The organism is Reyranella massiliensis 521, from assembly GCF_000312425.1.
Lineage (GTDB): Bacteria > Pseudomonadota > Alphaproteobacteria > Reyranellales > Reyranellaceae > Reyranella > Reyranella massiliensis.
This window is the reverse complement of the sequence record NZ_HE997181.1, coordinates 3,538,839-3,591,414: the sequence shown is the minus strand read 5'-3', so window position 1 is coordinate 3,591,414 and position 52,576 is coordinate 3,538,839. Positions and strand designations below refer to the sequence as shown.

43 protein-coding genes and 2 pseudogenes are annotated in these 52,576 nt (G+C 60.1%); 27 read left to right on the top strand and 18 right to left on the bottom strand.

What is annotated here, in order from left to right; all coding sequences use genetic code 11:
• The 4 genes from BN60_RS17455 to BN60_RS17440 form a co-directional block, all read left to right on the top strand.
• Window positions 1-248, top strand: a 248-nt coding sequence (locus tag BN60_RS17455; RefSeq protein WP_177324840.1) for a hypothetical protein, incomplete at its 5' end; no start/stop codon positions are given.
• Window positions 249-259: 11 nt separating this feature from the next.
• Window positions 260-793: a hypothetical protein gene (locus BN60_RS17450; protein WP_020697402.1), complete on the top strand. Its 534-nt coding sequence runs from the start codon at window positions 260-262 to the stop codon at window positions 791-793.
• Between the two features lie 11 nt (window positions 794-804).
• Window positions 805-1,644 (top strand): SOS response-associated peptidase, encoded by an 840-nt coding sequence (locus tag BN60_RS17445; RefSeq protein ID WP_020697401.1) that lies wholly within the window; start codon window positions 805-807, stop codon window positions 1,642-1,644.
• Between the two features lie 52 nt (window positions 1,645-1,696).
• Complete coding sequence (locus BN60_RS17440; RefSeq protein WP_020697400.1) at window positions 1,697-2,479, top strand: alpha/beta fold hydrolase; 783 nt, start codon at window positions 1,697-1,699, stop codon at window positions 2,477-2,479.
• 54 nt (window positions 2,480-2,533) lie between these two features.
• Here BN60_RS17440 and BN60_RS17435 read toward each other — a convergent pair whose 3' ends face one another.
• Genes BN60_RS17435 through BN60_RS17430 form a run of 3 tightly spaced genes read right to left on the bottom strand, consistent with a single transcriptional unit; the run spans window position 2,534 to window position 3,923 of the window.
• Window positions 2,534-2,794 (bottom strand): hypothetical protein, encoded by a 261-nt coding sequence (locus BN60_RS17435; RefSeq protein WP_043284036.1) that lies wholly within the window; start codon window positions 2,792-2,794, stop codon window positions 2,534-2,536.
• The gene (locus tag BN60_RS30970; RefSeq protein ID WP_020697398.1) at window positions 2,791-2,946 is read right to left on the bottom strand and encodes a hypothetical protein; all 156 of its coding nucleotides are present in this window, start codon (window positions 2,944-2,946) and stop codon (window positions 2,791-2,793) included. The genes BN60_RS17435 and BN60_RS30970 overlap by 4 nt, the downstream gene beginning before the upstream one ends.
• A gap of 11 nt (window positions 2,947-2,957) precedes the next feature.
• Window positions 2,958-3,923: a DctP family TRAP transporter solute-binding subunit gene (locus BN60_RS17430; RefSeq protein WP_020697397.1), complete on the bottom strand. Its 966-nt coding sequence runs from the start codon at window positions 3,921-3,923 to the stop codon at window positions 2,958-2,960.
• A 231-nt stretch (window positions 3,924-4,154) separates the two neighbouring features.
• Here BN60_RS17430 and BN60_RS17425 point away from each other — a divergent pair, with 231 nt between their 5' ends.
• The gene (locus tag BN60_RS17425; RefSeq protein ID WP_083856164.1) at window positions 4,155-5,012 is read left to right on the top strand and encodes a helix-turn-helix domain-containing protein; all 858 of its coding nucleotides are present in this window, start codon (window positions 4,155-4,157) and stop codon (window positions 5,010-5,012) included.
• A 197-nt stretch (window positions 5,013-5,209) separates the two neighbouring features.
• On the opposite strand, the gene BN60_RS17420 is transcribed toward BN60_RS17425, so the two are convergent.
• Window positions 5,210-5,500: a hypothetical protein gene (locus tag BN60_RS17420; RefSeq protein WP_020697395.1), complete on the bottom strand. Its 291-nt coding sequence runs from the start codon at window positions 5,498-5,500 to the stop codon at window positions 5,210-5,212.
• Between the two features lie 298 nt (window positions 5,501-5,798).
• On the opposite strand from BN60_RS17420, the gene BN60_RS17415 reads away from it, so the two are divergent.
• The 4 genes from BN60_RS17415 to BN60_RS17400 all read left to right on the top strand — a co-directional run bounded on the left by BN60_RS17415 (window position 5,799) and on the right by BN60_RS17400 (window position 7,775).
• Window positions 5,799-5,999 (top strand): cold-shock protein, encoded by a 201-nt coding sequence (locus tag BN60_RS17415; protein ID WP_020697394.1) that lies wholly within the window; start codon window positions 5,799-5,801, stop codon window positions 5,997-5,999.
• Window positions 6,000-6,450: 451 nt separating this feature from the next.
• Window positions 6,451-6,750, top strand: coding sequence for a hypothetical protein (locus BN60_RS17410; protein WP_148283454.1), 300 nt, complete (start codon window positions 6,451-6,453; stop codon window positions 6,748-6,750).
• A 97-nt stretch (window positions 6,751-6,847) separates the two neighbouring features.
• Window positions 6,848-7,153, top strand: a complete 306-nt coding sequence (locus BN60_RS17405) for a hypothetical protein (protein WP_020697392.1) — start codon at window positions 6,848-6,850, stop codon at window positions 7,151-7,153.
• 409 nt (window positions 7,154-7,562) lie between these two features.
• Entirely contained in the window at window positions 7,563-7,775 is a 213-nt protein-coding gene (locus tag BN60_RS17400) for a cold-shock protein (RefSeq protein WP_020697391.1), read from the top strand.
• A 117-nt stretch (window positions 7,776-7,892) separates the two neighbouring features.
• On the opposite strand, the gene BN60_RS17395 is transcribed toward BN60_RS17400, so the two are convergent.
• Both BN60_RS17395 and BN60_RS17390 read right to left on the bottom strand, forming a co-directional pair.
• A complete protein-coding gene (locus BN60_RS17395; RefSeq protein WP_020697390.1) occupies window positions 7,893-9,230 on the bottom strand; it encodes a glycosyltransferase family 4 protein in 1,338 nt (445 codons plus the stop codon).
• Window positions 9,231-9,233: 3 nt separating this feature from the next.
• On the bottom strand, window positions 9,234-10,322 hold the full coding sequence (locus tag BN60_RS17390; RefSeq protein ID WP_020697389.1) for a glycosyltransferase family 2 protein: 1,089 nt from the start codon (window positions 10,320-10,322) through the stop codon (window positions 9,234-9,236).
• Window positions 10,323-10,598: 276 nt separating this feature from the next.
• Here BN60_RS17390 and BN60_RS17385 point away from each other — a divergent pair, with 276 nt between their 5' ends.
• Complete coding sequence (locus BN60_RS17385) at window positions 10,599-11,360, top strand: aspartyl/asparaginyl beta-hydroxylase domain-containing protein (RefSeq protein WP_020697387.1); 762 nt, start codon at window positions 10,599-10,601, stop codon at window positions 11,358-11,360.
• A gap of 141 nt (window positions 11,361-11,501) precedes the next feature.
• Complete coding sequence (locus BN60_RS17380) at window positions 11,502-14,057, top strand: DUF4114 domain-containing protein (protein ID WP_020697386.1); 2,556 nt, start codon at window positions 11,502-11,504, stop codon at window positions 14,055-14,057.
• A gap of 6 nt (window positions 14,058-14,063) precedes the next feature.
• Here BN60_RS17380 and BN60_RS17375 read toward each other — a convergent pair whose 3' ends face one another.
• Window positions 14,064-15,437 (bottom strand): aminotransferase class I/II-fold pyridoxal phosphate-dependent enzyme, encoded by a 1,374-nt coding sequence (locus BN60_RS17375; RefSeq protein WP_020697385.1) that lies wholly within the window; start codon window positions 15,435-15,437, stop codon window positions 14,064-14,066.
• Window positions 15,437-22,876 carry a type I polyketide synthase gene (locus BN60_RS17370; RefSeq protein ID WP_020697384.1) on the bottom strand — a complete coding sequence of 2,480 codons (7,440 nt, stop codon included), beginning with the start codon at window positions 22,874-22,876 and terminating at the stop codon, window positions 15,437-15,439. The genes BN60_RS17375 and BN60_RS17370 overlap by 1 nt, the downstream gene beginning before the upstream one ends.
• A gap of 85 nt (window positions 22,877-22,961) precedes the next feature.
• On the opposite strand from BN60_RS17370, the gene BN60_RS29070 reads away from it, so the two are divergent.
• Window positions 22,962-23,957 carry a methionyl-tRNA formyltransferase gene (locus tag BN60_RS29070; RefSeq protein WP_148283453.1) on the top strand — a complete coding sequence of 332 codons (996 nt, stop codon included), beginning with the start codon at window positions 22,962-22,964 and terminating at the stop codon, window positions 23,955-23,957.
• Here BN60_RS29070 and BN60_RS29065 read toward each other — a convergent pair.
• A complete protein-coding gene (locus BN60_RS29065; protein WP_020697382.1) occupies window positions 23,921-25,054 on the bottom strand; it encodes a glycosyltransferase in 1,134 nt (377 codons plus the stop codon). The two genes, BN60_RS29070 and BN60_RS29065, sit on opposite strands and share 37 nt — an antisense overlap.
• Window positions 25,055-25,578: 524 nt before the next feature.
• On the opposite strand from BN60_RS29065, the gene BN60_RS17355 reads away from it, so the two are divergent.
• The 4 genes from BN60_RS17355 (at window position 25,579) to BN60_RS17340 (ending at window position 29,227) form a co-directional block, all read left to right on the top strand.
• The gene (locus BN60_RS17355) at window positions 25,579-26,925 is read left to right on the top strand and encodes a site-specific DNA-methyltransferase (RefSeq protein WP_020697381.1); all 1,347 of its coding nucleotides are present in this window, start codon (window positions 25,579-25,581) and stop codon (window positions 26,923-26,925) included.
• 11 nt (window positions 26,926-26,936) lie between these two features.
• Window positions 26,937-27,404, top strand: a complete 468-nt coding sequence (locus BN60_RS29060; RefSeq protein WP_020697380.1) for a DUF5681 domain-containing protein — start codon at window positions 26,937-26,939, stop codon at window positions 27,402-27,404.
• Between the two features lie 201 nt (window positions 27,405-27,605).
• On the top strand, window positions 27,606-28,769 hold the full coding sequence (locus tag BN60_RS17345) for a polysaccharide biosynthesis/export family protein (protein ID WP_245539830.1): 1,164 nt from the start codon (window positions 27,606-27,608) through the stop codon (window positions 28,767-28,769).
• Between the two features lie 2 nt (window positions 28,770-28,771).
• The gene (locus tag BN60_RS17340; RefSeq protein ID WP_020697377.1) at window positions 28,772-29,227 is read left to right on the top strand and encodes a hypothetical protein; all 456 of its coding nucleotides are present in this window, start codon (window positions 28,772-28,774) and stop codon (window positions 29,225-29,227) included.
• A 35-nt stretch (window positions 29,228-29,262) separates the two neighbouring features.
• Here BN60_RS17340 and BN60_RS17335 read toward each other — a convergent pair whose 3' ends face one another.
• Together BN60_RS17335 and BN60_RS17330 are read right to left on the bottom strand one after the other, a co-directional pair.
• The gene (locus tag BN60_RS17335) at window positions 29,263-29,550 is read right to left on the bottom strand and encodes a hypothetical protein (protein ID WP_020697376.1); all 288 of its coding nucleotides are present in this window, start codon (window positions 29,548-29,550) and stop codon (window positions 29,263-29,265) included.
• A gap of 16 nt (window positions 29,551-29,566) precedes the next feature.
• The gene (locus BN60_RS17330; RefSeq protein ID WP_148283452.1) at window positions 29,567-30,529 is read right to left on the bottom strand and encodes a hypothetical protein; all 963 of its coding nucleotides are present in this window, start codon (window positions 30,527-30,529) and stop codon (window positions 29,567-29,569) included.
• A 112-nt stretch (window positions 30,530-30,641) separates the two neighbouring features.
• Between BN60_RS17330 and BN60_RS17325 the strand changes: the two genes are divergently transcribed.
• Window positions 30,642-31,547, top strand: a complete 906-nt coding sequence (locus tag BN60_RS17325; protein ID WP_148283451.1) for a hypothetical protein — start codon at window positions 30,642-30,644, stop codon at window positions 31,545-31,547.
• A gap of 20 nt (window positions 31,548-31,567) precedes the next feature.
• Here the strand turns inward: BN60_RS17325 and BN60_RS17320 are convergent, their stop codons facing one another.
• Together BN60_RS17320 and BN60_RS17315 are read right to left on the bottom strand one after the other, a co-directional pair.
• The gene (locus tag BN60_RS17320; protein WP_020697373.1) at window positions 31,568-32,290 is read right to left on the bottom strand and encodes an ABC transporter ATP-binding protein; all 723 of its coding nucleotides are present in this window, start codon (window positions 32,288-32,290) and stop codon (window positions 31,568-31,570) included.
• Complete coding sequence (locus BN60_RS17315) at window positions 32,277-33,497, bottom strand: KpsE/RkpR family capsule polysaccharide export protein (RefSeq protein ID WP_020697372.1); 1,221 nt, start codon at window positions 33,495-33,497, stop codon at window positions 32,277-32,279. Before BN60_RS17315 ends, BN60_RS17320 begins: the two co-directional genes overlap by 14 nt.
• Window positions 33,498-33,636: 139 nt before the next feature.
• Here BN60_RS17315 and BN60_RS17310 point away from each other — a divergent pair, with 139 nt between their 5' ends.
• From BN60_RS17310 to BN60_RS30470, 5 genes are all read left to right on the top strand, one after another.
• Window positions 33,637-34,836, top strand: a complete 1,200-nt coding sequence (locus BN60_RS17310) for a KpsE/RkpR family capsule polysaccharide export protein (RefSeq protein ID WP_020697371.1) — start codon at window positions 33,637-33,639, stop codon at window positions 34,834-34,836.
• Between the two features lie 383 nt (window positions 34,837-35,219).
• Window positions 35,220-36,509: a glycosyltransferase family 4 protein gene (locus BN60_RS29885; RefSeq protein ID WP_083856161.1), complete on the top strand. Its 1,290-nt coding sequence runs from the start codon at window positions 35,220-35,222 to the stop codon at window positions 36,507-36,509.
• A 16-nt stretch (window positions 36,510-36,525) separates the two neighbouring features.
• A complete protein-coding gene (locus tag BN60_RS30475; protein WP_148283450.1) occupies window positions 36,526-36,738 on the top strand; it encodes a hypothetical protein in 213 nt (70 codons plus the stop codon).
• A gap of 10 nt (window positions 36,739-36,748) precedes the next feature.
• Window positions 36,749-39,601: a glycosyltransferase gene (locus tag BN60_RS29055; protein ID WP_083856160.1), complete on the top strand. Its 2,853-nt coding sequence runs from the start codon at window positions 36,749-36,751 to the stop codon at window positions 39,599-39,601.
• A gap of 494 nt (window positions 39,602-40,095) precedes the next feature.
• A complete protein-coding gene (locus BN60_RS30470) occupies window positions 40,096-41,373 on the top strand; it encodes a hypothetical protein (RefSeq protein WP_148283449.1) in 1,278 nt (425 codons plus the stop codon).
• Window positions 41,374-41,413: 40 nt separating this feature from the next.
• Here BN60_RS30470 and BN60_RS30465 read toward each other — a convergent pair whose 3' ends face one another.
• A complete protein-coding gene (locus BN60_RS30465) occupies window positions 41,414-42,577 on the bottom strand; it encodes a tetratricopeptide repeat protein (RefSeq protein ID WP_148283448.1) in 1,164 nt (387 codons plus the stop codon).
• A 711-nt stretch (window positions 42,578-43,288) separates the two neighbouring features.
• Between BN60_RS30465 and BN60_RS29880 the strand changes: the two genes are divergently transcribed.
• Window positions 43,289-44,500, top strand: a complete 1,212-nt coding sequence (locus tag BN60_RS29880; protein ID WP_148283447.1) for an FkbM family methyltransferase — start codon at window positions 43,289-43,291, stop codon at window positions 44,498-44,500.
• A gap of 591 nt (window positions 44,501-45,091) precedes the next feature.
• Here the strand turns inward: BN60_RS29880 and BN60_RS17290 are convergent.
• Both BN60_RS17290 and BN60_RS17285 read right to left on the bottom strand, forming a co-directional pair.
• A complete protein-coding gene (locus BN60_RS17290; protein ID WP_020697364.1) occupies window positions 45,092-45,301 on the bottom strand; it encodes a transposase domain-containing protein in 210 nt (69 codons plus the stop codon).
• Window positions 45,302-46,720, bottom strand: a complete 1,419-nt coding sequence (locus BN60_RS17285) for an IS4 family transposase (RefSeq protein ID WP_043284034.1) — start codon at window positions 46,718-46,720, stop codon at window positions 45,302-45,304.
• 127 nt (window positions 46,721-46,847) lie between these two features.
• Between BN60_RS17285 and tnpC the strand changes: the two are divergent.
• The 4 genes and pseudogenes from tnpC to BN60_RS17265 form a co-directional block, all read left to right on the top strand.
• Window positions 46,848-47,463: pseudogene (tnpC, locus tag BN60_RS31835) on the top strand (IS66 family transposase); the annotation flags it as partial.
• 24 nt (window positions 47,464-47,487) lie between these two features.
• Window positions 47,488-47,954 (top strand): annotated as a pseudogene (locus BN60_RS31485) (integrase core domain-containing protein); the annotation flags it as partial.
• Window positions 47,955-48,243: 289 nt separating this feature from the next.
• Window positions 48,244-49,134: an FkbM family methyltransferase gene (locus BN60_RS29870; protein ID WP_215905914.1), complete on the top strand. Its 891-nt coding sequence runs from the start codon at window positions 48,244-48,246 to the stop codon at window positions 49,132-49,134.
• Between the two features lie 228 nt (window positions 49,135-49,362).
• Entirely contained in the window at window positions 49,363-51,558 is a 2,196-nt protein-coding gene (locus BN60_RS17265) for a hypothetical protein (RefSeq protein WP_148283445.1), read from the top strand.
• Between the two features lie 13 nt (window positions 51,559-51,571).
• On the opposite strand, the gene BN60_RS17260 is transcribed toward BN60_RS17265, so the two are convergent.
• Window positions 51,572-52,246 carry an FkbM family methyltransferase gene (locus BN60_RS17260; protein WP_043284032.1) on the bottom strand — a complete coding sequence of 225 codons (675 nt, stop codon included), beginning with the start codon at window positions 52,244-52,246 and terminating at the stop codon, window positions 51,572-51,574.
• A gap of 21 nt (window positions 52,247-52,267) precedes the next feature.
• Window positions 52,268-52,513 (bottom strand): hypothetical protein, encoded by a 246-nt coding sequence (locus BN60_RS17255; protein ID WP_020697358.1) that lies wholly within the window; start codon window positions 52,511-52,513, stop codon window positions 52,268-52,270.
• Window positions 52,514-52,576: the final 63 nt, after the last annotated feature.

Below are 52,576 nucleotides of genomic sequence, written 5' to 3'. Positions count from 1 at the left end.
ACTGGGAAGTGTGGGAAGGCGGCTTCGTCGTGGAGCTGCGCGACGGCCGCACCGCCCGGCTGGAATGCTTCGCCCTGCTGTTCGACTGGAGCTGCCCCGAGGAATCCAGGGTCGCCGCGTCGATCGAGCCGAAGGGCTACGACGAACGGACCGGCAATCGCTGGGAGCCCGATCATCGTCACTTCGAAGACGGCGCCGACCTGCCCGAGCTGCAGGCCTTCCTGCGCCGGCTTGCGACGATCAACTGAGGAGGGACGCCATGTACATCCGCTTCCGCCGCACCGTGCACCCCATTGAGTTCCTGAAGAAGCACGCCAAGCCGCACGTCATCGTCGGACACTACGATCCGCTCGACCACCAGGACGAGCACGGCATCGGGCCGGTCACCTATCGCATCGCGCTGGGCATCGTCATGAACACCCTCGATCTCGCCGGCGAGTGCACCGACATGATCGATCCCGAGGCCTGCACCCTGAACCTGATGTTCGAGCTGGGCGAGGATGCCGCCAAGGTGTGCCGGCTGGTCCGGGCGACTCCGGCCAAGGCCCTGGCCGACAGCGCCTCGCGCGCCGAGTTCTTCTACGACCAGTCTGTCTTCGAGCGCCTCCGGCCCCTGCGCGATGCCCGCATGGCGGCGATCCGCGCGGCCTACGAACGCGACGAGCCGGTCGAGTTCGTGCCCAGGACCGTCTCGCCGGAGGAGCCCGAGCCCGGCCCGATCGCCGACGACTGGGGCAACCGCGGGCACGCGACGATCATGGGCCGCTTTCCCCTGGGCAACGCCGGGCGTTAAGCTCCGGCCCCATGTGCAATCTCTACACGGTGCGGCTCAGCCGCGACGAGGTGGCGGGCCTGCTGCGGCACCGCCAGCTGATCGGCACGAACTTCCGCGACACTCAGAATGTCTATCCCAACGGCGAGGCGCCGGTGATGGTGGCCGACGGCGAGGGCAGCATCGCCTTCAGGGACATGCGCTGGGGTTTCCCGAAGCCGCCGAACATTCCGGGCGGCGGCTACGTGACGAACGTGCGCAACACGACGTCGAATTACTGGAAGCCCTGGCTGAAGGAACCGTCGGTCAAGGTCGGCAACGACGTCGGCGGCCGCTGCCTGGTGCCGGTGGTGAAATTCGCCGAGCCCGACAAGAACACCGGCATGAAGACGCACGGCACGCCGTCGGTGAACCGCTGGTTCGCGCGGCCGGACGGATCGCTGTTCGCCTTCGCCGGGATCTGGCGCACCTGGACGGGCGACCGCGGCACCAAGACCAAGCCCGACGTCGGCCAGCACACGCTCTATTCCTTCCTGACGACCGACCCGGCGGACGTGGTGCGGCCGATCCACGAGAAGGCGACGCCGCTGATCCTGACGACCAAGGACGAGATCGAGACCTGGCTCACCGCGCCGATGGACGAGGCGCTGAAGCTGCAGCAGCCTGCCAAGTCGGGCGTGATCGTGCTGCTGCCGCTCGAGGAGAAGGCGGAAGGCGAGGCCATGACATCGGCGGCCGACGCAGCGCCGCCGGCGACGTCCGCAGATCCGAAGGTGGCGGCGAAACGGAAGCTAAAGGTCGCCAACCTTCGCGACTCCGACGATGTGGCGAGGGCGATGGGCGGCCGGGGTGGTGCGGATACGAAGACGTAGGATTCAAGCGCTTTCCATGCCGACAGCGGAAGTACCACAATAAGGGGGGCAGATGTTCTTGAATATTGCAGGCAACAAGGTTTTCACGCTGAGCTTCGGTAGCGGACCTCGAACGATCCTTGCCCATAGCGGCTGGGTGGGAAACTTCGAGGACTGGATCGGTGTCCTGGCACCCCTCAGCGCTTCCTGGCGCACGATTGTGTACGATCATCGCGGTACCGGTGAGACCTTAGTTCCTGTGGAATCAATCACGCACGAAGCGCTGGTCGACGATGTGTTCGCGGTGATGGATGCACTCTCGATCCAGAAGTGTGTGCTCGCCGGCTTCTCGCGCGGTGTCATGACGGTCATGCGAGCGGTGCTTCGCCATCCCGAGCGGTTCGAAGGATTGATCCTGATGAACGGCACGGGCGAGGTGCAGGTGCCGGGAGCAACGCCCACTCCTCGAGTCCCGCCGTCCAAATGGCCAGGAGAGACTCATCGCGATCGGCTCAAGTGGTTCATCGATCGGAGCACGCCCGAAGCGGATGTCGAGCATGTCAGGCGCTGGGGGGTAAACATCCTGTCGCGCGCCACCCCCGAAGCCGCCGAAAGGATCATGTCGATGCAGTGGGACCAGCCCGTCGACTGGGAAAGCGAACTGCCTCGCTGGCGACTCCCCACATTGCTGTTGCATGGCGAGAGGGACTTCGCCTGCAATATGGAGACGTGGCGCTACATCAACTCTCTGATCCCTGACAGCAAGCTGGTCGTATTCGAAGGTTCTGGCCACATTCCAGCGATGACCAGACCTCACGACGTAGCCGCAGAGATCAATGCCTTCTTCGGTACGTAGGCGGACATCTCCCTTCTCGGCCCGGAGCGCAATACCTAGGTCGTCTCTGATCCTTCAGAATGACGAACGTTGGGGCGGCGTCGCCAACTCTTCGCCAACCAAGTTGAAGCCCTCAGGGACCTCGAACACGATCTCACCGCGCCGCTTGCAGAGATCGCAGCGAAACGGGCAGAGCTCGCACCTGCGGTCGAGATCCTTGGCTTGAACCCGCAGCGGCATCCAGCGCCGGCAGGGGCGGCAGACCACGTACTGCGCCTTGAAGGTCGCCAGCAGCGCGCGCAACGTTTCCGACGGATGGTGCCACAGGCGGGTCACTCGACCGACAGCTCGCGCACGACCAGGCCGATCGGCTCACCGATCCACATCGGCTTTCCGGGCAGGGGACCCGCCAGGACATCGAGGCACCCGAAGTCGCGGCCGTTGATCCGCACCCGGCCGACGATGTCTAGCGATCGGTATTGAACCAAACTACGTGTCTCTACTTCGTGGACCGTATCCGCACGATCAGTTCCTCCGCTCCTTTCACACCAATTTGCCGATCGTAGATTGGCGCGATAGCACGGGCAAAAGAGTCACGATCAACATCCGAGACGATTTCGACGCTCAGCGACTTAGCCATACTTACCATGTTCAATTCACGTTCATTCCAAAGCGTTCGGTTGTGGAGCACCGACTCCTGCGCTGCGCCCCGAATGATCGCCTGATCTTCTGAAGAGAGGGCATCCCAAAGCTTTTTCGAGAAAATCACCACTCCAGGCGTCATTAAATGATTCGTCTTGCTGAAGTACTTTGCTACTTCATTGTGCCGAGAGGAGACAAATGCTGGCCAGTTGTTTTCCGACAGTTCGACTAAGCCCTTGCGAAGGCCGACGTGGACTTGCTCGTAGGGCATAGGTATCGCGCGCATCCCCATTGTCTGAAATATCGAGGACCAAGGTCCTGACAGAGGGGTGCGGACCTTCACACCAGCCAGGTCATGGACCGTTCGAACAGGCTTCGAGCCGTAGAAGGAGCGCGCGCCGTTGTCATACAGGCAGAGACCGACCAGCCCGTGACGTTCGAGCGCGGCCAAGAGTTCTGTTCCGATTGGACCGTCGATGACCCGCCGCAGATGATCCGTCGATCGAAAGATGTATGGCAACGCGGGAACATGGGCTGCCGGCACAATGCTGCTCAGGGATGCGAGATTGACCCTTGCCAGATCGAGTGTCCCATTTTGCACAGCGCCGATCGCGAAGATCTCGGATGATATGGAATTCGAACCGAGTGACGCGATTTTTATTCGGCCAGAAGTCCGCTGCTCCATGAGCAGGCCCATGTAGGCGACCGCCTGCACCGATGGATGTTCGGCAGCGTACACATCTGCCGACCGCAAATCTAACCCGGCGGCTTTTGCGCAAGGAAGGAAGAGCAAGAGTGCGGTTAGAGCGCTGCGTAAGGTCATTGCATGTTCAGTGTGGATTGGGTGGCATCGGATCTCATAGCGTGAGTCATGGTTGCTTAATTGGCTGTATCGGCACAGAGTCTCGGCCAATTAGGCACTCGACGCGTCGCACGGCGGGAGACTGGAAGTTGGAACGGCTGTTTTCCACCCATGACGTTCATCCGCGCGAGCGATTTGCCTATTGGCACGACGTTGCTTGCAAGACCCTGGTAAACCACCATTCAAAGCCTCATGGGCAACAACCGTTTCACGCGCACCTCGAAGCCGGAAGCTTGGCGGACATCGGGCTTGTGCAATTTGAGACTTCGGCCCTCACAGTGCATCGAACGCAACGACATGTTGCCCTGGCGGGTTGATGATGTCTACCTCTGCCGTCAAATGGCGGGGACCCTGGCGATAGAGCAGCTCACCCGGAATGTAGAGTTGTCGCCGGGGAATATGACATTGCTGGATCCTATGCTGCCCTACATGGCACGGTTCTCCATGGGCGCCCGATTGCTTGTCCTCAAGCTCCATCGCCGCGATTTGGAGGCAAGAGTGGGCAAGACGACCCAATTGCTGGCTCGTATTCTCAGTCCGGCTCACGGTGACTGTGGCCTGACGTCGGGTTTTGTCGCACTTTTACCGGATCATGCAGAACGAATGACCGCTGCGGCTCAAGCGCAAGTACGGGATCAAACGCTCGACCTTGTTGCCACGTCGCTAGGCAGCCTTGCAGGCGGCCCAGTGCGTTTATCCTGCTCGAAACTCGTGGTTCTAAAGAAGGTGTGCCAGGCGATCGAAGCGAGCCTTTCGAATCCTGGCCTTGACCCGGCCGCTGTGGCGGAGAGCGCAGGCGTCAGCATCAGATACGCGAATTCCATCTTGGCACATCGGGAGACATCGATTACGCGACTTGTTCGTTCTCTGCGCTTGGCGCGTTGTCAGGCGGCTTTGAGTGATCCCCTGCAGAGACATCGGACAATCAGCGAGATTGCCTATGGATGGGGTTTCTCGGATATGACCAACTTCAGCCGCGTCTTCAAGGCAGCCTTTGGGATGGCTCCTCGCGAATGGCGGCATCGTATGACGCAGAAGTTGGCTGAGTAACTGCTCATGCTCCATTGCGGGGGCACTGGAATATGCCGACCCCCTGACATCGGACGAGGCAGAGACCCTTCGCGCCGTCGTAAGGGGGTCTCGAGATCCCCGCCTGAGGAGGCGTGACCTGGCAGACGTTTCCGGAGCCGAAACCGTCGAGGCCGCGCAAGCGCTAGAACGAAGTTCGCCACCTCGGCGGATCGGGATCAGGCGCCCTGACCGGGTGCCGGCGCAACGGCAGCCGCTATGGTCGCGACGGCCTTGGCAGGCGTCTCATCAGGGGGCTGGCAGCGATGAAACCACTCCGCATAGGTGGTCTGGGCCCACTCGATGATGTGTTCGACGGCATCGTTCAGCCCGTCGCGCCGGCAGCCAAGATCAGCTGCAACGTTGTAGGCCGCAATCATCGCTGAGATGTGCCCATCCCCCGCGAAGATGCGACGACGATAGGCCTGCACGATGTCGCGCGCGGCGCCAGTCCCGAGCGCCCACTCCATGACTTCGTTCTCTCGCGCGCTGCGGCCGCGCCCGGTGCCTCAGAGGTTCCGGCAGGCCGGCCATCCCGAATCGACCGACCGTCTGCCTGCATGCACGTGCATGCGCACTAGCCCTTGTGCGATTGCAGATTGACAGCGGCCCAAGTCGCCGCCGCCACGGACAGCTCGCATTTGGGGGTGACCATCTGGTGATCAAGGATCATCTTAGCAGGGGCTTACGCCAAGGGCCGGGTGGACAGCTGCCCGAATGTGGGTAGCGTGCTCGCGCGCACTCAAGCGCTCACACTAGGATACGAACATGGCTTCAGGCACTGTAAAGTGGTTCAACGCAACCAAGGGATTTGGCTTCATTCAACCTGATGGCGGCGGAAAGGATGTTTTCGTTCACATCAGCGCCGTCGAGCGGGCAGGCCTCAACGGACTCAACGAAGGCCAGAAGATCAGCTACGAAATTCAGGTGGAGCGCGGCAAAGAGGCGGCAGTGAACCTCAAGGCCTGAGTCCAGAATGCGTGTTCTTGGAAGGCGGCTTCGGCCGCCTTTCGCTTGCCAAGCAGCGGCCTGAACAGCCATCGAATCATTGCCTCTTCATTTTTGCCATCCACAGGCAGAATCGATGTCTTTTTTCCAACCTCTGTTTCGCTAAGCCCCTGTGAGCACGCGACAAGAGCGCTTCTGAAAATCGCAGTGTCGGTGGTTCGATTCCGCCCCTGGGCACCATTGCTCCCATTTCGTACGGCTAAACGCCTTAGACTTCTATCGATGCGCGGGTTGCCTTGACGAAGGCTTTCGACCGCTGCGGGTTTCTGGCATCTCTTTGCGCGGCATCTGTCCGTCGGCCGACGCATCTCCAAAGGGCATTTGCGGTTGATGAGTAGTCCACAAACATTCGATGGGATGACCGCACGCGCCGTCGTTACAGCGACCTCGCATCTGGGCTAAAGCGTTCGCCATGAGCCCGTCTCAACAAGCCAATGTTTCTGCTCGTCTCAACTTGAGCCAGCGCATCGAACGTCTGCTCGATCTGCATCGTGCGGACCCCGCTCACGGCCTCACGGGCTACCAAGCGGATAAGATTCTCGACGCCATCGATCACCTTCAAGGCGGACACTTTTCGGACGGGGAGTGGATGGTGCTGAATGCCGAGCGGAGCGACTTGTTCGAGCCTCGGAACTACGTGCGTCGCGGGGCGCCCATCGACCTCGGCGCGCTGGTGGCGCGGCTCAAGTTGGTGCTTGCCAACGAGGAATGAGCCCGCGCCGTGCGCCGACGGTGAGGCTTGCTGACAGAGGGCCGCCGGCAGCGGTCGCGACTTCTCCTCTCGGGCGACCTGTGGCATCCATGCCCGTATGGGCACGACCGTTGAACCTGAAGAGTCTCGGCGCGAACTTCTCGAACTCACACGTCGGTTCGAGAGGCTCCTGAGTGCGATCGATGGCCATAAGCGCCCCCTGAATCGGCGCGAGAGCTTCCACTTTCAGAACTTCCTTGAACTTCTGAAGCAGGAGCAGTGGCAGGAGGCCGATGCGGCTCTGCGACGTGCAGAGCAGGTGGCGCCGATACCCGCGCAGTTCGCGGACCTGCAGGCCACAAACATTGTTGTGGGAACGAGCGAGCTGCGCACGCAACTTGCTCGAATAGTCGCCGGGGACTAGGGCGAATCCCACGGGGACGCGCTCGCCAAACGGTACTCTCGTGGTGGGAATTCAGGCGACCGGCGGGGTTGGGGCCTCCAGCCGGCACGGCGATTGCCGCAGCGCGTGCTTTAAGTGTAGTGCCCATTTCGCCAGTTTATACATGCATTGTGCGCAATCATGTTATGTCGGATGCGCTGCAGCTGCTGCAGGTGCGAGACGGCTCCGACCGTCGCGGCGACAATGCCCCTTGCAAACAGGGGGAGAAGCGCCCATATCAGCCCAAGTCGATAGAAGGACAAAATTTTTGGCGATGCTTCAGACTTAGTGTCTGCGCTTCGCCGGCGACTTGCTCCCGAAATAAATGCGAATTCGACGGCTTGCCTCGCTTGGGCGGGCCAGCATGACTATGCAGTGAAAGGGTTTTCCCATGACTACGGGAACCGTGAAGTGGTTTAACGCAACCAAGGGCTTCGGATTCATCCAGCCCGACGACGGCGGCAAGGATGCCTTCGTGCACATCAGCGCCGTCGAGCGTGCCGGCATCGGCGGTCTCAACGAAGGCCAGAAGGTCCAGTACGAGCTCGTCTCCGACCGCCGCAGCGGCAAGGTTTCGGCCGACAATCTCAAGCTGGTCGACTAACCAGTTCTGCCGCCGGTAACGGCTGGCAATTTCTCAAGCGTCGAGCCACGGATGTACTGGTGGACGTAGAGAAAGAAGGGAGGCCCCGTAGCGAAAGCTGGCGGGGCCTTTGCTTTTTCAGCGATCGACACCCAGCAGGCGGGCCAGCCCGTCGGCCGTGTCCGACCAATCGGGACAGGGCCGCGAGTTCAGGCCATTTGTGAGCCTTGCTCGCGCCCGCTCGAGGGCATCGACGTCGCTGGCCAGAATACGGATGGCGGTGGCCAGCGCATCCGTGCTGCCGCTCTCGACGTAGTCGATAAGATCTAGCCCGGCTTCCGGAATACCCCCCGCTCTGGACGCAATGCAGGGCGTGCGATGTGCCAGGCTCTCCTGCACGGCCAATCCCCATCCTTCGTCAAAGCTCGGTACGACCGTGAACCTCGCATTTCGGTACAGCGCTGCAAGGTCGCTGTCGGGTGCGTCCTTGATCCACTTTACGCGATTGGCCAGCCAGGGATCGTTCTTGAGCCGCTGGCGAATGGTGTCGGAGCGCCAGCCATCGCGGCCAACCAGTACGCAGGGCAGTGCCGCCACGGCAGGCTCGGACCGAAGAAGCGCGAGTGCGTCGAACAGTCCATCCAGGTTCTTGCGCGGCTCCACGGTACCGACGTGCAGCAGGAAGCGATGTCGCGCCAGCCCGTATTTGGCAAGCACACCGTCGTCGTCTTGCGCCGGCAATGGCACCGGCCAGCCCATCTTTATGGTGTCGATCTGCGGATGGGGCAGCTTCTGCCGATCGAGATAGCCCGCCAACTGGTCGCCGACATAGCTCGACGTCACCAGCCAATGATCGACGGCAGGTGCGAGGCGGTCGAACTGCTCGAGGAACTGTTTGCCGTAATGCGGATGCGTCCACTGCGGGTTCACGGCCGCGATGAGATCGTGGACGAGATGGATCAGCTTTGCGCCACTGCGGCGCTTGAGCGCGATCAGCGCCGGGACGTGGCCGCCATGGCACCAGAAGTCCCCGAGGCCGACCACGGCATCGTAGGCATCGCTGGGTACAATCGTTTGCAGCCTGGAGGGCCGCGCCACCCAGCGTCCGGCGCAACGGCTCTCCCAGAATCGCTCCGTGAAGCTGAAGCCCAGCGCGATGTAGGGCACATGGATCGAGTGCATCTCGCGCAGCAGGCGCGCCGGTTCGGCCAGACGCATGCTTTCGGCGAACAGGCCGCGCAGACGGGCGATCGAAGCGCGCCGGGCCTCGCGCGTGGTCAACCCCGCGATGATGTCCGGTTCGACGACGTAGAACCTATCCGATCCGATCGCGCGCGAGACCAGCGTCACAGACGGGTTCCGGAGCAGCGCAGGCTGGCTCAGGATGCTTTCCATCACGCGCTGAATGCCCGACGGGTTCGACAGGTAGGCGTACCATTGAACCAATCCGGAGACATCGAACAGCACGCGCCGCATACGCTAGTGCCCCTTCTTGGGGGTTCGCGCGAAGGGAACGGTGCGCGCCAGGTAGCCAGCGATCAACGCCTTGCCGCCCGTCGGCAGCAGCACGAGTTGCATCAGCCAGTGAGCGACGACGTCGCCCACGAAGGCGAGATTCATCGGCCTGCCGAGGCGCCGCGCGGCGAGCGCCGCGCCGACGGTCCGCAACACCACGAGCAATGCGACCGTAGCGATCCATCCCAGGACGACGACGAGCGCCCAGCCGGGGGCCACCAGCCAGCACAGTGCGGCAATCGCGAGAATGGCGACCAGCACGGCCGCAGCGGTCGAATAGAACAAGGTCAGGAAGGCGAAAGCCGTGGCCTGAGGCCAGGGCATGCTGCGCAGAAGGGCCCAGGGAAGCTTGCGAAAGACCTGTGCCGTTCCCGTGCTCCATCTTTGCCGCTGCAGCGCGAGCGCCTCGAAGTTGTCCGGGAGTTCACCTGCGGCGGAGACGTCGAGCAGCAGGCGGCATCGCCAGCCCAGGGTGAAGGCGCGGAAGCTCAGGTCTTGATCCTCGGCGACCGAATCGCCGCGCCAGCCGCCGGCCTGGTCGATGGCGTCGCGCCGCCAGACGCCGCAGGTGCCGTTGAAGGTCATGGGCATGCCCGCCATGTTGCGGGCCGCCTGCTCGAAGCCGAACAGCGTGTCGAATTCCAGCGCCTGCGCGCGGGTCAGCAGGTTGCGCTCGCGGTTGCGGTAACCCAGCCGCGCCTGCACGAAGGCCAGGCCGGGATCGGCCATGAGGGCCGCCATGGTCCGGCGCAGGAACGAGGGCGGGGGGCGATAGTCGGCGTCGAAGATCGCGAAGTACTGCGCCTTGGTCCGTTGCTGGCCGGCCGCCAGCGCGCCGGCCTTGAAACTGTCGCGGTGAGGCCGCCTGACATGGCTGATGGCAAGGCCGTTGAGACGCGATTCCTCAACCTTCCGGGCAACGATGGATGTGGTCTCGTCGGTGCTGTCATCCAGCACCATGATTTCCAGCCGGTCTCGCGGCCAGTCGAGCGCGCAGAGCGAGTCGATCGCCGCAGCGACGAGCTTCGCCTCGTTGAAGACGGGAAGCTGCACGCAGACCAGGGGTTCGTGTCCGCGACCGCTGTCAGTCTGTTGGCAACCAGACGGCTCTTGTACCGGGTGCCGATGGCTTCCACGAAGATGGACGGCGATCAGGTAGAGGTCGGCCAGGACGAGCACGCCGACATAGAGACACAAGATCAGGCCTGCTCCAGCCAGTACGGCGCCTAGCAACCGATCCTCTCATCCGCCGGCGCGGCAACCAGCGTTGCAATTCCCGGCAAAGTCACGTCCATTGGCCTCGACCTGTCTATTTAGAGAAGCTGGTAGATGCAAGACCTACAGGCCTGGTTGGCGAAGATCGAAGCAGGTAATGCCGATTTTCGCCGCAAGATCGGCCCGCTGAAAGTCGGCCTGTTCCGGCTGGCCTCCTACCTGCTGGCAGGGCCGCGGCTTGTCGTGTTGGCCCTGACGGGGCGGCTCCAGGCGGTCCGGCCCGGCGCTTTTCAGTGGCCGTGGGTCCCGCGCTGGCCCGGGCTTCTGGCGAAACCCGTCCATGTCGACCGCGATCATGCGTGGACCGAGCGGGTCCGCGCCGCCCGGCATGAGATCCTGGCGGAAATGGACAGCGTACACTCAGGCTTCGCCCGGGCCCGTTACGATTCCGACGAGAATCCCAAGGAGTGGAACACCTACTACTTCTATCTGCAGGGCAAGCCGCTCGATGAGCATCTGGCGGCCTGTCCGCGTACGGCCGCGATCCTGCGCACCTTGCCGCACAACGGCCTGCACATCTGTTTCTCCGCGATTCAGCCCGGCGGTTCGCTGCAGCCCCACACCGGCCCGACCAATGCCAGCCTGACAGCCCATCTCGGTCTCAGGAACTGCGCCGGGACCAAGCTGTGGGTCGGCGAGCAGGTGGCAGAGTATCGCGACGGCGAAGTGCTGGTCTTCGACGACAGCTTCGTGCACTGGGTCGAGAATAACGGCACTGCCGTTCGCTACACGTTGATGATTACCTTCTGGCATCCCAGCCTGACCTGGATCGAGCGCCTGTTCCTCTCGCGTGTGCTGCGGTTGAATCCAGGCTGATCGTTCTTGTCACGACAAGAACACAGCAAACGCATCATCGAGCTGCATGCATTGCATCACTGTGGCAAAGGTGTGAAGAGCTGCCGCGAGGTATGCCTCAACGAGTCGTGAAAAGTTTCTGGAGTTCGGCAAAGTCTGTCCATGGATACGACAGACAGCGCGTCGGACGACCTCGCCTCGTTGCTTCAAGCTGCCTTCGCCGGCGGCTATGTCGCGACCACCAGTAAACGTACTTTCACTGTCTCCGAACCGATCGTGATCGACGTCACGAACAGTTTTCAAGGGCCGGTGGGCGTCGATCTCGGAGGTGCTGCGATCATCTCCAACGTTACGGGCGATGCGCCTGTCATCCAGATCAATGCGGCGCCCGGAGTCGATCTTGCAAATCTCTCGCTGTTCAACTTTTCCATCTATGGCAACGGCGGCGAAGGGGCCGGCATCAGGATCGTCGCCGATGGCGCGGACCGGCACATCCACGATTGGAGCGTGCGCGACGTCACTATCCAACACGTAGGAGGCGCGGGCCTCGACGTCGTCGGTCATGTCACGAAAGGCACCGTGTTCAATGCCTGGATGCATGGCAATGCCGGCGGTGGCGCACGCTTCGCCAATGGTGCGAATGGCGGCGTCGTGGGCGACATCGAATGGTCGGGTGGCGGTTTCCGCAGGAACGATGTCGGCGGTCTGGTCCTCGACGAAGGTGCGCAGGACGTGTCGGTGAACGGCGCCTATTTCGTGGAGAATCTGGGTCCCGGCATCGCCGCTCCCTCGGGCATCGCACGGGTCACCTCGAGCGGCTTCGAGAATAACGAGGGAGCAGCGATTACCTTCAATGGCCACGGCGACTTCTGGGCCAATACCTTTTCGACCTACGGTCCTCAGACCGTTGGCATCAGCGGCGTCCTGTCGGGCAAGGCGAGCATCCTCGGCAGCGACAGCGAGTATTACGGTCCAGGCGAAGACAACACCCTGCTGGCCGACATCCAGGGGACAGGCACTCTTTCTCTGAGCGGCGGCAAGGTGGTGACCGGCGAAGGGGTCGTCGTGAACGAATCCACCGACCTCTCGGATCAAGTGGTCGTGAGCAGGCTCAATGTTGCCATGCCGTCACTGACTCCGGTGACCTCCGAGACGACTGCGCCTGTCGCCGACAGCAACGGCCACGGCGCATTGGAAGTGGCGTTGAGGGCAGCGCTGACGGAGGGCTATCTCGCGCATCTGCCGGCCGATACCTTCGTCGTGACATCGCCTATCGTCATCAACATCGACAGCAGTTCGCCCAGCCCCAAGGGTATCGATCTGGGCGGTGCCACGATCGTCTCGCAAATCACCGACGGATCTCCCGTCATCCAGATCAATGTCGGCGCGGGTGTCGATTTGCGTTATCTGACCCTGTCGAACTTCACTCTTCAGGGGAACGGCCAGGAGGGCGACGGCATCAAGATCGTGGCCGACGGCAACGATCGATGGCTCTACAACTGGACGGTGAGCGACGTGAACATCCGCGATGTCGGCGGGATCGGCCTCGACGTCATCGGCAGCGTGTTCGAGGGCATGGTGGCCAATACGTGGGTGACCGGCAATGCGGAAGGTGGCGCGCGCTTTGCCCATAGCCCTTCCGCCGGTCTGGCGAGTGCGTTGCGCTGGTACGGTGGCGGTGCGCAGGATAACGGTGTTGCCGGCATCATTCTCGACAATGGCACCCGCGATCTCAGTGTCGATGGTGCCGTTTTTTCGGAGAACCATGGCCCCGGCATCGCCGCGCCCTACGGCATCACGTCCGTCGCCGACAGCCGGTTCGAGGACAATCAGGGCGCCGGCGTGGCGCTCCAGAACTACGGCAGCTTCATCGGCAACGACTTCGTCACCTCGGGCGCACAAACCTATGGCGTCGAAGCCTGGCTGCAGGGCCAAGCCATTCTGATCGACAACGCCAGCAGCTATACGGGCCCCGATGCCGATCCGACGGCGTTGGCGAACCTGCAAGGGCTCGGGGTGGTCGGCCTCTCGGGGGACGGCAAGGTCATTGCCGGCCCCACGCTGGAAGTTATGGGCTTCGAGGGTCTGACGACGTCACAGCCTCCCGCCGACCACACACTGCCCATTCTGCAAGAGGGCGTCGGCGTCGACCCGGCCTTGATCAATGGCATCGTCGACGAAGCCTTCCTCACGGGTGACGGATCGATCCAGTTCAGCGTCGAGATGGAGACTGCCGTCTCCGGATATCGCAACACGCTCGGCGCCTACGAGGTCGCGGCGGACGGCACGATCTCCAATGTCCACATCCTGTTTGCCAACACGTTGGCGACCTCGGCCGGCGTGACGGTTGACCTGGGGGTGCCCGCCGCCAATCAGAAGATCGGCTTCTTCCTGGTCCAGGACGGATTCGGCCTCTACGGCAATCTGCCGAGCGATCTCTCGTTCGTGGCGCCCGGCACCGGCATGCCGGCAGATCTCGACGCCGGCCTGCCCCCGGCGCTCCACAGCGCCTCGCGTGGCCCGCTGAGCGCGCCGATCTTTCATTCCTTCTCGACGTTGAACCCGGGCGATGTCCATCAGGTCCTGTCAGGCGTCGCGTCCGGTGGCCGCGAACTCTTGATCGGCTTCGAGGATCTGGCTCGCGCCACCGGCGACAACGACTTTCAGGACGTCGTGATCCGCGTTACGGCCAACACGGATGGTTTATTGGTCGCCTGAATCTGGCTAGCGGCCGGCGACCACGTTGATGAACGACGGCGCCTTGCGGATCTCCGGCAGTTCTTCGGCGATCGCATCGAGCACGCCGTCGATATGCTCCGGCGTGTGGCGGCTGGTGATGAAGAACCTGAGGCGCGACTGATTCTCGGCGACCCCCGGGAAGATGATCGGAATGACGTTGTAGCCGCGCGCCAGCAGGCGTTGCGACAGGATCACGGCATTCGGCGAGTTGCCGACGATGATGGGGACAACCGAGGCGCCGATGCTGAGCCCGGTATCTAGGCCGCGCGCCTTTGCCCCGGCCGCGAAGGCCCGGCCGTTCTCCCGCAGCTTCGCCAGGCGCCAGGGCTCGCGGCGCATCGCTTCGATGGCGGCACCAGCGGCAGCGGTAACGGAGGGACAGCCCCCGACGCTGTAGACGAAACCCGGCGACGTGTACTTCAGCAACTCGATCAGCTTGCGGCTGCCGGCGACATAGCCGCCGGTCGAGGCCAGCGCCTTGCTGAGAGTGCCCATCCAGATATCGACGTCGGCCGGATCGACGCCTTGCTCTTCGGCGATGCCGCGGCCGGTGGCGCCCAGCACGCCGACCGAATGAGCTTCGTCGACCATCAGCCAGGCATCGTAGCGCCGCTTCAGGCGGACGAGGGCGGCGAGATCGGGTACGTCGCCGTCCATGCTGTAGAGGCCTTCGACGATGATCAGCGTGCGCCGATGGCGCCGGCGGTTGAGCCGCAGCGCCCGCTCGATGGCCTCCACGTCGCCGTGCGGGCAGAGGATGCGCTTGGCACCCGAGAGCTTGGCGCCCTCCACGACGCTGTTGTGGATCAGGGCGTCGCTGACAAGGAGGTCGTCCGGACCCAGCAGGCCGCCGATCACAGAGACGTTGGTGGCGTGGCCGCTGACGAACGACAGCGCATCCTCGGCGCCGTGCAGCTCGGCTAGCAGAGCTTCGAGGTCGCGATGCACCTGCCGCTCGCCCGCCGTCAGCCGGCTCGCCCCGACCGAGGTGCCGAACTTGTCGATGGCGGCCTTCGCGGCGGCGCTTACGTCGGGATGGCCGTTCAGGCCGAGATAGTCGTAGGAGGAAAAGTTGATGACCTCGCGGCCTTCCACCGACGTCGTCTCGGCGGCGCGCCCGTCGTGAAGCCGGTAGAAGGGGTTCTCGATACCGGCGATCTCGCCTGCCGCCTTCTGCAGCTTCAGCATTTCGTATTCCGGGAGGGTACCGAAATCGAAGCGCCGCCGCTCTTCCACCGCGGCGACTTGCGCGGGACGGAGCGGTGCGCGTTCGGTACCCGCCGAGGGCTGGGCGAGTGCCTGGCGGACGCGGTTTACGACATCGAGGGCTTCGTCGGGAGGGCGGACGCCTTCGGTCATCAGAGTCCTTCCACGTTACGCGAGCGGTCGAGCACGGCGCGGACCGCCGCCTGCCGATCAGCAACGTCTGTCGATTCGGCTTCGGCGGCGACATGGCTTGCCGACAGGGCGGCGAGCTGGCCCGGCATCGCTTCCTTTGGACCATCGCCTACGACCAGGGTAGCGATCCGTCGGGCGACGTCCACCGGCGTGATGCCGTTGGCCAGCGACATGATGGGCAGGTCGACCTGCAGCGACTCTTCGACGGTGGTCCGCAGCTCCAGCATCATCAGCGAGTCCATGCCGATTTCGGCCAAGGCGCGATGCCGGTCGATTTCCTTCGGCGGCAGGCGCAGGACACGGGCGATCTCCTCGACGATGATTTCCAGGAGCGCCTCACTCGCCTGATCGACCGTCATGCCACGCAGTTTCTCGAGCGTTGCCGCCGAGTCCGTCGTCTGGCGGGTGCCGGCAGCCGGGACCACGGCGCCGAACATCGGCGCGCGCGTCACCGCCAGCTCGCGCTTGGCCATGCCCCAGTCGATCCGTCCGATCGAGAGGAACGCCATCGCCGGCTGTCCCTCGGCATCGAAGGCGAGATCGAGCGCGTCGAGCGCGGGGCGCGACGCGATCAGGCTCGAGGCGAAGCGCTTCTTCAGGCTCGTATTGGCCGAGATGTTGCGGGCGAGGTAGCCGGTGTCTTCGATGCCACCCCAGGCGACGGCCAGGGCGGGAAGGCCGCGCTGCTGGGCCTGGCGGGCCAGCCCTTCGAGGAAGCCGTTGGCGGCGACATAGTTGAACTGGCCCGGATTGCCCAGCAGCGTCGTCGCCGACGAGTAGAGCAACAGATAGTCGAGCTTCTGTCCCGATGCCTGGAGTTCGGAGGCCAGCGCTTCGATGTTGAGCGCGCCGCCCATCTTCGGTTGCAGTACCTTGGTGATCGCTTCCTGATCCATGCCGTCGATCAGGCGGTCGTCGAGCACCATCGCGGCGTGGGCGATGCCCTTGAGCGGCCGATGGCCGGCGATGTTCTTGACGCCGCGTTGCAGGGCGCCGGCATCGGTGACGTCGAGCGCGACTGTCCTGACCTCGACGCCGCTGCGCCGCAGCGCTTCGATACGGGCGGTAGCGCCGTCGGCCAGCTGGCCGGACCGGCTTGCCAGCACGAGATGGCGTGCGCCGCGCTCGGCCAGCCACTCGGCCGTCGCCAGGCCGAAGCCACTGGTGCCGCCGATCACGAGGTGAGCGCCCTCGGCATCGACCGGGAACCTCCCCGTTGCGCGGCTGTCTTCGCTTGCCTGCCGGGCAGGCGTCACGACGATCTTGCCGATATGTCCGGCGCGCTGCATCAGCCGGAAGGCATCGCCGAGGCGCTCGCCTCCGAAGATGCGATGCGGCAGGGGCTGGAATTCGCCGGTCGCGAACAGCTCGATCAGCTCGCCGAACAGGCGCTGCGTCAGGTCGCGATGCTCGATGATGAGCTGGTCGACATCGACGCCGAAGTAGCTGAGGTTGCGGCGGAACGGCCGCAGGCCGAGATGCGTGTTGGCGTAGAAGTCGCGCTTGCCCAGTTCGATGAACCGGCCGAACGGCCTCAGGCAGTCCATCGAGCGGATCATCGCCTCGCCGGCCAGCGAATTCAGGACGATGTCGACGCCGCGGCCATTCGTGTGGGTCGAAACCTCGTCCGCGAAGGCGAGCGTGCGGGAGTTCAGCACGACGTCGGCGCCGAGGTCGCGCAGCAGAGCCCGCTTTTCGTCGCTGCCGGCCGTGGCGATGACCTTGGCGCCGCAGAAGCGCGCGACCTGAAGGGCGGCGAGACCGACGGCGCCGGCACCGCCATGGACCAGCACGGTCTCGCCTTGCTTCAGCCCGGCGAGGTGAACCAGCGAGTAGTAGGCGGTGAGGAAGGCGACAGGCAACGTCGCCGCCGCCTCGAAGGTGAGATTGCCGGGCAGGGGGCTGACCGAGAAGACCGGCGTCACGACGTGGCTCGCGAAGCCGCCGGACACGAAGGCAACGACCTTGTCGCCGACTTCGTATTCCATGATCTCGGGCCCCACCGCGCTGATCGTGCCGGCGCATTCCATACCGAGCGCAGGGCCGGCATAGCCGTCTTCAAGCGCTTCTTCCGGCAGGAGGCCGAGGTTCCACATGACGTCGCGGAAGTTGAGTCCGGTCGCCTCCACTTCGATTTCGACCTCGCCGGGACCCGGAACGGGCCGCGGCGTCGCCGACCAGGCAAGGGCTCCCCGATTCGAGCTCGAGCGCGGGATCAGCTTCAGCGCAACATCGTCGCCGCGCTCCAGCCGCCGCGCTGGCGGTGCTGCGCCGCGCGTGAGGCGGAAGACCAGGCGCTCCTGGCCGTCGAAGTAGACCTCGCGTTCGTCGGTCGGGGCGGCCATTTCCTCTGCCGCACGCCGCAGGGTCGCCGATGCCGGCGTACTCGCCAGGCCAAGGCAATGGATTTCGAGGGCGGCGTATTCGTTTTGCGCAACGCGCATCGCCGCCGTGAGGGCACACCAGAGCGGGCTCTCCAGGGGAGAACGTCCTGGTGCCTTTTCACCGAAGTCCACCACCAGCCAGAGCCGCGTCGGCGCCGCACCCAGGCGCCGGCATCGGTCGACCATGCGCGACAGCAAGGCGCTCATCTGTGGCACGGTTGCGCCGGCCCGGTTGGCATCGATGATCCAGGCCACGTCGGTCGTCGCCGTCTCGGGAGCACCGATGCCGGCGTTCGGGAGGGCCGCCTGAAGCGCCTTGCGGTTGGGCGTATCGTCGCCTTCCCAGGTGAACACCGGCTGATCCGATACCAGGTCGCTCGCCCCGTCGGCGGCGCCAGCGGTACCGTGGACGATGACGCCGATGCTTTCGTCGCCGAGGACCGGCTTCCCCGAAACGGTGTTGAAGCCTGCGCTCTCCAGTTCGTCCGTCCATTCGCGCGCTGTCAGCAAGGCGCCGACGGGGAATGAGGAATTGGCCGAGCGCGCCCACCATTTCGGGCGGATGCCGCGCACGATATCCCAGAAGAGACTGGGCGCCGGTTCGCCGGCCAGCAGTGGGGCTGCGGGACGCAGAACGCGCTGCAAGCGGTCGAGCCCGTCGCCTGAGGCGGCAATCTCGCTCAAGGCGTCGACAGCGGCGGCAAGGTCGAACGTGCTCGCCGGCCAGGATTCGAGATCGGTCCAGGGAACGCAGCGAACGTACTGGGCGTCGTCGTCCATTGCGGCGCGCGCCTGATCGAGACGATCCGGATCGAGGTCGGTTATGACGATGTCGAGGCCGGGAACGCCGCGCAGTAGTTCGGCCGCGAGCACCGCGTGCTCGGCGCCGATCAGCAGCAGCCGCAGCAACCGGCCTTCCGGCCGCGCCGTGATGGCCTGGAAGAGTTCGTCGAATACGGCCCGCCGAAGCAGGGTGATCTGTCGCGACGCCGTATCAAGCTGACGCCAATGCGCAGACTGGAGCTCGGCCTGCACGGAGGTGTCGCCGACCACGACCCGTTCCATGATCTGGCCGAGGCGCGACAGGCTCGCCGCCTCGGTGGCCATCGTCGGATGACGGGCGAGCAGCGAACGTACCAGCGAATCGACCGTCGGCAGGTCGCAGGTCTCGGCCAGCGCCGGGGCGCCCTGCTGCTCGAGCACCAGATTCTTGGTCTCGAGATGCCAGAGCAGTGCCGAGCAAAGATGGGCCGCCCAGTCGGCTTCGCCCTCCGGTCCGGCCGGCAGTTCGCGCAGGTCCTGCGCTGCAGGTCCGTTGCGGAAGGCATTCCAGGCCGAGCGCAGGCAGCCGGCATCGAGCAGCAGCAGCGCCTCGCTGAGGGCCGCCGGGTCGGTCACGCCGTCGAGCGTCGCAACGTCGCCATTGCGGAAATGCACGATCGACGGCTTGCCGGCGCGTTCCAATGACCAGGCGGTCGTCTGGTAAGTGAAGGACCGCGGATCCGGGCCCAACCCGACGGGAGCCTCGATCAGCCGCACCGACTCGGCGACGGCGACGACCTTGCCGGTCTCGTCCAGCAGATTGATATCGACCAGCATCGACGTCAGCGATTGACGCAGCGTACGGGCGATCGCGCGCGTTGCCGTGGCGCCCGGATCGAAGACGCGCACCCGGCCGAAGCGGACCGGCAGCATGCGCTTCATCGGCATGTCGGCGACGCCGGCTTCCTCCGACGCGAACAGCGCATGGAATGCCGAGTCGAGGGCCGTGAGATCGATGACGCGACCGCCAAGCGCCGTTGTCTCCTCGGGTTCGAGGGCCGCTACGGCGAGCTTGGGTTCGGGGAAGGAGACATGGCGAATGCGCTGGAAGGTCGGGCCGTAGTCGAAGCCCAATCCGCGCGACACGTCATAGACCTTGGCCTTCGGCACGATCACCGTGCCCATCATGTCGGCCTTGGCAGGCACCTTGCCTTCGCCGGCCGGCGAGCGACCGATGATGCCGCGCGCGTTCATGGACCACTCGGGGGCAGCATTGCGCGGACGGGACAGAAATTCGGCCATGCCGGTCTCGCGATCGAACCGGACCGAGGTCTCGAACGACGCTGCGCCGTCGAATACCAGCGGGCGCACGATGTCGAATTCGCGCAGTTCGATGGCGCCGTCGGGATAGAGTTCCCGCGCCACCGCCAGCATCACCTCGACATAGCCGGCAGCCGGGAAGACCGAGAGGCCGCCGACCTTGTGATCGGCCATCCATGGAAACAGGGCCGGGTCGATCGTCGAGAACCATGCCGAGTCATCCTGGCGCGGCCGCGAGCCCAGTAACGCATGCGACGGTCCGGCGAAGGTGCTGGCGGCTTCGGAGGTCGGCCGTACCTTGAACTGCGAATGCCGCCACGGATAGGCCGGCAGGGGCAGTGCGGCCACCGGCGGCGGGCCGAAGAAGCGCTGAGGATCGACCTGTCCGCCCAGCAGTACCAGGCGGGAGACGGCCCGCTCGACCGGATCGCTGTCGTCCTGCTCCAGGGATTCGGTCAGCGATTCGACGACAGCGCCACGGACATTGGCTTCGCGCATCGTGTCGCGGAGATAGCTGGCCAGGATCGGCTTGGGCCCGATCTCGACGAACAGGCGCAGTCCTTCCTTCAGAAGGCAATTCAGGCCGGCCTCGAAATGCACCGGCTCGCGGACATTCAGCCACCAATGTTCGGGGCCGAGCATGTCGCGGTCCGCTAATCCACCGGTCACCGTCGACACGAAGCGGCGGCGCACGTTGAGTGGCTTCAGGCCCTTCAGTTCGCGCAGGAGCGGCGCCCGCACCGGATCGACCAGCGCGCTGTGGAAGGGGTAGTCGAGGTCGAGTCGCCGGGCGCCGATGCGCAGGTCCGACGCCGCCGTCAGCATCAGGTCGATCTGCTTGACCGGCCCCGAAACGGTGACGCTGCGCCAGCTGTTGATTGCCGCGATATCCACGCCGGGCACGTTTGCCGACGCGAGGAAGCGACGGGCGTCGCGCTCACCCAGCATCAGGGCCGCCATGGCGCCGGAGTGCCGCACCGATTCCTGGTGGCGGCTGCGGGCGATCACGACGTCGATGGCCTGGTCGAGGCTCAGCGCGCCCGCACACCAGGCGGCGGCGATTTCGCCGACGCTGTGTCCCATCGTTGCGACAGGCGTGACGCCCAGCGCCTCGAAGCTGCGCACCGTGGCGATCTGCAGGGCCAGCAACAGCGGCTGGGCATAGGTCGCCTGACGCAGCTTCTGCGCGAGATCGTCGGCGAACATCAGATCGACCAGCGATTCCTTCTGGCGCCGGGAGAAGTGGCCGTCGACTTCCTTCAGAGCCTCGCGGAAGCGCGGATTGGCGTGCCACGCGGTTCGGCCCATACCGACCCACTGCGAGCCGTTGCCGGAGAAGATGTAAGCAACGGGCAGGTTCGTGCCGAGCGCCTGGCCGCTCTGGACTACGGGCGACGGCTCGCCCTGGGCGAACTGTTCGAGATGATGCTTCGTTTCCTCGGCGGTCTTGCCGCGCACGATCAGCCGATGCGGCAGGGGATCGCGCAGGTGGGCGGCGGCGCCGATGAAGTCGCCGCTCAGGCGCTTGTCTGACGGCCACTGCTCGATGAAGGCACGCGCCAATTCGGGCAGCGCCTCGGCCGTGTGCGCCGACAGCAGCAGCGGCGGCGGACCGGCCTCGGACTTCGGGTGCGCCACGCTCACCGACGTATCCTCGCCACGCAGGATAACGTGGGCGTTGGTGCCGCCGAAGCCGAATGAATTCACACCGGCCAGCGACGGACCGCGGCGTTCCGGCAGCGACCAGTTCTGGCCGACCACCTTGAGGTTGAGTTCGTCCAGCGGGATGTTCTCGTTCGGCGAGACTTGGTGCAGCGTGCCCGGCAGGACGCCGTGGTTCAGCGCCAGGATCGACTTCAGCACCCCCGCCAGACCCGACGCGGGTTCGAGATGGCCGATGTTCGATTTCACCGAGCCGATCGGCAGAGGCTGCGAGCGCCGCTGCGCCAGCCCCTTGCCCAGCGCATCGGCTTCCAGCGGATCGCCGGCCTGCGTGCCGGTGCCGTGCGCCTCGACGAAGGCGAGGTCGCTAGGATCGACGCCGAACTCGCCGTAGACCTGCTCCAACAGGCGACGCTGCGATTCGGCCGAAGGCAGGGAAAGGCCGGTCGTCCGGCCGTCCTGTCCGATGGCCGAGCCGACAATCGTCGCATGGATTCGGTTGCGCGCCTTGCGGGCGGTGGCAATCGACTGCAGGACGAGCACGACCGCGCCCTCGGCCCGGACATAGCCGTCAGCGGCCGCGTCGAACGGCCGGCAGCGGCCGGTCGGCGACAGCATCGAGGCGCGGGAGAAGCCGACGAACGAGAAGGGCGAGAGCAGCAGGTTGACGCCGCCGACGATGGCCGTTTCGACCGTCCCGTTGCGGATGGCGTCCGCTGCCAGCGAGAGCGCCACCAGCGACGACGAGCAGGCCGTATCGACCGTGAAGCTGGGACCGTGCAGGTCGAGACTGTAGGAAAGCCGATTGGAGACGATGCTGAGCGTATTGCCCGTCATCATGTGGACGTCGGCCGCAGACGGATCGGCGAAGAAGCGTGCGCCATAGTCGACCGACGAGGCGCCGACATAGACGCCGGTATGGGTGCCGGCGATCTTCGACGGACGGATGCCGGCATGCGCCAGAGCGTCGTGTGTGACCTCCAACAGGTGGCGCTGCTGGGGATCGACCTGTTCGGCCTCGCGCGGGCTCATGCCGAAGGCCGAGGCGTCGAAGCCCCAGACATCGTCGATCAGGCCGGCAGCGAAGGTGTAGGCACGACCCGGCTGGTCGGTCGACGGGTGGTAATAGGAGGCAGTCGGGAAGCGGTCCGGTGTGATCCAGCTTATCGCAGAGCGATTGTCCCGCAGCAGACGCCAGAAACCTTCGGCATTCTTTGCACCGGGCAGGCGGCCGGCATAGCCAACGATCGCGACTTCGTCATGCACCGTCATCGACGTTCAATGCCCCCCAACCGAACGCCAGTCGCCCCTCTCCACCTTATGAGTCGGCACTCGCGAACGACTTGATGATCAATCTTTGTCTTCAACCAATTCAGTTCAGCCGCGGGCTGACATTCACCATACTGGGGGTGGCAATTTCCTGCAACTGCTGCACTGCACAATGAGCGTCACAGAACTGAAGAAATCCCCAGATGCACTTGATGTGCAACGCATTGTCCTCTGCCACCTGGAGAGCCTGACCTGCGTACCGGCGCTCAATCGCATCTTCGACTCGTTCGGCGACCGCATCGGTCTTGTGCTCATCTCGCGCCGCTTCGATACGGCCCATGGCGGGTTCTTCGATCAGCTGGCCGCCAGCGTCCGCAAATCCGGCATCCGCATGACGTTCTGGCTGGGCTTCGACCTGATCTCGGCCCAGGTCGTGGCGGTAGTTGCCCGACTGTTGCGTTTTCTGGGCAGGCCTGCGCTCGAAACCTTGCCAGCGTTGGCTCGGCGCCATGGCGCGACGCTGGTGGAGACGGGCGACATCAATGGAGCGGAGACCCTGGATCGCCTGCGCGCCTATGCGCCGGATGTGCTGGTCGTCGTGAACTTTGATCAGATCCTGCAGCCGTCTGCCATCACGATCCCGCGCCTCGGAGCCATCAACATCCATCCCTCGTTGCTGCCCGACTTGCGGGGCCCCTGTCCGGTCTTCTGGGCCTTGGCGGAGGGGCGCACCACGAGTGGGGCCACCGTCCATCGCATCGAGGATGCCCGGATCGACGCCGGGTCGATCCTCCGTCAGGCCGAGCGGCCGATCGATGCCCGCAAGTCTGTGGCCGAGATCAATACCGATCTCTTTCTGGCCGGGGCAGGCGCACTGGGAGAGGCACTGGAGGACATTGCCTCCAAACGGACCGTCAGCCCGCCGGCCGCGGGCCGATACCGAGGCTTTCCAACCGCTGCCGAAATTGCCGAGGCGCGGTGTGCCGGTGTGCGGCTATGCGGTCTCTGGTATGCAATTCGATTGATCGCTGGCGCCGTGTTGCCGACCTATCGCCGCAGCGGCACCGGCCGGTTCCGCCAGTAAGTCCGCCGGCGCGGCAGCAACGCAGCCAGCCAAAGCGCCGGCGCCAGCGCTTCGCGCGCCGCCCAGACGAAGGGGAAAGCCCGCCCGGCAGGCCAGCCGGCCAGTCGCAAGAAGGCCCATTCCGCACCAAGGAACAGGATCGCCGTCGTCCCGGCGCCGCCGACGAACCCGAACCCCAGCGATCCCGCTGCCACCCCGCCCGCCAGCACCGCCACGGGTGCGGAAGTGACCAACTCAAGGCCGAAGAGCAGAGGCGCAAACTGTCGCCGGCAGGTCGCCCAGCGCAGATGGCGATGCCAGACCTCGCCGAAGTCGCGCCGGCCGATCGGCTGGCGCACCGGCTCCGCCGTGAGCGCCACCCGCTGGCCGGCCTGGACGAGCTGGCGCTGCACCACGGCATCCTCGCACATCGTGTCGCCCGACGGCGCGAAACCGCCGCTGGCCAGCAGGTCCTGCCGCGACACCAGCATCGACTTGCCGGTGCTGAAGGAAAGGCCCACGGCGTCGCCGGCACGTTGCAGGCGGGCGAACTGCCCGTTCATGAAGGCCGCATCGACCTCGCCCCAGAAGGACGCCGCCGCCTCGCCCAGGGCGCAGGCGGAGACCAGGCCATGGCCCGCTGCGCGAACGGCCAGGTGTTGCGCGATCCGTTGCGGCGAGGCGACGACATTGTCGTCGCTGAGCAGCAGCAGATCGTGAGCGGCCAGCGGCACGGCCGCCGCCAGCAGCGCGGATTTGGGGTTGCGGAGAGGGGCCGGCACGACGACGCGGCTCTGCAATGCCGGATGGCGTTGCACGGCGGCTTCGATGGCGGCGGCGGCGGCCGGATCGGTTTCGGCACAGCACAGGATGATTTCGACCGTCGGATGATCGAGCGCGGCCAGCGACGCGGCGCACTGCGGCAAGGCAGGTGCGGGCGAGCTTACCGGCACGATGACGGAGACAGGAACGGCAGACGAGGATAGGACCGCTCCGTTCCGGCGCAAACGCTTCAGCGGCTGCAGCAAGGCCATACCCAGGGTGCCGAGCAGCCAGCCTACGCCGAGCGTCCACAGGGCAGCACTCGCCAGCGTCGTGATCGGAAGGGTGTCTGGCAAAGTCCTGGCTTCTCTCGGTTGGCGACAGGCCTGCGCCGTCTGAACGCGCGCCCAAGCAGACATTTGGAGGAAGAGAGTGTCTGCGACAACTTCGCGGGATGCTGGATCGGTTCCCCTGGTGCTTCGGCCTCGGGCAGAAATTCCCTGCTAACAGGGAATTATCAGGGAATATTGAATGCTTCGTGTGGGCGTTGGGCGGCGAATTGCGCTCCAAACAGCCTATTTGAGGGCTGCCGGATCATGTGGTTGGCGAGTGAGGCAGGGAAATCTGATTGGCAGGAACAGGGATTCTCGGGCGAGAGAACAGGCTTGCCTGACCTCTATTCAGGGAAATCCCTGATCCTCCTGGCATTCGCCGCTCTCGAACCAGGGCATGGTCAAAAGCGAACCACCTCGGCGGCGCAATCTAGCGGCCGTCTACCAGCCTCCTAGTGTGTCCTTCGTCGACCCGGCGCCTTGCAGGTGCGGGTGACGGCCTCTCACGACTGAGGGGCCTGCTCGAGAAGTCTGCACGAGGTGTCGTTATGGACAAGGTGAGAAAATGGAAGGCGCGAAGGCTCTACAGCCAAAACGCCAGCGAGGCTGCTGCCGAGTCGGCCTCACTCAAGGGAGCCGCAAACCCGTTCATGCCGATGATTGAGATGCGTGCAGTCCGCGATCTCAAGCCAAACGAACGCAACGCGCGCGTTCACAGTACCGGGCAAATCGTGCAGATCGCCGAAAGCATACGCACATTCGGCTGGGTTGGACCGATCGTCGTCGATGGCGAAGGGACGGTCCTGTCGGGCCATGGCCGCCTTCAAGCGGCTCTGCGTCTCGGCATGCCGCGCGTGCCGACCATTCCCGTCAAGCACCTAACGCCGGCGCAGCAGCGCGCCTTCATGTTGGCCGATAACCGATTGGCCGAGTTGGCCGAATGGAATGAGGATGCACTGGCCGCCGAGCTCAAGGAACTCTTCGAATTCGATTTTGACGTCGAGGTGACAGGCTTCGATGCGTTCGACCTTGAGCAGATGACGGCGCCGGCAATTCGCCCATCCAAGAAGACAGGGAAAGCGGAGTTCGTCCCCGAACCGAAGCGGCATCTGCCGGCCGTTAGCGCCATCGGCGATGTCTGGAAGCTCGGGGAGCACCGCCTCCTGTGCGGCAATGCATTGGAGGATGCCTCCTACGAGAGGCTTCTGGGACAGCAGCTCGTGCAGCTGGTGTTTACGACTTTGCCTGGTGGGGATGCCGATCATCGCAACGTCTCGCAGTCCCTGGCACGGGTCATGAGCCTTGCAGCTCGCTACAGCGTTGACGGCGCGATCCACGAATTCTGCACGGATTGGCGACGGACGAAGCAGGTCTTGGCCGCCGCCGAAGGAATCTACAGCGCGCAGGAAGATCTCTGTGTCTGGACCAGGAGCGGTGCTGGCGTCGATAGCCCCGAGCAGTCCGCGCACGAACTGATATTCGTGTTCAAGGTCGGTTCGGCGCCGCTCATTGGTAGGATGCCGCCAAGCAAGGGCAGACGGCCGCGCACCAATGTCTGGGACTATCCTGCCGTGAAGACGGAGCAGTCGGGGCGCACCGCCAAGGCCCGGGCGCATTCGATGGTGAAGCCCCTGGCTATGGTCGTGGACGCGCTGACGGCTCGTTCGGCAGTCGGTGGCGCGATCCTGGATCCGTTCCTCGGGATTGGTACGACGCTACTTGCAGCCGAGAAGGCGGGGCGCATTGGGCGTGGCATTGAGGCGGACCCACATAACGTCGATGTCGCGATTGAGCGCTGGCAGGCGCTCTCGGGGCTGAGGGCAGTCCATGTCGAGAGCGGCCAGACCTTCGCTGAGAAGGCCGGAATGCTGCGACGACAGGCTGACGCCGCATAAATGAGGCTAATATGAGCGAAATGAACAACGAACCCTCGGAGCTGCAGCCCGAGGCCATCGGCTATGGCAAACCACCAAAGGCCACGCGGTTCCAGAAAGGAAAATCTGGCAACCCCTCGGGCCGCCCGAAGGGACTTGGCCGCCCAAGCTTAAGAGAGGCTCTCGAGCGACATCTCGATCGCGAGGTGACAGCCCGAGTCGGCGACAAGACGGTCAGGATGACGCTGTTCGAGGCCATGGTCGTGCGTGTGTGCTCGAAAGGCGACCTGAAAACCCTGCAGTTCGTTCAGAGCATTCTATCGGCCCCAAGGTCACTGGAAGAGATGATGGCCGGTCGGCGGCCCGTGGAGTTCACCGAAGAAGAGGCGGCGAAATTCAGAGAGACGCTCCTGGAGGGTGTGGGCCACAGGCATCTGGGGCTAGAAAGCAGCTCCCTCGACGATGGCCTGGTCGGCGGAGATGGCCAGCAGAACCGGTAGCCGGCCTGGCCCCAGGTCAACCGGGGCTGAACTGGACTGTCTGCGACAACTTTGCTGGATTCACAGCCCCCAGCCTAGGAACTTCACGGATATTCGCCTAACGTCCGGCCCGTGATGGCATTGGACAGAAACGTATCGGGCCTCGGGGCATCGGTGGAAGTATCGGGGCACGCAGTTTACGCACGTGTCTTTCGCAAGGGCGTGGGTCTCGTCGTGTCGGCCTCGATGGCCGTGTCGTCGTTGACGTCCTGCTCCGGCTTGCCCGGGGCGGGGCCGACCGCCGGCGAAGTGACGGCGGCCTCCAAGCCGACCTCCACGGGAGAGACCCGCTTTGCCCTGATCGACGTCGATCCCAATGTCGTCGCCAAGATGGAGAGCTGGTCGGCGGTTTCCCTGCAGGGGACCTTCGGCAAGCAGGGGGCGACGGCCACGCAGGCAATCGGTCAGGGCGACTATGTCCAGGTGACCATCTGGGAGGCGGCGGCGGGCGGGCTGTTCTCGGCCCCGGCCAACGCACAGATGACCGGAAGCGGCTCGCGCACGGCAACAATTCCCGAACAGGTCGTGGGACCGGACGGTGCGATCACCGTGCCCTATGCCGGCCGTGTCCAGGTCAGGGATCGCACACCCCAGCAAGTCGAGCAGGCTGTCGTCGCGGCCCTGACCGGCAAGGCAATCGAGCCTCAGGCGCTGGTCACCGTGACCAGGAACGTCGCCAACACCGTCACCGTCGTGGGCGAGGTGACAGGCGGCGCGCGCGTGCCGCTCACGACGCGCGGCGATCGCATCCTCGACGTGGTGGCAAGTGCGGGCGGCACCAGGGCTGCGGCACATGAGACCTTCGTCACCTTGGTGCGCGGCCGCCAATCGGTGCGCATTCCCATGCAGGCGCTCCTCACCAACCCGTCGGAGAATGTCTTCGTGAAGCCCGGCGATGTCATCAGCGTCGCCAAGGAGCCGCAGACCTTCACGTCGGCCGGCGCGACCGGCCAGAACTCCGTGGTGCCTTTCGACTCGATCGGCATCACGCTCGATCAGGCCATCGCCCGGGCCGGCGGTCTCAGCGACACGCGTGCCGACCCCGGCGGCGTCTTCGTGATCCGCTACGAGCGACCGGAGGAATATGATCAACTCGGCTTCCGCCGCCCCGATCCGGGGGCGTTGCCACAGGTGCCGGTGATCTATCGTGTCAACATGCGCGACCCCAACGGCTTCTTCATGGCGCGGCGCTTTCCGATCCGCAACAAGGACATCCTCTTTGTCTCGACCGCGCCGGCGGCAGAGATGCAGAAGGTGATCAACGTGCTGATCGGCTTCGTCGGTGCGGCGGCGACGGTGGTCGCGGTCTCGGCGGCAACGAGATAGCGATGGAAGGCGCCGGCTTGACGCGCGACGGCCTCGAAAGTCCGCAAGGGAGTGCCTTCACGCCGCTGGTCATACCCGGCTCGGATCCGCGGCTGCAGTCGGAATATGGTACACGCGACAAGGATCTGCTGCGTATCTCTAAAGTGCCTGACGAGGGCCGCCGGATCCTCTATGGGCCACATATCTCGCTGCCGCCAGGACTCTTCCGCTTCGAACTTTCCTTCGATCTCGAAGCTCGTGGTCGGGGCATGGTAACCGTCGACCTAGCGCGGGCGGGCGGCCATCGCGATTTCTATCTGCGCCGCTGCTTCGAATGGGAGCTGCAGCGCGGCCTGATCCGGATTTCCCATGCTCTGCAGCAGTCGATCGACCGCTTCGAGCTGCGCCTCTATGCTGGAACGGGCTTCGTGATGGCTGTGAAGCAACTGGCGGTGTTTCGACTCGGCGAGCCGAAATAGGCGAGGCTCCCTGGTCCACGCAAAGGCGACAGAGGCTACGCCTTCTTGGCGCCGAACCTGAGTGGCTTTTGCAGCAGGGTGTGTAGCCGCGCCCCAATTGACGGCTCGGCGGGAAGCAACGGCGGCTTTGCAGGCTGCTCAAGGACTTTCAACTTCTGGACACGATCGACGAAGACGGAGGCTTCTGGTTCCAGGGCGAACGCCTCCTCGGCGATCGCAATAGCTTTGGCGAGATCGCCATGCAGCAAATGGACCTCGCTTTCCCAATAGCGCATCTGGGCATTGATCGAGCCGTCGGCACGCGCCGCCTCGAAGACCGCCAAAGCCTCGTCGAACTGCTCATTGTGTTGCCAGGGTGAAGGCGTACTGTCCTAGCAGGGACGGGTCACTTGGTGATAAGGCGCTTGCCTTGGCCGACAGCCTTATCCGGCGTGGCAAGTGACGATGGCGCGCGGCAAGGTTGGCGTACAGGATCGGCGAAGTATGATGGGCTGGGCGCGCTTTGGCGTGCAACGCCGAGATATTGAACGTGCCGCGACACAGATCGAGGATAGCCTCCTGCAATATCCCAGTATCGACCACGAAGCCCGAGGCAGGATGGCCGCAATTGGGCAGCCCAATATCGACGATCTCGGTATGCGGCCGATAGAGTTCGACATGCCGCGCATCGAGGTCGTGCGGATCGTAGACGATATAGGCCTTGGCGACGAAGGGGTGCGTGGCCCTCCGCTCGATAGCAAAATCGATGCGAGCCGAATCACCGGCCCAGCGCGGTTCGAAGGAAGCAACGCCTGGATCGATGGAGAACTGCGGCGAGATGGCCAGTGCCACCTGGGCGCCGACGCGGCCGCCCAGCCGGATCGTGCCATAGCCGCCCATGCTCTGGCCGTAGGCGACGACATGGGGATAGGGGGCTGTCAACGCGCGAACCCGGCGGCAGGCCTCGTCGATCTCCGGATACTGGTACCAATCGTTGTTGCGCGGGACGATATGAATCGCGTCGATGCCGCTCGCGTCGAAGAAGACTTCGCCGAAACCGGGGCGATCGAGCGTGCGGTTGTCGGTGTAGGACTCGAAAGTCACGATGCGGCAGGCGCTAGCGTGCCGCCGTAGGCCCTTTACCAGCAGCTCCGCGCTTCTGAAGATTTCCATGGAGGTAAGAGGGGGGACGGACGGCTTGGACAACGACGCAGACGCTCGATGGATGTTGGTTCGATGACTCCATACGGGACGGCAGATCCCGCGTCGACTGTGGCCGAAACCAGGCAAGGCGCAAAAAGGCTTTGTCGCAATACCGTCCAAGCCGATAGTAGACTTGATGCCATCGAAGAGCCCGCGAGCCAAGGATGAATGAGGTGGGGGCGTATTTGAGTGCGTGTACCGTGTGCGTGCCATCCGTCGCTGGTTGCACGGCATGAAGATCTTCCTATTGGGCAGTGGTCCCGCGGGGACGTGGGCCCGCGCCTTTCTCGGCAAGGTGTCCGACGTCTCGGCTGCGAAGCCGGAGATCGTCATCGTGGACGGGTTAGTGCCGCATGATGTCCTCGCGGCGCTGGACGTCGCGCCGACAGACATTCTCATCTTGGCACAGCAGGCACCTTTTTCGAACGGCGATGCACCAGCCGATGTTTCCACCGACACTGTGCGCCATGAGGCACAGAAGGCCATCCTGGCCATTGAACTGGCGCGCCGCATTCTTCAGACGTTGCCCTTGCGTCCGACGGAAGAAGCGGAATGGCCGCGGCTGATTGCTGAGTTAGTGGGAGTGAATCCTTCTGACGTCCTGCCGCTCGCTGAGCCTTTGCCGATCTTAGCGGTCGCAGGAGACAGGAGTGCTGCGGCCTCAGCATCGCCGGCGCCATCACCATCGCTCCTGCGGACTTACCTTGCGCCGCTACTCGCCGCGGCAGAGCATCCGGCCTCAATCGTGGTGGCTTGGCCGCGCGACTGCTTCCTGTATGGCGATGCGCCGGGGGAAGGTTTGCCAGCGACTGTCGAGCTTGCTGGACGAGGGCGCATCCTAGCCTACGGACCATACATGCCACTGCCCAGCGGTCGCTGGCGGGCGACAGCCTATCTCGGTTTCAGTGCAGATATCGGCAGCATGCCGTTCATCCTAGAAGCGGATACCGACGCCGGCATCACCCGCGGCTTTTTCGAGGTCAAGCAAGGCGGTATTTTTACCCTGGAGCTTGCTTTCGAGGTTACTAACCCCTTCCATCCTGTAGAATTTCGCCTCGTCAGCCAAGATTCGGCCTTGGAAGGCCTCGCGTCGCTGATCGAGATCAGATTGGAGCAGCCGCTGCCGATCACAGCGTGAGCGCCAGGCCCGGCTCGTGTCTAAAGGGTCCCGTAGATGCGCTCAGCCAACGAAAGGTCGCTCAGCACGCGCCCGCGTCCGCCCTTGAGGATCAGGGCACTCTGGCAAAATTCCTTGATCACGCCGGCATCATGCACGGCCATAATCATGCCGCAGGAGCTGCGCTTACCGAATAGCTCGTCATGACACTTCAGTTGGAAGCGCCGGTCACCGACCAGGATGACCTCGTCGATCAGGTAACATTCGAAATTCATCGACAGCGATAGCGCGAACGCCAATCGCATACGCATGCCATCGGAGTAGTACCGCACCGGCATGTACATGTGCCGACCCAGTTCCGAGAATTCAGCGACATAGTCGAACGTTTCGCGGAACGGCAGACCATAGAGTTGGCTCAGGAACCGCACATTGTCGTAGCCGGTGAGTTGGCCCTCGAATCCGCCGCCCAGTGCCAAGGGCCAAGAAAGGCTGAGGCCGCGCCGGACCTCACCCGAGGTCGGCTGCAGCACACCGGCTAGTACGCGGATCAGCGTCGACTTGCCTGAGCCGTTGCCACCTAGGATGCCGATCCGTTCACCTGCGCCGACGCGAAACGAAACGCCGTTCAGAGCCCGTACCGTCCCATGGTCGCCCTCGAAGACCTTCACGATGTTGAAGGCTTCGACGCACCGTTCGGCAATTGGCGTTTCGGCTAGGCCGCTGTGCGTGAATCCGTCCAGCTTTGTGGCGTCAAGGTTTTGCATGTTCTGAGGCATCCTTAACCAGGATGCGCCAAATCCGCCACGTCATGTAGCCGGCGAACAGTGTGACTAAGCACCAGACGACGCGCCAGGGGTAAGCGGGATAGTCTGGCCGAACTGGGGTAGCGACCTTCTCCAGATAGACCTGCTGGCGCTGCGCCTCGACTTTTGCTGTTTCCAATGCGGTCATCGCGGTGATCAGCGCCTTGGCCGCGAACTCGCGCTCCAACATCAGCCGCTCGTACTCGGCGATCCGCGGCGCAATGGCCTGCGCGTCGCCGGCCAAACGGTGACGTTCGGTGGCGATCTGCGCCTCAATCGCGCTTCTGCGGCTGCGCAATGGCGTGATCTGCGGGCTGTTGCGCGACGTCCTCTCAAGCTCCCCGATTTGCACGCTAAGGGTGGCTGCCTCCACCGAGAGCCGGGCGATGGTCTCCAGAACGGCGAGCGTGATTTGGCTGGGATCGACCAGCCGCTCTCGTTCACGAAATGCTGTCAGCGCCGTCTGTGCCGCTAGCGCCCGCGCCTTCATGCGCTCCACTTCGACATCGGCTACCTTGATCGCGTCCTGGCGAGCCCGCTCGTTGAGGCGATTGACCAGGCTCTCGGCGGATTGCAGAAGCGCTGCCGCCAGCCGTTGTGCGGGCTCTGGTGCGAAGGCTTGCACCTTCAGGGTGCTTACGCCAGTCGTACTGTCAAAGTCGGCTGACATCATCCGTTGATAGTGCCAGTACAGGCCCTCTTCCGTTTTGGACGTAAAGAAGTTGGGGAACGTCCAGATGACGTCGTAGCCACCGGCGGCATAGGCGGCCTTCAAGTCAGCGTGCTTCTCCAGCACTTCCATGGCATCGCGCGACTCGAGAAATTCGCGCACGATGTAGCCGTCGTCGCTGGCGCGAGCGATGCCGGCGGCCTGGAGGATGTTCGGCAGTTGGGCAGAGATGGTACGGCCGGGTGAACGGAGGATGAAGCGAGCTTCCGACTCGTAGCGATCGGCGGAGAAAAAGGCGAAATAGGTCACGGCCAAACAGGTTGGCAGTACGACCAACAGGAGGAAGGAAACGATGCCTCTAAGCTTGAGGCGACGCTTGTGGTGCGCCGCGGTGGTTGGCGTTTCGATAGAAACGACAGCTGGCGCCAGCTGGACGTCCGAAACCGGCGTTAACCGCAGCAGGCGAGCGTAGGTGGCAAATTCCGTAGCGTCGGGCATCGGGGACCTAATTCTAGGCAACGATATTACTCATGATGCTTCAGAAGTCGATGGCCGAAGTTAGGGGGGCGGGCGCGAGCACCCTGCCACAGGAGGTCCCCGTATCGCGGCTGAAAAGGCGCGATTATAGTACTCTGGCATGCTGTCCAGATTTCTAACTTTTCCTACCGGCGCTCGTCACGTTATTGAGACTGCTGGCCAGACCGTGGCCAAGGTCTGGCGCCGGCTCTCTCAGGTCGAACTTCCCCTCTGGGTGCGTCGCCGGGCGTGGCTGATTCTGTTCTTGCCGACGCTACTTTCGGCAATTTACTTCTTCTTCTTGGCTTCGGATCAGTATGAATCGGAAGCCAAGTTCGTGGTCCGTTCGGCTCAGCGCCCGGACAGCTTGGGGGGCTTGTCGTTCCTGGTCCAGCTCGGCTTGCAGCGGTCGCAGGACGACTCCTATATCGTGCAAGATTTCATGACGTCGCGCGATGCAGTGCGCGAGTTGCAGCAACATCTGCCTTTGCGGGGAATGTTCAAGACGGACGCGCTCGACATTATCGCCGGCTATCCGTCGTTTCTCTATGGTCCGCGCGAAGAGCGATTTTACAAATATTTCCAGACCATGGTGTCCGTGGTTCATACTGACAAGACAGGGATATCGACCTTGAAGGCGCGGGCTTTCTCGGCGGAAAATGCCAAGGAGATCGCCGATACACTCCTGCAGCTAGGCGAAGGATTAGTCAATCGCCTCAATGAGCGGCTTCTGCGCGATGCTGTGGGGCGAGCCGAAGCCGAGGTGATCGAAGCCCAGAGCCGGGTTATCGCCGCTCAGGCCGCTTTGACAGCGTTCAGAAACAAGGAGCTTCTTATTGATCCGGCGCGCAACGCTGTGGCGCTGGCTGAGCTCATTGCCAAGCTCTCGGCGGAGCTCGCCACGACGCGTGCGCAGATCGCCGAAGCAAAGATGAACTCGTCAACCGGGCCGCAGGTTCCGATTCTCGAGCGCAAGGCAATCGCTCTTGACGAGCAGATCACGTCGGAGCGAACGCGTGTCGCGCGCAGTTCAGACGGCTTAGCCGAGCGGATCGCCGCCTACGAGCACTTCGTACTTGAGCGCGAATTTGCCAACAAGATGTTGAGCACCAATGAGGCAGATCTCGTGCGGGCGAAGGCGGAAGCCGCGAAACAGCTGCTGTATCTGGAGAGAGTTGTTGAACCCAATCTGGCTGACTATTCTACCCAACCGAAGCGGTTGCGTAGCGTGCTAACGGTATTTGTCGCGAATCTTCTTTTGATGTTGATCGCCTGGCTGATCTTCGTTGGAGTTCGTGAGCACGGCTCTCAAATTAGGTGATCCGCCGATCGCCCAGCGAGTGTCCCTATGTGGGCCTCTATGTTGCTGGCGAGGGTTGTCGTTCTGTCGTCAGTAGCCTTGGGCTAGCTTTGGGAGTTTCCTAGGTGGCAAATGTCATTTCGATTTCAACGTACTTTTGTGCTGGTTGATCTACGTATGATCCAGACATGCTGTTCTGATGACAGTTTAGGTGTTTGGTGTAGCCTTCATCGTTATTCGCAAGTTTTTGTTGTCGCGCTTCTTGGGCCTTCAAGTAGAAATTCATACCAGCGCGGAGTTTGATAGAGTAGTTAGTGCAATAGATTGCGTTTCGGTGGTAAGCCAAGCCACTGCAAAGGTTTGGTGCGTCCCCGATAACGATAGAGCGCGACTAAGGAACTAGCATGAGCGTACTCAAGCCTCTCAAGGTTTCCTTCTTGAACGGCATTCTCTATCGGCGCGATGGCGTGTCGCTCAATCTCTGGGAACGAATTGTGACGCTATCACTGGCATATAGAAATGCCGTTGATATACGCATTTTCGTGACAGCTACCGACTACGATGACCCGCGTATTGTGGTGGTAAATAGCCCTGCTGATGTGCTCAGGAGCCACCATTACCAAGAGTCTGATATTTTATTATTTGACTTCGGTATTCACAACACAATCTTCGATTTGATTTTGGCGGCCAAGCCTTGGCAGAAGAAAGTCACATACTTTCACAACATTACTCCCTCGGCGTTATTTCCTAATACCAGTCGACACTCCGTAACCGTTATGTCTGAGAGGCAAAGATCGAATTTATTCTGCTCTGACTTTGTATGGTGCAACAGCGAATTTACCAGGAACGACCTCACTGATTTGGGCTATCCCATTGATCAGATAGGCATACTTTATCCACCAATCATCATCGGCGAAGGCTCTTCAAATTGTAGGCCACAAACGGGGCCAGCACACCTCTTGTATGTGGGCCGCTTCGTCAAGCAGAAGGGTATTATGGATCTTTTGCAGGCAGTCGCTTACGCAAGAGATTCTGGCAATGCGAACTTTGCTTTGAAGCTCGTAGGTACCCAGCGCTATTCTGATCGAGAGTATGCCAATGAAGTTCTAAGCTTCATCAGGCGCAACGATTTGGACGCGCTAGTATCAGTCGAGGGCGAGCTTAGCGAAAGGGACCTTCTTTGTCGATTTAATGAAGCTCACTGTTTGATATTGCCATCCTATCATGAAGGATTTTGTTTGCCTATTGCTGAAGCTCTGAGCCGTGGCTGCTATGTAATATCTTATGACGCAGGTAATTTGCGCTATATCGCCGGTGGGTTGAGTGACCTCGTTCCAACCGGAGATGCTGGCCGTTTAGGGGAATCTATCGTCAGGTTCGTTAAACAGTTCTCTAAGCCTTGGGGGCAAAGGCTGTATGAGACTGATTCTGGTCCCATTGACGTTATGACATTTGAGCGAAAGGCGATCGACTTTGCTCAGAAATACTCGAAGCGCTCTGTTGCCGCTCAATTTCTTCTGTTTTTTGACAACGCCATTAATTCGCATAAGGCTCACCCTGTAAAACAGCCAGCAGTGATTGATGCTACGGATGATCGGGTTGTTGATGGCAGCGCTAAACGAGATTTTCTCGTAAACGCGATTCGCAACGCGATTGACGCAGCTAACCGTATGGAACTCCGCGACCAGCTGTAAGACATGGATTGCAAAAATGGATGATGTCGCTTCCCTAAAAGCCGAGGTTGCTCAGCTTCGAAATCGACTTGCCGAAAAAGAACGCGAAGTAGCCATGCTGTCCGACACACTAAAACAAGATGCAGAAATTTGGGTTCAGCTATTGGACGCACTGTCACGTATGAACGCAGATTTTCGATTGTTGAAGCGAACTAGCGTGATTGCGAACGATCAGGCGAAGAACAAGTAGGGGGCGAGTAGTGAAGGTCAGTGTAGTCATCAACACACTCAATCGCCGCGATATGTTGGACAAAACGCTGCGTTCCCTCCGGCATCAACGATATCGTAACTTCGAAGTCGTCGTTGTTAACGGTCCATCAGTAGATGGTACCGATGAGTTGCTGACGCAATGGAGAAACGACGTTCGCCTTTACAACTGCGAGCAGCCAAACCTATCCGTTTCACGAAACATTGGAATAGCTGCTGCGAGCGGAGATGTCGTTGCATTCATTGATGATGACGCTGTGCCAGATCCGCAGTGGCTGCAAAGAATTGTCGGCGCTTATGATCGAGACGACATTGGAGCGGTTGGCGGCATGGTCTACGACCATACAGGCTACCAGTTTCAGACCAAGTATATTCTCGCTGATCGATTCGGTGGCGCTGAGTCAAATTTAGAAGTTGATCCAACACTCCTTTACAATTTTCCAGGTAGTACGAAGTACGTAGCCTTACTGGGCACCAATTCTACATTCCGACGGCAAGCTCTTTTGGAAGTTGGTGGCTTCGATGAAGAGTATGCCTACTATCTTGATGAAACCGACTTGTGCCTACGTATTGTTGATCGAGGCTATGCCATCAAGTTCGCGGAAGGTGCATTTGTCTATCACAAATTCGCACCTAGTTCTCTGCGAGACCATCGTCGAGTTGTGCGGAACCGCTACGAAATCCTGAAAAACCAAGCGTACTTTGCGTTTCGCCATGGCGCGCCTGCGACCGGAAGTATCGAGGCAATGGCAGCCATTCAACGATTCGTTGAGCACAATAGGGGCGATGTTCGTTGGTGTACTGAGCACGGCCTATTACCTGCTGAAGCTCTTGAGACATTCGAACTGGATGTAGTTCGTGCAACGCGGGACGGAATTGCTCGGGCGCAGCTTGCTCCAAAGCTCGGGCTGCTTAGCCGCGATTTGGCGACGGAGGGCCTTTATAGGAAGTTTGCTCCAACGTTCTGGAAAGAGCAGCACCTAACAATTTGCTTCTTCTCAACACAGTATCCGCCGGGGCCGGTGGATGGGATTGCGCGCTTTGTCTACGAAATTGCACAGGAATTGACAGCGCGCGGCTGCAAGATCCATGTCCTCACCAGAAGTAAGGACCACAGTACTGTAGACTTGGAAGGCGATGTCTGGGTGCATCGACTTAAGGTTGAGCATCAAGACGGTTGCCCTAGTGGCGTACCTCAGCACATCTGGGACTCAAGCCAAACCTTCATGAAGGAGGTGAAACGAATTCAGGAGTTTGAGCCCGTCGACATTGTTCATGCTCCTGACTGGGACTGCGAGTCACTAGCAGCGCTGATGGACGGGTCGACTCGTGTGGTTGTTTCCCTAAACACTCCTATGCTTGTGGCCGCCTCTATGCACCCTGCTTGGCTGTCCAATTCTAACACAATGGAACAGACTATCGTTCCGATTTGTCGATGGGAACGGCGGATCTTGATGGCGGCCGATGCGTTCTATGCCAATAGCAATGGCATTATTCGACAAATTGAAACTGAGTATAATGTAGAAATCGATAAGGGGCGTACGCGCGTCGTATTGAGAGGTTTGGCTGACCGAGCCGACGGTCGTCTGGAGAGAACGTTTGGACGTCGCGTCCTATTCGTGGGGCGGCTGGAGTATCGGAAAGGCATCGACATACTCCTGAGCTCAATCATGACGTTGATGCCGCGATATGATGATCTTGTCGTTGACATAGTTGGGCGCGACCCGGAAGTCCAACATGGGCGTTCGTCGTTTCGTCAGAAGCTAAGCGAGGAGGTCGGGCGCGTTGAATGGCTGGAAAGAATTCGGTTCTGGGGGGAAGTTCAGCAGGAGCATTTGGATGACTTCATTCGCGCCTGCGATGTTTTTGTAGCGCCGTCCCGCTTTGAATCATTTGGGCTTATCTATTTGGAAGCTATGATGCACGGAAAGCCGGTGATCGGGACCGATGCCGGGGGTATCCCCGAAGTTGTTGACCACGGTCGTAATGGACTTCTTGTGCCACCTGGTGATGAGGCTGCTTTCACAGACGCTTTGGCGAAGTTGCTGGATTCCCTGGAGCTGAGGGAGCAGTTTGGTCGCGCTGGTCGTGCGCGATACGAAAGCCATTTCACGTCGGGGCTCATGGCCGACAAGACCTTGGAGTTCTACGAAGATATTATGGCGCGACCGAAGAGATCGCGGACTGACCGTATCTCTTTGCCTGTAGCCAAGCGTTGCGAGCTACAGGATTTTTGGGTGAGATCTCCACTTTTTCCTATACTATCGCAGATAGACGAAGTTGCGATCAATTGGCAGGTCTGGGCTTATGCTTTGTCGATGTATGCATTGCAGTCGACAATAGATCGTCATCACAAGCTGCATACAGATAAGCTTAGGGTTTTAGTGATTGGTCAGTTGCCTCTTCCGATTGTGAGTTTGGGGGGCGCGGATTTTGCGTACGTCCACTTGGACAATCACTATTCGGTAAAAACAGACAATCCCCATTCAAGCTATCGAACTATGGATCGTCTCGGTTTTGCGGATGCGCACTTCGACTACGTCTGTTTGTTAGACCCACTCCAGCCTGCTGGATCCGATTTCTTGCCCAAGGTACTTGAGATCGCAAGAATTACAAAGGTCGGAGGACACCTCTTGCTGACGCTCTCGGCAGGTAGTCAATCGAAGGCTCTGGTGGCGAAGATTGGAGCTGAATTACAGCAGGCGGGGGTTTCGATTCTCGCTGACTTGACCGCGGTAACCGAGAGTGCAAGCAGCGAAGCTATCGGACAAAAGCCCACAGCTTTGCAGCACCGGACGCCTACAGGATGTGAAGACGTTTACCTTGTTGAGTGCGCCAGACGCTAGAGCGTCGTGCTTTCGATTGGAATTAGTGGAGGGTACGATGCCAAAGGCGGAGATACCCGTAACAATGCGTTTCCAAATTGAACGCAAGCCGCTTTAGATAACTAAGGGTTTCTATGTTGACGACTTTGGGAAAGATTGCTCGGTCTTTGAAGCTACGTCAGCCTCGTAAGTCCTTATTGGAACGTACGGCTGTGCAGATAGGCTCTTTGGCTGTGACGCATAGGTCAATCCTACAATTCGCATCAAACAGCGATTTGCATGACAAAGGATACATATCGAACGGTGCGAGAAATACACTTCCACCGGGAAAGTATGCCGTCACTTACGAATTCCACGTCGACGACGACACTTACTCTCCCAGGTTGGTGTTTGATGCTGTGCGTTGGACTACGGAGACGCAGGCGACTCTGATAGCTGAGGCTGTGGCATCACTGCTTCCAGGGGCTGCGCGGACAGTAGTATTCCATCTTGCGTTTGAGCTAGCAGAGCTTGCAGTGGTTGAGGTTCGTGCGTGGTCGGATGCCAATGGCTCAAGACTTGGCTTAAAGAGAGTTCGTATCGACGTAGTCGAGCTACCGTCGAACTTCGAGCCTCACATCGTATTCAGTCCACCAACTGGAAGGCAAAAGCTTTGGCGTTACGTTCCAGTCTCCATTGCACCAGTGTGCGCTGTGCCGCGATATGCTGCAGCTGAAACTTCGGAAATCTGGTTTCAAGTACCAATGGGTGCCCAGGGCGCTGCGATCATCCATTTAGAAGATGCAACCCAGGATCATGAGATTATTGAAATAGGAGATGTCCAGAGCGCCGCCTATTTCCAGCTGCGCGAAAGTGGTGAAAGGCTGTCGTATTATAAGATCCATCCTTCTGTTAACAATCGTTTGATGGGCGAATTGAGAGGGAGCCTGAGGATCGGCGGCTACGAGATACCTGTTCCCTCTATTCAATTGTCTCGGATGTTCGAGAAGCCAAGTATTCGGAATGTCGGCATGGAGTCACTATCTAGTAGGCATGTTGTTTTACGACGGGAGGGCGAGGACAGAGGTGAAGTGCGACTTGCGCATTGGTATCTTCGTCGCAATCACCGGCACACTCCCCATGTGGAAGGTCGGGATTTAGTGGTCCCGACAGTGACGACGGATGCTGTCGATCTCGGGCGAGCCGATATCGCTTTGCTAGTGTTTGAGAAATCGCCAGAGGCTGGGTCTGTCAGCATATCTTTTGGAGGGCAATCAGCAGTTTTTGATTTGCGATCGACAGTACCGGGAATTCGTGCGGTTTTGTTGCCCCGAGACTTTGATGATATCCAACTGGGCGAGACGCCGGCTGCCGCCGAAAAGAATCCCCTTCGATGTGAAGTAATCGCAACAGGCCTCAAGAATTCGAAGTCCAACAACAGCGAAGTGATTATTAAGCATGTTTGGAATTCTTACCCAGTTGTGAAAGGCGTACTGGACAGCATGACGTTCTCTGGAAGCTTGGAGAGAAATACCGATACTGCAAAAATTTGGGAGGGCACGGCTTCAATTGAGTTCAAGCCGCGTATTGCCATTGGATTACATAGACACGATTGGAGTGGTTTGGCGCTGCTGCGCTGCGGTGAGCGCGAATGGGTGGTTGATCTTTATAGTGATCAGCCGGAGCAGCTTCTGTTTTTCCCGGGCTTGGATCGACCTTTGATTGATCCCCGAGATGAACAGAGCCAAGTCAGCAAGGACCCCGTTCATCCCGCACTTAAGGGGCTCTTTCATGGCTTCCATCGGGAGGAGTAACAGCTAGATCTCTTTGCGTGAAATTACTCATGAGCCGATTCTAACTCAGGCGAATTTGTTCTATTTGCTGTTCGTACCAATCTTGGTGGGGATAGTTGTCGCCTATGCTATCCAAAAGAGAGAAAGCCTGTGGGCGATCCCCCAACTTCAGCAAGGTGCGTGCAAGACAAATTACTACACCCCCATAATCTGCACTTTGTCGCGCGGTGCTAGTGTGCAAACAATCAAGCGTTTTCCTATAGAAGAGTTCTGCTTCGGGCCATTGGCCGATATTAAATATTATCCCGGCGTGGGTACCTAATAGCCAGGCATCATCTCCATGCTGCTCCAGAGCGGTGCTTGTAATTTCAATGGCATTCTGAAGACGACCTGTAGCGCATAGTAGCGTGGCGAGTTCTGCAGCAAATACTTTATTACTAGGTAAGATAAGTAATCCGCCCCGCAAGATTTCCTCTTGTCGCTTTATATCACCGACAGTAGCCGCCAGACGTGATCGTATAAGGAGTTGCGTGTCGAGCGGTAAAACTCCACCGCTAGTTTGAGATATTTCGAGCAAGTTAGCTGCGGCATCATTCTCGCCGACATAGATTAAGCTCAATATGATAGCGCCCAACTCCCGCCCATCGAATGCTGAGGCCTGCTTTGCTGTTAACTTAGGAATCAGAGCAAGATGCTGATTTTCATAGTCAGGCCGCTGCTGCTTAGCGATGTGAGCAGCAAGATGTGCTGTTGGTGAAGAGGGATATTCCTCGAGGATCCTATCAATTATTTCAGGTGCCGCTCGCTTTGCTGCATAAACATCGCCCTGGAATGCATAGAGAAAAACTCGCGCCGTATTGTTGGATGGAGCACAGAATTTGACTTGCTCAAACGAGTATCCAGTCAGTTGTTGGAAGTCACTGGGAATAGACGCCATAACTTCGTCGCACAGCGACGCGGGAAGCGTCGTTTGATACTGAATGTTCTTCAGGCGATCTTTAGCTGAAAAGATGACAGAGTTTGGTAGCTTCTCCGGGGCATAAATGGGATCCGGCAGTGGTACTCCGATGGTGTCTATCCATGACGTTAAGGTAGCTCCACCAGTCTCAAGTAGTGACTCGAACTGGAAAAGCCTATGCTTCGGATGGAAGGTGAGTGTTTGGTCCCACTCCAAGTAGAAATTGACATATAGCTCGACAAGCTGCAGTGCATTGTGTTGCTCCACTCTCAAATCAACATTGTAGAAGCTTGTTAGTTCATGCGCGGTGTGGTTCAGAATACTCTCTAGCCAAAGCAGAGGGTGTCGCGCGACGAGGCATATGGGATCGTTTCGCACAGCCCAAGTGGCCGAAGGTGTTGCATGTCGGCGCTTGCAGCGGTGGTGTGTTTGTGAATGCTTCTATCGATGTGAGCAGAAGTGCAGTTGGCAATTAATGCACTCAAGTAATTGGTGCCGGTTCGGGGCATTCCGAATATGAAGATGTCCATCTATACAGTTCTGTTGCTGATCCGTAGCACGAGTATTTGAGGCAATGGTTGCTTACCATGAAGACGCCCTCATCGTAGACAGGCATGGAAGGACGCAGTGAGAGAAGCCTCAATTTTTTCGCAAGGGTTCTTGAGGTTGAGTGCTGTTGCGCGGATCGATGCTTGGGAATAAATCTGCAAATACCATCATTATAATTGCGGTTATTGGCGGCCTCTCTGCATCAGGCAGTGGGAAACTTTCAAATTTGCACGAGGTGGAGCGAACGTCGGAATGGCTCCCGAAGAATAGTTATGTTCGCGTGATCCTCGCCGACGCAATAGGGTGTGATCAGATTTTTGGGGCGACGCCTCAGAACAGGCCTAGTTGAGGAGTGAAGTGGACGAATAGCGTCCGTGTTATATAGTTGTTCCGATATTGGTGATCGGACAGAAAAAGGCGGGATGGCTAGTGCTTAATCTGAAAGTTGGCTCCCAGGTCGAAATTGACGGCCGCACCTGCATTCAAACACTAGAAGGGGCTGCTGGCCATGCCATCTACGGACCATATGAAGTGGTTGCTCCGGGAGCTTATGCTGTCCAATTTGAACTTGCGTCTGCTCAGGTGTCTGAAGGGCTGAGTGGGGCTTGTGCGGTGATGGATATTGCGACTGAATCTGGTACGACGATTCTCGCGAGCCAGACCGCCGATATTAGTAAAATTGGAGAATCGTTCACTGCATTCTACGTAACGTTCAAAATTGATAAGCCTACTACTCTTGAGTATCGAGTATTTACCACCGGGCTCGTGCCTTTGCTCATTGGTGCGTATTGCCGTCCAATCCCCCTGCCGGAACAGGGAGCTTCAGATTTAGAGTCTCTCTTCTTTCCGAATGCTAACCGGAATGTGCCGATATTTTTTGAGCAAAATGTAAAGACACTCAGAAGCCTCTATGAGGAGGGGGTAGATGTTCGCATCGTCAACAATGACGTTGTGCTTAAAGCAAACGGTGTCTCTTTCTTTGCTCGAACTTACGATGATATTCGATTCGTTAGGGAGATATTCTTCAGTAAGGTTTATAATGTCGAACTGGGAGAAAAAGCTTGCGTGATCGATATCGGTATGAATATCGGTCTAGTTTCTCTAGGATTCGCAACAAAACCTTGGGTTGTCGAGGTTCATTCATTTGAACCTTTCCAGAGCACGTTCAGTCGCGCAGTAGATAACCTTGGTCTTAATGAAGAGCTCGCGAGGAAAATATTCCCAAACAACTTCGGGCTTGCCGGCGAAGACGCTCAGCTGACAATCTTAGTGCCTGACGAAAGCGACTCCGGTCTCATGTCTATTCGGAGCGCTGATGCTGGTGTTCCTAAACAGATTATAGTGAAGGATGCAGCTCGGACGCTAAGGCCCATCATTGAGAATGCCAAAGCTAAAGGATTGCAAATCGTTGCCAAGATAGACTGTGAAGGGGCAGAGTTTCCAATCTTCGACCGCTTAGAAGCTGATGGGTTGTTGCGCCAATTATCCGCAGTCATGGTAGAATGGCATCGTGTCTTTCCAAACAAAACGCAAGATGATCTTATTGGCCCACTGCTAAAGCATGGGTTTTTGGTCGTTGACCTTACTCCGCCAGTGGGCAATGGCTTCTTTTATGCTGTCAATACTCGTGTAGCATCCTGAGGAATCTGGATGTCGTCGGATGTTGCTCAGTATTTCAGCCGACTATGTTCAGAGTCACGTGCGCCCAGGCTATACAAACTAGTGGCAGAAATGTTGGTCGTACGTAGTGCCATCATGGATGAATCAGTTATGCTCTTGCGGGCCTTGAGATAACGAACAGATTTACCAAGAGATCGACAACTTCGTTGAAGTTCATCGCATAGTCGCGTGGCAAACTACGGAGGCGCATCTAATGACTATCCATCGATTGACGTAGTGTTGGTCTCTGGCGGCAATACCCAAGCATTTGACTTAGGCAGCCTCGAACGAATGTGTGGCAGTAGTAGTGTCGGCATCAGCTGACTAAAAGAAACAGGTGTCACACCTGCGGGCGGGAAGAGGCGGGACCGAAGCGCCGCCATCACAGCATGGAAGCAAAGAACATACCCCTCGCGGAAGCTGTGAACGAGTGTATAGGGCGGCCCACTGGGCGCAACGCGCCATTGCAACAAGAAGCGGACCGAGAGCCAAGAGATACTCAGATCCTTGCGAATTCCTGCTTGACGAGTGACAGCGCCGTCCCGACGTGAGTTTCCGTCGTAAGCGTCGTTCTCAGGCCACGGCCTTGAGCGCTGGGGCGGCGGCGTATGCCCAAGCGAGCAAGTCGTCGAGACGGTTGTGGGGATGGCCATCGACGATGCGGGTTAGGGTGTCGGCCAGGTAGCGGTAGGGCTCGACGTCGGTCAGTTTGTAAGTCGCGATCAGCGAGGTAAGCGATGTTTTGGGGCCACATTGCTCGTAAGCGTCCGGCGGAGCTTTCAATTACCCACATTTTTCCGCTCCGACCATTGCGCCCAGCGCGATGTCGGTCAGCCGGGACAGTCCGCGCCACATGACCATGTTGCCGGGCGGAGGATCGTTGGCGCGGGCGAGATAACCGCCGAGCCGAGCGATCTTGATGAGATAGTGGGAGAGCGTTCTTCGGCGGAGTGAACGTTGGTCGCGGTCCATGACGAGGCGATCGAGCAAGGCGATCTCATCACCAGTCAGTGCAAGAGCCGGCGGCGCATCAGGACTTGAGCGGTTGAGCATCGTCATCCAGAAGACGCGCCAACTCACGATGCAATAGACGGCGATCAGATTGGTCAGACGTTGGGCGGTCCTGAGCTTTGCCTCCTCGGCCCTGCAGCCCGATTTGAGGACCTTGTGGAAGACCTCGATCTTCCATCTCAGAGAGTACCATTCGAGCTTCTCAATGGCGTCCTTGCGAGACTGTACAGGCAGATCGGTGATCAGCTTCCAATCGATCTTCTTCCTGTTCTTCGGCGTCCCGCGCTCCTCGGCATGGATCACGGTGAGCGTCAGTGCCGGATAGCGCTTCTGCTTTCCGATCGGCGGCTGAACTCGGATCCGTCGGTATCTGATTTCGAGAACAGCTTCGTCCGGTTCGCCGTCGTCGTCTTTGACTTCGATGCGATGCAGGCCTTTGACAGCTACTTCCTCCATTTCGTCGGCGATCGTGTGATCGCCCTCGCCAGCCAAGCGGTCGACGCAGGTCCGAACCACAAAGTGCGTTTCGATCTGCTGCGCCCTGCAGAAGAGCTCGTAGATGTCGCTTTCGCGATCGCCGATATGAACGCATCGGCCTGGGCCGCCCAGCAGCTCCGTCGACTGGCCCAGATTGTCCAGCCAGCGAATGCTCTCCTTCTCCTCGATGGGAACACGTGTCGGGTTGATCTTTTTCTTGAGCGCGTTGGTGCCTTTGAACTTCTTGCGGGTCCAGAACTTGACGGCGGATAGACCCAGCGGCAGCCCCTCGGTCGTCACCGCCAGGCTGGAATGCATCAGGATGCCGCAAACCGTGTGCGCCCTCAGGCGGCCCACCTTGTCCCGTCCGCTGTTGATGCTTTTGGTTATGCCGATCGCTTCGGGCTTCTCTCTTTGATAGCTGAACTCGGTGGTGTCGTGCAGCACCAGGGTCGGTCCATCAGTCGCTACCACCCGGTCGCGCGTCGCCTGGAAGTGACCGGCCAGGATGTCTGCTTCGCTAACCCGATCGTTGGCGAAAAAGCGATAGGCCGCCTTGGCATTTGCCCAATCCTGGCAGACCAGCGGAATGCTTTGGCCCATGGCGCTCCCGATCTGCGCCAGCAGTTTGCGCAGCCGTTTGTTCAAACGATCATCGGGAAGACTACAGCCGGCAAGCTCGCCATCAACCCACGACTCAACTGCTCCATCCATCGGCACCGGTCCTTTGCGATTCGGTGCCAGACAAGGAATCACGACTGATTCCTTTCATGCAATAGCTCGTGCGATTCTCAGAACGCTCGACAATATGTGGGTAATTGAAAGTCACGCCGGACGCTTACTCCTGCAGGTCGACGGCTATGGCGGCTACAAGGTGCTGGCCAGGCAGAGCAACGTGCAGCTCGCCTTCTGCTGGAGCCACGTGCGCCGCAAGTTCTACGAGCTCGCCACGCCCGGCCCGGCTCCGATCGCCAGCGAGGCGCTGATGCGCATCGCCGAACTCTACCGCATCGAGGGCGAGATCCGCGGTCGTTCTGCCGAGGAGCGCCGTATCGTGCGCCAGGAGCGAACCCGGCCTCTGGTCGAAGCTCTCGAGCCGTGGCTGCGCGCCAAGCTCCAGCCCATCAGCCAGAAGACCAAGCTTGCCGAGGCGATCCGCTACACGCTGTTTCCTCGACGACGGCCGCGTCGAGATCGACAACAACGTGGTCGAACGCGCCATCCGGCCGCTCGCCTTGACCCGCAAGAACGCCCTGTTCGCCGGCTCCGGCGGCGGTGCCGAGCATTGGGCAGTCATCGCCTCGCTGATCGCGACTTACAAACTGACCGACGTCGAGCCCTACCGCTACCTGGCCGACACCCTAACCCGCATCGTCGATGGCCATCCCCACAACCGTCTCGACGACTTGCTCGCTTGGGCATACGCCGCCGCCCCAGCGCTCAAGGCCGTGGCCTGAGAACGACGCTTACCCTCGAGCAACAGTCACGGCGTCGGTTGGGAGTTCCCTCATGTCTGCATCGACGACGCCTCGCGCCTGGCCTTCAGCAAGATCATGAAGACCTAGCGCGGGTCTTGTGCCGTAGCCTTCCTCAAGGCTTCCATCGCCTACTACAAGAGCCTCGGCACTATCGTCCTGCGTGTCATGACCGACAATGGCCCATGCTACAGATCCAAGGTCTTCGCCAAGCCTTGCCGTCGCCTCAAGCTCAAGTGCATTCGGATAAGACCCTACGTTCCGCGCACCAACGGCAAAGCCAAGCGCTTCATCCAGACCTCGATACGAGAATGGGCCTGTGCCCGCGCCTGTCTGAACTCCAGACAGTGCGCCCTCGAGCTGCCCTTCTTCATGCACCGCTACAACTAGATCGACCTCATGCCAGTATTCGACGAATGCCGCCGATCAATAGACTCGGCCTGACCAGGGACAACCTGTTGAGACTCCACATCCAACTGCGCCGCACTCTCACTGTCTGTCACAATGACTGCTTCAATCATGCCAGTATACCTCGCGCTGGCTGCTTTGCGCCTTCGCCCCAAAGACTACGCCGAGGCCTTATTGATTGTCGCTTGCCAAGTAAAAGAATGCTCCAGTTGCTCGCCAGATATCTGGAGGAAATGCGGCTTGTTTTCTTGATGGATTGAATTTTGGGGTTGGAGGTTGGCGCTAGCTGGGAGCGGCTTTAGAAATTGCCTTGACGGACTGCAACTTTTGTTTGCCACGAAAATGGAGTTTACCTTGAACGAAGATCGAAGACGAAAGTCGCTTCAAGAATACGCACAAGATTTGCGGGACCACCTTGGTCGACTAGAAAGATGTCTCGATAAAATTGAGAATAGTGTCGACCGTAGTGAGCGGCGATTGATCAACATCGAGCTGAAAGCAAATATGATTCTACGTCCTGATAGAGGGATCGACACAACGGATTTCATTCTGGCCTTTCCTGGCCATCAACATCAGGCGTTCGGGCATCTGACATTCTCACAGTTTGGAGAGGATCTTATTCTATCAAATCTGTTTGCCATGATAGGTACGAAGGCCCCCTCGTATTTGGATGTTGGCGCCTATCATCCAGTAAATCTTTCTAATACGGCGTTGCTATATTCGCGCGGTAGTCGTGGCATCAATGTTGAGCCGAATCCGGATTTGTTTCCTGCTTTCGAAGCCAACCGCTCCGAGGATGTTAATCTAAATATAGGTGTGGGCGCTGTCCCGGGGCATATGGATTTTCATCGAATTGATGAAACGTCGGGTCGTAGTTCCTTCGACCTCTCAAATGTAAACTCAGCGTTGAACGCAAACCCGGCCCATCGAATTTCCGACACGCTCAAGATTCGTGTCGAAACTCTAAATATGATCGTTGATCGCTACTGGGCGGGGCGGTTTCCAGATCTTCTGAGTGTGGATGCTGAAGGGTGGGACTATGATATCCTCGCAGCAACCGATTTAAGCCGAAGTAAGCCGGCAATAATATGCGTTGAAGCGATAAGCGGGGACAACATAGATGCTACGCCACGGCTGGTGCCCTTGCTTTGCAGCCGAGGTTATGAATTGTATGTGCGTACGGTCGCCAACTTGATTTTCCTGAGTGAGGATAGTCTGAAGAGGATCAGAGAGTTTCGCCTTTAGCGCGTGAGTGATTAGCATGCCGCAGTTTGCGGCCTTCAGGCTCAACTGTTCTGAAATCTGAGGTGCGGCTGACCTACTCGGCTCACGGCGGACTCGCATCGTCGCAATATTTCGCCAACCTGCGTAAGCCGATACCTCGCGTCGCAATTGTTGCAACATATTCTCGGCGAGTAGGTCACAAACAACTCAATTCTGTCATTTCAGACTGCATCAACAAGGGATTGCCATATGATTGATATGGGAGAACTCGGCAACCTAGCTTGGCGTGACTGGTCAATAGTGGGAGCACCCAGTAGCGGCCCGCATCAACCTTCCAATGCGGACATCAGGACATTCGTGACAGCATTGGAACAACAAACACGACACGCATTTGCTAGCGTTGCGGTGCTTCGCGCCTATCGAGGCAACGCAGTCGATGGACGGGTCGTCGCTCGATCCGTCTTCGGCGACCGCGGCGGTGGACCGTTCTCAGTACGCCAAGGCGATAGCACGACTCCAGATGATGGCGCCCTGACGATCGTCGACGAGCTTGGGCGTCGGTGGGCTCGCGAAACCAAGCGCGAGTACTTGGCTGAGTTCTGGGGCGCGCGCGGTGACTGCAAGAACGCGACTTCCAGTTCAGTCAAGATCACATCAGGCAACAAGACGCTCACCATACCTGCTGCCCAGTTCACTTCTGCAGACGTCGGTAAGCTCATTGTTGTTTCCGGGGCCGGCCCAGCAGGCGGTTTGCTTTCTAGCAAGATCGCTTCGATCATTAGCACCACGAGTGTCGAGCTGCAGCATGCAGCAAGCACCACCTTGTCGGGATCTCTGGCTTATGTCGCCTATGGGACGGATGACTCTCAGGCCATCCAAGCCGCTTGCACGTATGTGGCCACACTGCCGATGGGGGGCGTGGTTGCCCTGGACTCTCGTTGCTATGCCCTTTCGGCCGCGATCGTTGTGCCCAAGAATGCCGAAGTCGAGATCATCGGTACTGGCATGGCCTCGACCATCCTTTTGCAGATGAACCCAACTGCAAACGGCGTCGAGTTCTCCCGAGACGACTATGCTTCGGGTGGTCGTGTCTCCGGTCTCTCCATTGAAGCCGGACCGGGACGTCAAACCACGAACTATTTTGGACCCGGCTCCTTGGGTATTGGCATCAAGGCCGACGGTATGGGCGATAACTTTACCTTGGAAAATGTGGCCGTTCAGAACTTCGCAAAAGGGGTGTCCCTTCTTGGTTGCTGGAACGGTCGCCACGGGAGACTTGAGATCCTGTTTTACGCAAATACAGGAATTGAAATCGATAAAAGTCCGACCACCAACTATGGCGGAAGTAACGCCTTCGACTTCGCAAAAATCAGCAACTTCGGATACACCGGCGCAACGGCTGGCACGATAGGGCTTCGCGTGCGAGCGTCGGGTGGCGAGTTTTTCGATACTCTCGATATTCAAGGTGGCGATCGGCCAATAGTCATCGATCCGCCGGTTGGGGACCAGGTTGCTTACGTCTCCGGCTACCTTTGCATTGCGGATAGTGGCCTAGGCAATGGCATCACTTTGGACGGGAGCGCTGGAATGCTTGGGGCGTTCTTGTTCGAAAACCTATGGTCTGGCTTCAACAGCGGCCATGGCGTGTTGATCAAGGGGGTGAATACCAGCAATTTGATCTTCGGCTCGTGCCGAATACGAGAAAATGGTCTGAATGGCGTTCAAGCGGAAACCGGAAACTTTTTTGTTCTCGGCGGTTCCATCAATAACAATTCCCGAGGCAACTCCGGAAGGCATGACGGCGTACGCGTCCAAGCGGGAGTTTCGAACTGGGCCGTTCTTAACTGCTTTCTTGGAAACGACAGCTCGAGCAGCAGCAGCCACCAGCGCAATGGCATCGGGATCGAAGCCGGACCCTCGGATTCGTTTCTTGTCGAGGGAAATACGTTTCGCGGAAATGTGACCACGTCTGTCGTCAATCTTGCGACTGGTGTTAACTACAGGATCGAAGGGAACTTGCCCAGATCCGATCATGCAGCGAACGAAACGAACGGTGTCTTTCCCAGCTTTCTCGACGTCGGCCGCAATATAGCGCTCACGCATCGGCTTCGTATGGCCAATGACTCCATGCTTTCGGTTTACTCGGATGCGGCTGGCGAATTGGTGCTAGAGGCTACAAAAGCCAGCAACGGAAACGTGAAGTTCGTTCTCAATCTGGATAAGTACGGCGGAGGAGTGAAGTCCGGCGCGTACTTCGATGCAGGCAGTGAGTTCCGCGTTGCTGGCGTCAGGGTCGTCGATGCTCGCAAGACTGGCTGGGCCTCTCCTACCGGTACGGCTACCAAAACCACCTTTGACACTACGACGGTCACCACCTCTCAGCTTGCTGAGCGGCTGAAAGCGCTAATCGACGATCTGGCGTCTCATGGCTTGATCGGCTCATAGAGCTCTGCTCCGCTTAGGCGAATCTCGCCAGCTGTATGCTGGTCAGAAAGCGGCCAGCCCGGAGATCATTCCAACTTATCGGTCGCTGTCCGTGCTGCTCGAGAATGGAAAGCGACATCCCAGTAGCTTGCATGTCGTCTACGAACTTGCTGCCATCGAAACTGGCAGCGTGGATCTGACCGGGAGACCACTCCATCACCATTTTAACTTGCGGATTGGCAGCGATAATCTTCTGCATGCCGGCAAATGCCAGCGGTTCGGCGCCTTCGACATCGAGCTTGATGTGATCGACACGGCCATCCATCGCGTCGAGAAAGCGATCAACTCGGAACGAGTCCACTGTCACCGGTACAGACGGCTCTTCGCCGATGCCCTTCAACCTCTCGTCGGACTCGCGAATGATGCTTGTATTTCCGGCTCGGGTCAGGCTTCGATGCAACGTAAGCTTGCCGTCAGTGTCAGAAGCAGCGCCCTGTATGGCCGTGGTGTAGGATTCCAGGTAATTGATGTTGTCTCGGACAAACTCATAAGTGAGAGGGTCTGCCTCGACACCAATCGTACGGCCTTTCCAAGCCAAGCGGCCGAGCAGGCAGGTGAAGTACCCAATTGGCACCGACATCGAGACAATGATCGGTCGGTTGAATGGTGCGTAGAAAGTAATGGGTGGCTTCGGCTTCGTACAAGCCATTTGTGATCAACGCCGGAATGATCAGCCGGTCGCCGCCGTCCACCAGGAAGCCCAAATGAAAGTCGGGAAAAGATACGCGCGTGAGGACGCGGCCGTTGCCAACATATGTTGCTCGCCGTGACTCAGGACTTCAATGCGAGAAAGCTTGTTCTCAATATTCTCAAGGCGGGCGTTGATCTGAGCTAGCAAGTCCAGAGTGGCAACTCGCTCCGGCGAACCTTCATTTTCTGATCCGCCAACTAGGTCTCTGAGCGTCTTCAGCGGCATTACAATCTCCCATTGTAGAGACTGTAGCACAGCGTGCGAACGCCCGTACAAGCCCAATCAAGT

Bases quoted from the DNA above. Each gene is read 5' to 3' on its own strand.
- BN60_RS17450 (WP_020697402.1), top strand. From the start codon at position 260: ATGTACATCCGCTTCCGCCGCACCGTGCACCCCATTGAGTTCCTGAAG.
- BN60_RS17445 (WP_020697401.1), top strand. From the start codon at position 805: ATGTGCAATCTCTACACGGTGCGGCTCAGCCGCGACGAGGTGGCGGGC.
- BN60_RS17440 (WP_020697400.1), top strand. From the start codon at position 1,697: ATGTTCTTGAATATTGCAGGCAACAAGGTTTTCACGCTGAGCTTCGGT.
- BN60_RS17430 (WP_020697397.1), bottom strand. From the start codon at position 3,923: ATGACCTTACGCAGCGCTCTAACCGCACTCTTGCTCTTCCTTCCTTGC.
- BN60_RS17425 (WP_083856164.1), top strand. From the start codon at position 4,155: ATGGGCAACAACCGTTTCACGCGCACCTCGAAGCCGGAAGCTTGGCGG.
- BN60_RS17420 (WP_020697395.1), bottom strand. From the start codon at position 5,500: ATGGAGTGGGCGCTCGGGACTGGCGCCGCGCGCGACATCGTGCAGGCC.
- BN60_RS17415 (WP_020697394.1), top strand. From the start codon at position 5,799: ATGGCTTCAGGCACTGTAAAGTGGTTCAACGCAACCAAGGGATTTGGC.
- BN60_RS17410 (WP_148283454.1), top strand. From the start codon at position 6,451: ATGAGCCCGTCTCAACAAGCCAATGTTTCTGCTCGTCTCAACTTGAGC.
- BN60_RS17405 (WP_020697392.1), top strand. From the start codon at position 6,848: ATGGGCACGACCGTTGAACCTGAAGAGTCTCGGCGCGAACTTCTCGAA.
- BN60_RS17400 (WP_020697391.1), top strand. From the start codon at position 7,563: ATGACTACGGGAACCGTGAAGTGGTTTAACGCAACCAAGGGCTTCGGA.
- BN60_RS17395 (WP_020697390.1), bottom strand. From the start codon at position 9,230: ATGCGGCGCGTGCTGTTCGATGTCTCCGGATTGGTTCAATGGTACGCC.
- BN60_RS17385 (WP_020697387.1), top strand. From the start codon at position 10,599: ATGCAAGACCTACAGGCCTGGTTGGCGAAGATCGAAGCAGGTAATGCC.
- BN60_RS17380 (WP_020697386.1), top strand. From the start codon at position 11,502: ATGGATACGACAGACAGCGCGTCGGACGACCTCGCCTCGTTGCTTCAA.
- BN60_RS17375 (WP_020697385.1), bottom strand. From the start codon at position 15,437: ATGACCGAAGGCGTCCGCCCTCCCGACGAAGCCCTCGATGTCGTAAAC.
- BN60_RS17370 (WP_020697384.1), bottom strand. From the start codon at position 22,876: ATGACGGTGCATGACGAAGTCGCGATCGTTGGCTATGCCGGCCGCCTG.
- BN60_RS17355 (WP_020697381.1), top strand. From the start codon at position 25,579: ATGGACAAGGTGAGAAAATGGAAGGCGCGAAGGCTCTACAGCCAAAAC.
- BN60_RS29060 (WP_020697380.1), top strand. From the start codon at position 26,937: ATGAGCGAAATGAACAACGAACCCTCGGAGCTGCAGCCCGAGGCCATC.
- BN60_RS17340 (WP_020697377.1), top strand. From the start codon at position 28,772: ATGGAAGGCGCCGGCTTGACGCGCGACGGCCTCGAAAGTCCGCAAGGG.
- BN60_RS17325 (WP_148283451.1), top strand. From the start codon at position 30,642: ATGAAGATCTTCCTATTGGGCAGTGGTCCCGCGGGGACGTGGGCCCGC.
- BN60_RS17320 (WP_020697373.1), bottom strand. From the start codon at position 32,290: ATGCAAAACCTTGACGCCACAAAGCTGGACGGATTCACGCACAGCGGC.
- BN60_RS17315 (WP_020697372.1), bottom strand. From the start codon at position 33,497: ATGCCCGACGCTACGGAATTTGCCACCTACGCTCGCCTGCTGCGGTTA.
- BN60_RS17310 (WP_020697371.1), top strand. From the start codon at position 33,637: ATGCTGTCCAGATTTCTAACTTTTCCTACCGGCGCTCGTCACGTTATT.
- BN60_RS29885 (WP_083856161.1), top strand. From the start codon at position 35,220: ATGAGCGTACTCAAGCCTCTCAAGGTTTCCTTCTTGAACGGCATTCTC.
- BN60_RS30475 (WP_148283450.1), top strand. From the start codon at position 36,526: ATGGATGATGTCGCTTCCCTAAAAGCCGAGGTTGCTCAGCTTCGAAAT.
- BN60_RS17285 (WP_043284034.1), bottom strand. From the start codon at position 46,720: ATGGATGGAGCAGTTGAGTCGTGGGTTGATGGCGAGCTTGCCGGCTGT.
- BN60_RS17265 (WP_148283445.1), top strand. From the start codon at position 49,363: ATGATTGATATGGGAGAACTCGGCAACCTAGCTTGGCGTGACTGGTCA.
- BN60_RS17260 (WP_043284032.1), bottom strand. From the start codon at position 52,246: ATGGCTTGTACGAAGCCGAAGCCACCCATTACTTTCTACGCACCATTC.
- BN60_RS17255 (WP_020697358.1), bottom strand. From the start codon at position 52,513: ATGCCGCTGAAGACGCTCAGAGACCTAGTTGGCGGATCAGAAAATGAA.